At 67.8% G+C, this 56,571-nt stretch carries 53 protein-coding genes and 1 tRNA gene (1 of these 54 only partly in view); 25 read left to right on the forward strand and 29 right to left on the reverse strand.

Going from position 1 to position 56,571, the window contains the following annotated elements; all coding sequences use genetic code 11:
- A partial coding sequence (locus H0X95_RS30200) for an IS3 family transposase (protein WP_146211670.1) occupies nt 1-94 on the forward strand: 94 nt, incomplete at its 5' end.
- 76 nt (nt 95-170) lie between these two features.
- Here H0X95_RS30200 and H0X95_RS30205 read toward each other — a convergent pair.
- Complete coding sequence (locus H0X95_RS30205; RefSeq protein WP_006499038.1) at nt 171-488, reverse strand: VF_A0006 family four-cysteine protein; 318 nt, start codon at nt 486-488, stop codon at nt 171-173.
- Between the two features lie 332 nt (nt 489-820).
- On the opposite strand from H0X95_RS30205, the gene H0X95_RS30210 reads away from it, so the two are divergent.
- From H0X95_RS30210 to nagE, 11 genes are all read left to right on the forward strand, one after another.
- Nucleotides 821-1,786, forward strand: coding sequence for an ABC transporter substrate-binding protein (locus H0X95_RS30210; RefSeq protein WP_059721064.1), 966 nt, complete (start codon nt 821-823; stop codon nt 1,784-1,786).
- A 139-nt stretch (nt 1,787-1,925) separates the two neighbouring features.
- Complete coding sequence (locus H0X95_RS30215; protein ID WP_006486373.1) at nt 1,926-2,822, forward strand: ABC transporter permease; 897 nt, start codon at nt 1,926-1,928, stop codon at nt 2,820-2,822.
- A gap of 1 nt (nt 2,823) precedes the next feature.
- Nucleotides 2,824-3,618 (forward strand): ABC transporter ATP-binding protein, encoded by a 795-nt coding sequence (locus H0X95_RS30220; protein ID WP_006486391.1) that lies wholly within the window; start codon nt 2,824-2,826, stop codon nt 3,616-3,618.
- Between the two features lie 159 nt (nt 3,619-3,777).
- Nucleotides 3,778-4,485 carry a translesion DNA synthesis-associated protein ImuA gene (gene imuA, locus H0X95_RS30225; protein ID WP_048986787.1) on the forward strand — a complete coding sequence of 236 codons (708 nt, stop codon included), beginning with the start codon at nt 3,778-3,780 and terminating at the stop codon, nt 4,483-4,485.
- Entirely contained in the window at nt 4,418-5,905 is a 1,488-nt protein-coding gene (locus H0X95_RS30230) for a Y-family DNA polymerase (protein WP_059721063.1), read from the forward strand. Before imuA ends, H0X95_RS30230 begins: the two co-directional genes overlap by 68 nt.
- Before the next feature lie 6 nt (nt 5,906-5,911).
- Nucleotides 5,912-9,127, forward strand: a complete 3,216-nt coding sequence (locus H0X95_RS30235; protein ID WP_059721062.1) for an error-prone DNA polymerase — start codon at nt 5,912-5,914, stop codon at nt 9,125-9,127.
- Between the two features lie 312 nt (nt 9,128-9,439).
- Nucleotides 9,440-10,174, forward strand: coding sequence for a GntR family transcriptional regulator (locus H0X95_RS30240; protein ID WP_006487014.1), 735 nt, complete (start codon nt 9,440-9,442; stop codon nt 10,172-10,174).
- An 86-nt stretch (nt 10,175-10,260) separates the two neighbouring features.
- The gene (nagA, locus tag H0X95_RS30245) at nt 10,261-11,364 is read left to right on the forward strand and encodes an N-acetylglucosamine-6-phosphate deacetylase (protein ID WP_012492393.1); all 1,104 of its coding nucleotides are present in this window, start codon (nt 10,261-10,263) and stop codon (nt 11,362-11,364) included.
- A complete protein-coding gene (locus H0X95_RS30250; RefSeq protein WP_006499033.1) occupies nt 11,357-12,388 on the forward strand; it encodes an SIS domain-containing protein in 1,032 nt (343 codons plus the stop codon). Before nagA ends, H0X95_RS30250 begins: the two co-directional genes overlap by 8 nt.
- 15 nt (nt 12,389-12,403) lie before the next feature.
- Complete coding sequence (ptsP, locus tag H0X95_RS30255) at nt 12,404-14,986, forward strand: phosphoenolpyruvate--protein phosphotransferase (protein ID WP_196446323.1); 2,583 nt, start codon at nt 12,404-12,406, stop codon at nt 14,984-14,986.
- Between the two features lie 86 nt (nt 14,987-15,072).
- Nucleotides 15,073-16,839, forward strand: a complete 1,767-nt coding sequence (nagE, locus tag H0X95_RS30260) for an N-acetylglucosamine-specific PTS transporter subunit IIBC (RefSeq protein ID WP_059721060.1) — start codon at nt 15,073-15,075, stop codon at nt 16,837-16,839.
- A 180-nt stretch (nt 16,840-17,019) separates the two neighbouring features.
- Here the strand turns inward: nagE and H0X95_RS30265 are convergent, their stop codons facing one another.
- The 6 genes from H0X95_RS30265 to rpoH form a co-directional block, all read right to left on the reverse strand.
- Nucleotides 17,020-19,506 carry a family 20 glycosylhydrolase gene (locus tag H0X95_RS30265; RefSeq protein WP_059721059.1) on the reverse strand — a complete coding sequence of 829 codons (2,487 nt, stop codon included), beginning with the start codon at nt 19,504-19,506 and terminating at the stop codon, nt 17,020-17,022.
- 570 nt (nt 19,507-20,076) lie between these two features.
- The gene (gene cydX, locus H0X95_RS30270) at nt 20,077-20,199 is read right to left on the reverse strand and encodes a cytochrome bd-I oxidase subunit CydX (protein ID WP_006483737.1); all 123 of its coding nucleotides are present in this window, start codon (nt 20,197-20,199) and stop codon (nt 20,077-20,079) included.
- A gap of 62 nt (nt 20,200-20,261) precedes the next feature.
- Nucleotides 20,262-21,398, reverse strand: coding sequence for a cytochrome d ubiquinol oxidase subunit II (cydB, locus tag H0X95_RS30275; protein WP_006483746.1), 1,137 nt, complete (start codon nt 21,396-21,398; stop codon nt 20,262-20,264).
- 31 nt (nt 21,399-21,429) lie between these two features.
- Entirely contained in the window at nt 21,430-23,010 is a 1,581-nt protein-coding gene (locus tag H0X95_RS30280) for a cytochrome ubiquinol oxidase subunit I (RefSeq protein WP_006483728.1), read from the reverse strand.
- Nucleotides 23,000-23,272, reverse strand: coding sequence for a cytochrome oxidase putative small subunit CydP (gene cydP, locus H0X95_RS30285; RefSeq protein WP_369718778.1), 273 nt, complete (start codon nt 23,270-23,272; stop codon nt 23,000-23,002). Before cydP ends, H0X95_RS30280 begins: the two co-directional genes overlap by 11 nt.
- Before the next feature lie 360 nt (nt 23,273-23,632).
- Complete coding sequence (gene rpoH / locus H0X95_RS30290; protein ID WP_006483735.1) at nt 23,633-24,568, reverse strand: RNA polymerase sigma factor RpoH; 936 nt, start codon at nt 24,566-24,568, stop codon at nt 23,633-23,635.
- A 360-nt stretch (nt 24,569-24,928) separates the two neighbouring features.
- Here rpoH and pagL point away from each other — a divergent pair, with 360 nt between their 5' ends.
- A complete protein-coding gene (gene pagL / locus H0X95_RS30295; protein WP_006483740.1) occupies nt 24,929-25,498 on the forward strand; it encodes a lipid A 3-O-deacylase PagL in 570 nt (189 codons plus the stop codon).
- A 45-nt stretch (nt 25,499-25,543) separates the two neighbouring features.
- Nucleotides 25,544-25,927 carry a nuclear transport factor 2 family protein gene (locus tag H0X95_RS30300; protein WP_006483747.1) on the forward strand — a complete coding sequence of 128 codons (384 nt, stop codon included), beginning with the start codon at nt 25,544-25,546 and terminating at the stop codon, nt 25,925-25,927.
- Between the two features lie 144 nt (nt 25,928-26,071).
- Here the strand turns inward: H0X95_RS30300 and leuA are convergent, their stop codons facing one another.
- On the reverse strand, nt 26,072-27,718 hold the full coding sequence (gene leuA, locus H0X95_RS30305; protein WP_059721057.1) for a 2-isopropylmalate synthase: 1,647 nt from the start codon (nt 27,716-27,718) through the stop codon (nt 26,072-26,074).
- A gap of 368 nt (nt 27,719-28,086) precedes the next feature.
- The gene (ybiB, locus tag H0X95_RS30310; protein ID WP_059721056.1) at nt 28,087-29,061 is read right to left on the reverse strand and encodes a DNA-binding protein YbiB; all 975 of its coding nucleotides are present in this window, start codon (nt 29,059-29,061) and stop codon (nt 28,087-28,089) included.
- Between the two features lie 179 nt (nt 29,062-29,240).
- Here ybiB and maiA point away from each other — a divergent pair, with 179 nt between their 5' ends.
- A complete protein-coding gene (gene maiA, locus H0X95_RS30315; RefSeq protein ID WP_006499022.1) occupies nt 29,241-29,885 on the forward strand; it encodes a maleylacetoacetate isomerase in 645 nt (214 codons plus the stop codon).
- A gap of 83 nt (nt 29,886-29,968) precedes the next feature.
- Here maiA and ftsY read toward each other — a convergent pair whose 3' ends face one another.
- Entirely contained in the window at nt 29,969-31,129 is a 1,161-nt protein-coding gene (gene ftsY / locus H0X95_RS30320; RefSeq protein WP_059721055.1) for a signal recognition particle-docking protein FtsY, read from the reverse strand.
- A 216-nt stretch (nt 31,130-31,345) separates the two neighbouring features.
- Between ftsY and rsmD the strand changes: the two genes are divergently transcribed.
- From rsmD to H0X95_RS30335, 3 genes are all read left to right on the forward strand, one after another.
- Entirely contained in the window at nt 31,346-31,960 is a 615-nt protein-coding gene (rsmD, locus tag H0X95_RS30325; RefSeq protein ID WP_034201348.1) for a 16S rRNA (guanine(966)-N(2))-methyltransferase RsmD, read from the forward strand.
- A gap of 111 nt (nt 31,961-32,071) precedes the next feature.
- A complete protein-coding gene (gene coaD / locus H0X95_RS30330; protein ID WP_006477773.1) occupies nt 32,072-32,569 on the forward strand; it encodes a pantetheine-phosphate adenylyltransferase in 498 nt (165 codons plus the stop codon).
- A gap of 59 nt (nt 32,570-32,628) precedes the next feature.
- Nucleotides 32,629-32,895: a YfhL family 4Fe-4S dicluster ferredoxin gene (locus H0X95_RS30335; protein ID WP_043206196.1), complete on the forward strand. Its 267-nt coding sequence runs from the start codon at nt 32,629-32,631 to the stop codon at nt 32,893-32,895.
- Between the two features lie 78 nt (nt 32,896-32,973).
- On the opposite strand, the gene hisC is transcribed toward H0X95_RS30335, so the two are convergent.
- The 8 genes from hisC to H0X95_RS30375 all read right to left on the reverse strand — a co-directional run bounded on the left by hisC (nt 32,974) and on the right by H0X95_RS30375 (nt 40,136).
- Nucleotides 32,974-34,041, reverse strand: a complete 1,068-nt coding sequence (gene hisC / locus H0X95_RS30340; RefSeq protein ID WP_006483731.1) for a histidinol-phosphate transaminase — start codon at nt 34,039-34,041, stop codon at nt 32,974-32,976.
- A gap of 116 nt (nt 34,042-34,157) precedes the next feature.
- Entirely contained in the window at nt 34,158-34,757 is a 600-nt protein-coding gene (gene pth / locus H0X95_RS30345) for an aminoacyl-tRNA hydrolase (protein ID WP_006477776.1), read from the reverse strand.
- Nucleotides 34,758-34,877: 120 nt separating this feature from the next.
- Nucleotides 34,878-35,483, reverse strand: coding sequence for a 50S ribosomal protein L25/general stress protein Ctc (locus H0X95_RS30350; protein WP_006483734.1), 606 nt, complete (start codon nt 35,481-35,483; stop codon nt 34,878-34,880).
- Nucleotides 35,484-35,644: 161 nt separating this feature from the next.
- Nucleotides 35,645-36,607 carry a ribose-phosphate pyrophosphokinase gene (locus tag H0X95_RS30355; RefSeq protein WP_006483739.1) on the reverse strand — a complete coding sequence of 321 codons (963 nt, stop codon included), beginning with the start codon at nt 36,605-36,607 and terminating at the stop codon, nt 35,645-35,647.
- A 44-nt stretch (nt 36,608-36,651) separates the two neighbouring features.
- Nucleotides 36,652-36,728 (reverse strand) — tRNA-Gln (locus H0X95_RS30360).
- 55 nt (nt 36,729-36,783) lie between these two features.
- Nucleotides 36,784-37,665 carry a 4-(cytidine 5'-diphospho)-2-C-methyl-D-erythritol kinase gene (ispE, locus tag H0X95_RS30365; RefSeq protein WP_006499017.1) on the reverse strand — a complete coding sequence of 294 codons (882 nt, stop codon included), beginning with the start codon at nt 37,663-37,665 and terminating at the stop codon, nt 36,784-36,786.
- A gap of 27 nt (nt 37,666-37,692) precedes the next feature.
- Nucleotides 37,693-38,313: a lipoprotein insertase outer membrane protein LolB gene (gene lolB, locus H0X95_RS30370; protein WP_020979425.1), complete on the reverse strand. Its 621-nt coding sequence runs from the start codon at nt 38,311-38,313 to the stop codon at nt 37,693-37,695.
- Entirely contained in the window at nt 38,313-40,136 is a 1,824-nt protein-coding gene (locus H0X95_RS30375; RefSeq protein WP_059721054.1) for a tetratricopeptide repeat protein, read from the reverse strand. Before H0X95_RS30375 ends, lolB begins: the two co-directional genes overlap by 1 nt.
- Nucleotides 40,137-40,383: 247 nt before the next feature.
- Here H0X95_RS30375 and mutM point away from each other — a divergent pair, with 247 nt between their 5' ends.
- Together mutM and mutY are read left to right on the forward strand one after the other, a co-directional pair.
- A complete protein-coding gene (gene mutM / locus H0X95_RS30380; RefSeq protein ID WP_006483152.1) occupies nt 40,384-41,211 on the forward strand; it encodes a bifunctional DNA-formamidopyrimidine glycosylase/DNA-(apurinic or apyrimidinic site) lyase in 828 nt (275 codons plus the stop codon).
- 24 nt (nt 41,212-41,235) lie between these two features.
- Nucleotides 41,236-42,342 (forward strand): A/G-specific adenine glycosylase, encoded by a 1,107-nt coding sequence (gene mutY, locus H0X95_RS30385; protein WP_059721053.1) that lies wholly within the window; start codon nt 41,236-41,238, stop codon nt 42,340-42,342.
- Between the two features lie 117 nt (nt 42,343-42,459).
- Here mutY and H0X95_RS30390 read toward each other — a convergent pair whose 3' ends face one another.
- The 11 genes from H0X95_RS30390 to kdsD all read right to left on the reverse strand — a co-directional run bounded on the left by H0X95_RS30390 (nt 42,460) and on the right by kdsD (nt 51,703).
- The gene (locus tag H0X95_RS30390; protein ID WP_006499012.1) at nt 42,460-43,095 is read right to left on the reverse strand and encodes an LON peptidase substrate-binding domain-containing protein; all 636 of its coding nucleotides are present in this window, start codon (nt 43,093-43,095) and stop codon (nt 42,460-42,462) included.
- Nucleotides 43,096-43,121: 26 nt separating this feature from the next.
- A complete protein-coding gene (gene rapZ, locus H0X95_RS30395; RefSeq protein WP_006483144.1) occupies nt 43,122-44,030 on the reverse strand; it encodes an RNase adapter RapZ in 909 nt (302 codons plus the stop codon).
- 74 nt (nt 44,031-44,104) lie between these two features.
- On the reverse strand, nt 44,105-45,073 hold the full coding sequence (gene hprK / locus H0X95_RS30400; RefSeq protein WP_006483133.1) for an HPr(Ser) kinase/phosphatase: 969 nt from the start codon (nt 45,071-45,073) through the stop codon (nt 44,105-44,107).
- Between the two features lie 129 nt (nt 45,074-45,202).
- A complete protein-coding gene (locus H0X95_RS30405; RefSeq protein ID WP_043206193.1) occupies nt 45,203-45,742 on the reverse strand; it encodes a PTS sugar transporter subunit IIA in 540 nt (179 codons plus the stop codon).
- Between the two features lie 168 nt (nt 45,743-45,910).
- Nucleotides 45,911-46,270 (reverse strand): ribosome hibernation-promoting factor, HPF/YfiA family, encoded by a 360-nt coding sequence (hpf, locus tag H0X95_RS30410; RefSeq protein WP_006477786.1) that lies wholly within the window; start codon nt 46,268-46,270, stop codon nt 45,911-45,913.
- 158 nt (nt 46,271-46,428) lie between these two features.
- Complete coding sequence (locus H0X95_RS30415) at nt 46,429-47,934, reverse strand: RNA polymerase factor sigma-54 (RefSeq protein ID WP_006483132.1); 1,506 nt, start codon at nt 47,932-47,934, stop codon at nt 46,429-46,431.
- Between the two features lie 172 nt (nt 47,935-48,106).
- A complete protein-coding gene (gene lptB / locus H0X95_RS30420) occupies nt 48,107-48,883 on the reverse strand; it encodes an LPS export ABC transporter ATP-binding protein (protein WP_006483143.1) in 777 nt (258 codons plus the stop codon).
- A complete protein-coding gene (lptA, locus tag H0X95_RS30425) occupies nt 48,880-49,545 on the reverse strand; it encodes a lipopolysaccharide transport periplasmic protein LptA (protein ID WP_006483139.1) in 666 nt (221 codons plus the stop codon). Before lptA ends, lptB begins: the two co-directional genes overlap by 4 nt.
- Before the next feature lie 20 nt (nt 49,546-49,565).
- A complete protein-coding gene (gene lptC / locus H0X95_RS30430; RefSeq protein ID WP_006483145.1) occupies nt 49,566-50,180 on the reverse strand; it encodes an LPS export ABC transporter periplasmic protein LptC in 615 nt (204 codons plus the stop codon).
- A 3-nt stretch (nt 50,181-50,183) separates the two neighbouring features.
- Nucleotides 50,184-50,720, reverse strand: a complete 537-nt coding sequence (locus H0X95_RS30435; RefSeq protein ID WP_006483148.1) for a KdsC family phosphatase — start codon at nt 50,718-50,720, stop codon at nt 50,184-50,186.
- A complete protein-coding gene (kdsD, locus tag H0X95_RS30440) occupies nt 50,720-51,703 on the reverse strand; it encodes an arabinose 5-phosphate isomerase KdsD (RefSeq protein ID WP_006483136.1) in 984 nt (327 codons plus the stop codon). Before kdsD ends, H0X95_RS30435 begins: the two co-directional genes overlap by 1 nt.
- Nucleotides 51,704-51,828: 125 nt before the next feature.
- Here kdsD and H0X95_RS30445 point away from each other — a divergent pair, with 125 nt between their 5' ends.
- From H0X95_RS30445 to purU, 5 genes are all read left to right on the forward strand, one after another.
- Entirely contained in the window at nt 51,829-53,835 is a 2,007-nt protein-coding gene (locus H0X95_RS30445; RefSeq protein WP_006491635.1) for a monovalent cation:proton antiporter family protein, read from the forward strand.
- A 77-nt stretch (nt 53,836-53,912) separates the two neighbouring features.
- Nucleotides 53,913-54,479 carry an adenine phosphoribosyltransferase gene (locus tag H0X95_RS30450; RefSeq protein ID WP_034178636.1) on the forward strand — a complete coding sequence of 189 codons (567 nt, stop codon included), beginning with the start codon at nt 53,913-53,915 and terminating at the stop codon, nt 54,477-54,479.
- 75 nt (nt 54,480-54,554) lie between these two features.
- Entirely contained in the window at nt 54,555-55,169 is a 615-nt protein-coding gene (locus tag H0X95_RS30455) for a LysE family translocator (protein WP_059721052.1), read from the forward strand.
- 5 nt (nt 55,170-55,174) lie between these two features.
- Complete coding sequence (locus H0X95_RS30460; RefSeq protein ID WP_059721065.1) at nt 55,175-56,041, forward strand: NUDIX hydrolase; 867 nt, start codon at nt 55,175-55,177, stop codon at nt 56,039-56,041.
- Between the two features lie 73 nt (nt 56,042-56,114).
- Nucleotides 56,115-56,571, forward strand: the 5' portion of a protein-coding gene (gene purU / locus H0X95_RS30465) for a formyltetrahydrofolate deformylase (protein WP_006483149.1). 428 nt of this gene lie beyond the right edge of the window; only the first 457 of its 885 coding nucleotides appear in the window; its start codon is at nt 56,115-56,117; its stop codon lies off the right edge, out of view.

A 56,571-nucleotide genomic window follows, 5' to 3' on the forward strand; every position in this document is an offset into this window, starting at 1 on the left:
CCGCTACATTCACTACTACAACCACGAACGCATCAAGCTGAAATTAAATGGGCTGAGTCCCGTGCAATACAGGACTCAGCCCTTGGCCGCTTAGATTTTAACCGTCCAACTTCGTGGGGTCAGTTCACACGCAGGCCCTTTTTTCATTGGCGCGGCACGCGCGCCTATGCCTACATCTCCCCGCGCCGCGAGCAGATCGACATGATCTGCTGGATCGCGTAGTTGTCGCGCACGCCGGGTAGCGACTGCACGACGCACTCGTGAAAGCGCCGTTCGCGCGGCAGCAGCATCGCGTTGTTGCGGTACAGCGCGTCGCACGAGCGCTGGATCAACTGGGCCGCCGCGCCGTTGCGGCTTTCGCGCAGCGCGTTGAGCATGCAGTCGTCGTATTGCGCGTTGCCGTCGGTCAGCGCGAACGCCGCGCCCGGGAGTGTCAGCGCGACGGCGGTGAATGCTGCGAATGCGGCGGCTCGGATACCCCGTTTCATCTGCCCTCCGGTGGAGTGGATTGGGTCGGCCGACAGCATAGCGTAAAGCCGCATGCGCGGCCGACGCATTGGCCGACGCGGATCGGCGCCGCCACCGGCAAGGCTTGGCGCGCTTTCTCGGGGCCTCGGCGAGGTTGTGTCCGGCGCGCCGCGCGAAAGCACGGAGTCAGGCGGTGGTCTGCGGAAATGGTATCCTCGTGCGTTCGCCGCTGCACGCTTTCCCGGAGCGTGCGCGGGCCGATCGCCCGCGTCTCGTACGCACGGGCGGCGCCCGCCCGACGGCGGCGGGAATCCATCATCCAGAACCGACACAATACGGGGGAGACTCACCCATGAAGCGATTCAAGACTTTCGCGATCCGTTCGATCACGGCCGGCGTCGCCGCACTCGCGCTGGCAGGCGCCGCGCATGCACAGACCGTCAAGGTGCTGTCGATCGTCGACCATCCGGCGCTCGATGCGATCCGCGACGGCGTGCGCGCCGAACTGAAGGCGGAAGGTTACGGCGACGACAAGCTCAAGTGGGAATACCAGAGCGCGCAGGGCAACACCGGCACGGCCGCGCAGATCGCGCGCAAGTTCGTCGGCGACAAGCCCGACGTGATCGTCGCGATCGCAACGCCGGCCGCGCAGTCGGTCGTCGCCGCGACGAAGAGCGTGCCGGTCGTCTACTCGGGCGTCACCGACCCGGTCGCCGCGCAGCTCGTGAAGGGCTGGGGCCCGTCGGGCACCAACGTGACGGGCGTGTCCGACAAGCTGCCGCTCGATCGCCAGGTCGCGCTGATCAAGCGCGTCGTGCCGAATGCGAAGACGGTCGGCATGGTCTACAACCCGGGCGAGGCGAATTCGGTCGTCGTCGTGAAGGAGCTCAAGGAGATCCTCGCGAAGCAGGGGATGACGCTGAAGGAAGCGGCCGCGCCGCGCACCGTCGACATCGGCCCGGCCGCGAAGAGCCTGATCGGCAAGGTCGACGTGATCTACACGAATACCGACAACAACGTCGTGTCCGCGTACGAAGCGCTGGTGAAGGTCGCGAACGAAGCGAAGATTCCGCTCGTCGCGGGCGACACCGACAGCGTGAAGCGCGGCGGCATCGCGGCGCTCGGCATCAACTACGGCGACCTCGGCCGCCAGACGGGCAGGGTCGTCGCGCGCATCCTGAAGGGCGAGAAGCCGGGCGCGATCGCGTCGGAGACGAGCAGCAACCTCGAACTGTTCGTGAATACGGGCGCGGCCGCGAAGCAGGGCGTCACGCTGTCGCCGGATCTCGTGAAGGAAGCGAAGACGGTCATCAAGTAAGCCGCGGCCCGACCGCCGCGCTTGCAGGCCCGATCCGGGCCTCGACGACATCGCCGGACGGGCGGCTCCCACCCGGGGCCGCCCGTTCGCTTCGCCCGGCCGTACACGTCCGGCCGGGAAGCAACAGGATTTCCCCATCATGTCTCTGTTCTCGTTTCTGGGCGCACTGGAGATCGGCCTGATCTTCAGCCTCGTCGCCCTCGGGGTGCTGATCTCGTTTCGCATCCTCAACTTCCCCGACCTCACCGTCGACGGCAGCTTTCCGCTCGGCGGCGCCGTCGCCGCGACGCTGATCTCGGCCGGCCATGACCCGTTTTCCGCGACGCTGCTCGCGATCGTCGCGGGCGCGCTGGCCGGCTTCGTCACCGGCTGGCTGAACGTGCGCCTGAAGATCATGGATCTGCTCGCCAGTATCCTGATGATGATCGCGCTCTACTCGGTGAACCTGCGGATCATGGGCCGGCCGAACGTGCCGCTGATCACCGAGCCGACGCTCTTCACCGTGCTGCAGCCCGACTGGATGCCCGATTACGTGCTGCGCCCGGCGCTGCTCGCGATCGTCGTCGTGATCGCGAAGCTCGGCCTCGACTGGTTCTTCTCGTCGCAGCTCGGCCTCGCGATGCGCGCGACCGGCGCGAACCCGCGGATGGCGCGCGCGCAGGGCATCGCGACCGGCCGGGCGACGCTTGCCGGGATGGCGCTGTCGAACGCGCTCGTCGCGCTCGCGGGCGCCCTGTTCGCGCAGACGCAGGGCGGCTCGGACATCTCGATGGGGATCGGCACGATCGTGATCGGGCTGGCCGCCGTGATCATCGGCGAGACGCTGCTGCCGGCGCGCCGGCTGGTGCTGACGACGCTTGCCGTCGTGCTCGGCGCGATCGTCTACCGCTTCTTCATCGCGCTCGCGCTGAACAGCGAATTCATCGGCCTGAAGGCGCAGGACCTGAACCTCGTGACGGCCGCGCTCGTCACGATCGCGCTGGTGCTGCCGGCGACGCGCAAGAAGCTGTTCGCGCGCAAGAACGGAGGGGCATGACATGCTGTCCGCACACGATCTCAAACTCACGTTCAATCCCGGCACGCCGATCGAGACGCGCGCGCTGCGCGGGCTGTCGCTCGAGATTCCCGACGGCCAGTTCGTCGCGGTGATCGGCTCGAACGGCGCCGGCAAGTCGACCTTCCTCAATGCGGTCAGCGGCGACCAGCGCGTCGATGCGGGACGCATCGCGATCGACGGCACGGATGTGACGCGCAAGGCCGCGTGGGACCGCGCGCACCTCGTCGCGCGCGTGTTCCAGGACCCGATGGCCGGCACCTGCGAGGCGCTGACGATCGAGGAGAACATGGCGCTCGCGATGGCGCGCGGCGCGCGGCGCGGCTTCCGGGCGGCGCTCGACCGGCCGTCGCGCGAGCTGTTCCGCGACAAGCTGCGGCTGCTGAACCTCGGGCTGGAAAACCGGCTGACCGACCGGATCGGGCTGCTGTCGGGCGGCCAGCGGCAGGCCGTGAGCCTGCTGATGGCGTCGCTGCGGCCGTCGCGGATCCTGCTGCTCGACGAGCACACGGCCGCGCTCGATCCGAAGACGGCCGCGTTCGTGCTGGAGCTGACCGCGCGCATCGTCGCCGAGAGCAAGCTGACGACGATGATGGTCACGCACAGCATGCGGCAGGCGCTCGACTACGGCGACCGCACGGTGATGCTGCACCAGGGGCAGGTCGTGCTCGACGTGTCGGGCGACGCGCGCAAGGGGCTGGACGTGCCGGATCTGCTGCAGATGTTCGAGAAGGTGCGGCACGAGCAGCTCGACGACGACGCGTTGCTGCTCGGCTGACGGGCTGCTGACCGACGGCTGACGGGCCGGCGCACCGTGACATGACGGGCGCGCCGGCTTCTCCCCGGTTTCTTCCGACGAAAACCGGTTTTGCACCGGTGCTGTGCGACGCGCGCGCATTGCCATATACTGTATATCCATACAGTTGTGGGTGGCGTCATGCTCGCATCCTCCATTACTCCCGAATCCCTTCATCCGTCCCTTTGGCGCGGCTCGCAGCTCGCGCGCGGCGGCCCGCGCACGATCGACACGGGCTTCGCGCCGCTGTCGGCCGAGCTGCCGGGCGGCGGCTGGCCGGTCGGCGGCCTCGTCGAACTGCTGGCCGCGCAGCCGGGCTGCGGCGAGATGCGGCTGCTTGCGCCGGCGCTTGCCCGCACCGTCAGCGTGCGGCGGCCGCTCGCGCTCGTCGCGCCGCCGCAGTCGCCGCATGCCACCGCGCTCGCCAGTCTCGGCGTGCCGGCCGACACGCTGCTGTGGCTGCGCGCCGGTAGCCGTACCGATGCGTTGTGGGCCGCCGAGCAGGCGCTCAAGACCGGCTGTTGCGGCGCGCTGCTGCTCTGGCAGGACGCGCGGCCCGATGCGCTGCGGCGCCTGCATCTCGCGGCCGCGCGCACGGGCGACACGCTGTTCGTGATGCTGCGTCCGCTGTCGGCCGCGCGACAGCCGTCGCCGGCCGTGCTGCGCGTCGCGCTGTATCCGGTGCCGGGCGGCGTGTCGCTCGACATCGTCAAGCGTCGCGGGCCCGCGCGCAGCGAGCCGCTCGTGCTCGATTTGCCGTCGCCCATCGTGGAGAGCCGCTATGCGCGTCTTGCTCGGCATCCATCTGCCGCGCCTGCCGCTCGACGTGTGCGCCCCGCCGCCGTCTGACGCGGCGGCCGGCGAGGCCGGCTGCGCGGTGCTCGAGCAGGGCGTCGTGCTGATCGCCGACGCGGCCGCGCGCCGGCAGGGCGTGCGCGCGGGCATGAAGCGCGGCGGCGTGCTCACGCTCGCGCCCGATACGCAACTCGTCGAACGCGATCCCGCGCGCGAAGCCGATGCGCTGCGCGCGGTCGCGCTCGCGCTGCTGCGTTTCTCGCCGTGCGTCGCGCTCGACGACGAAGCCACGCTGATCGTCGACGTCGGCCCGAGCCTGCGGCTGTTCGGCGGGCTGCCGTCGCTGTGCCGCCAGGTGCGTGCGACGCTCGCGGCGCTCGGCTACGCGGCGCGCCTGTCCGCCGCGCCGACCGGGCGCGGCGCATGGCTGCTCGCGCGCACGTCGGCCCGCGCACGTAGCCTGCGCCGCGTCGCACGCCAGGCCTCGCTCGTCCGCACGCTCGACCGGCTGCCGTGTGTGCTGCTGCCCGATGCGCGTCCGTATGCGGGCTGGTTCGACGGTCTCGGCTGCCGCACGCTCGCCGATCTGCGCCGTCTGCCGCGCGCAGGGCTGCAGCGACGCTGCGGTCCCGCGTTGCTGGCCGCGCTCGATCGTGCGTACGGCGAAGCGGTCGAGCCGCTGGCGTGGATGGCGGTGCCGCCCGTGTTCGACGTGCGGCTCGAGTTGCCGGAGCGCGTCGAATACGCGGAAGCCGTGCTGTTCGCCGCGCGGCGGCTCGTCGTGCAGCTGTGCGGCTGGCTGGCCGCGCGGCACCTGTCGCTCGCCGCGATGACGTTCGATCTCGAGCACGAACGCGGCCGCCAGGCCGTGCCGCCGACCCCGCTCGCGCTCGCGTTCGCCGCCCCCGTGCGCGACGAGGGGCATTTCATGCGGCTGCTCGGCGAGCGGCTCGCGCGCGTCGAGCTGCCGGCCGCGGTGATCGCGGTGCGTCTGAAGGCCACGCGCGTCGAATCGGTCGCGCCGCCGGCCGACGATCTTTTTCCCGAGCCGGGCGGTACGCGGGAAACCCGCGAGCGGTTGCTCGAGTTGCTGGTCGCGCGGCTCGGCGCGGAGAACGTGCTGCGCGCGGCGCCCGTCGCCGATCATCGGCCCGAAGCCGCGAACCGCTGGTTGCCGCTCGATGCGCAGGCGGGCAAGCCGGCCGGCGGGCCGCCGGCCGTGCCGCCGCGCCCCGCGTGGTTGCTGGCCGAACCGCTGCCGTTGCTGATGCGTGGCGAGCGGCCGGTATTCCATACGCCGCTGAGGATGATGTCGTCGGCGGAGCGGATCGAGGCCGGGTGGTTCGATGGTCAGCTCGCGGCACGCGATTACCACGTCGCGCAGGACGAAGCCGGTGCGTGCTATTGGGTGTTCAGGGAACGAGCGGGGAACGAGTCCGAACCGCACTGGTTCCTGCACGGCCTGTTCGGGTGAACGAAGATGATGGCGGATTTCAGCGGGCTGCCCGATTACGCGGAGTTGTTCTGCCGTTCGAACTTTTCGTTCCTGCATGGCGCGTCGCATGCGGACGAACTGGTTGAGCGTGCGGTGGAACTCGGCTATCGCGGGATCGCGATCACCGACGAATGCTCGCTCGCCGGCGCGCCGCGCATGCATGTCGCGGCGAAGGCGAACGGATTGCCGCTCGTCATCGGTTCGTATTTCGACGTCACGCCGGATGACGTCGCGCCCGGCCACGACCCGGGCCCCGGTGCGTTCGGGCTCGTGCTGCTCGCGCAGAACCGCGAAGGGTACGGCAATCTTTCCGAGTTGATTTCGTGGCGGCGGATGGCATCGCCGAAGGGCACTTACCAGCTGACGTCGCGGATGCTGTCGGCGCCGCCGGCGGAGTTTGCCCACTTGCGCGGCATGCCCGACTGCTTCGCGATTCTCGTGCCGACGTACCCGGTGCGGGCGGACGTGCTCGATGCGCAGGTCGCGTGGTTTCGCGCGATGTTCGGCGAGCGGGCGCGGCTCGGGCTCGTGCAGTTGCAGCGCGCGCTGGACGGCGCGCAGCGCGACGAGATTCGCGAGGCCGGCAAACGGCGCGGCGTGCGACTCGTCGCGCTGGGCGACGTGACGATGCACGTGCGCTCGTGCAAGCCGCTGCAGGACGTGATGACGGCGATTCGCGTCGGGATGCCGGTCTCCGAATGCGGGTACGCGCTCGCGCCGAATGCGGAGCAGCATCTGCGTTCGCGCGGGCGGATCGCGAAGTTGTTTTCGTCGGCCGAGATCGCGGAGACGTGCGCGATGTTCGATGCATGCGATTTCGAACTCGACTCGCTGCGTTACGAGTATCCCGACGAGATCGTGCCGGCGGGACTGACGCCGACGCGCTATCTGGAACAGGAAACCTTCGCCGGAGCGGCGGTGCGTTATCCGCAGGGCATCCCGGAGAAGGTCGACAAGCAGATCCGCCATGAACTCGACCTGATCGCCCGGCTGAGCTACGAGCCGTTCTTCCTGACCGTCTACGACATCGTCAAATACGCGCGCAGCCAGAACATCCTGTGCCAGGGCCGTGGCTCGGCCGCGAACTCGGTCGTCTGTTATTGCCTCGGCATCACCGAAGTGAATCCCGAGCAAAGCACGATGCTGTTCGAGCGTTTCATCAGCGAGGAACGCGGCGAGCCGCCGGATATCGACGTCGACTTCGAGCATCAGCGCCGCGAAGAAGTGATCCAGCACATCTACGCAAAATACGGCAAGGATCGCGCCGCGCTCGCGGCTGCCGTTTCGACGTATCGTCCGCGCGGCGTGCTGCGCGAAACCGGCAAGGCGCTCGGCGTCGATCCGATGCTGGTCGATCGCGTCGCGAAGGGGCATCGCTGGTTCGACGGCAGTCGCGATCTGCTGCGGCAATTCGCGTCGACCGGGCTCGATCCCGAAACGCCGCTGATTCGCACATGGGCCGAACTGGCCGGGCGCTTGCTCAACTTCCCGCGCCACCTGTCGCAGCATTCGGGCGGCTTCGTGATCAGCCGCGGCAAGCTCACGCGGCTCGTGCCGGTCGAGAACGCGGCGATGGACGGGCGGCGCGTGATCCAGTGGGACAAGGACGATCTCGAAGCGCTCGGGCTGATGAAGGTCGACGTGCTCGCGCTCGGCATGCTGTCGGCGCTGCATCGCGCGTTCGACCTGCGCACCGCATGGCGCGGGCCAGCGAAGGACGGCAAGCCATTCACGCTGAAACACATTCCGCAGGATGACAAGGCAACCTACGACATGATCTGCCGTGCCGATACCGTCGGCGTGTTCCAGATCGAATCGCGTGCGCAGATGTCGATGCTGCCGCGGCTGAAGCCGCGCAACTACTACGATCTCGTCGTTCAGGTATCGATCGTGCGGCCCGGTCCGATTCAAGGCGGCGCCGTGCATCCGTATTTGCAGCGGCGCAGGATCGTGGCCGGTGAAGAGGAGGGCGAGGTCACGTATCCGAGCGACGCGCTCAAGGAAGTGCTCGTTCGTACGCTGGGTGTGCCGATCTTCCAGGAACAGGTGATGCAGATTGCGATCGTCGCCGCGGGTTTTACACCTGGCGAAGCGGATGACTTGCGTCGTGCGATGGCCGCGTGGAAGCGCAAGGGCAATCTCGAGAAATATCAGGACAAGATCATCAGCGGCATGCTCGAACGCAACTACACACGCGAATTCGCCGAACAGATCTTCGAGCAGATCAAAGGCTTCGGCGAATACGGGTTCCCCGAAAGCCACGCCGCGAGCTTCGCGAAACTCGCGTACGCGAGCAGCTGGCTCAAATGCCACGAACCCGCGATCTTTCTCGCCGCGCTGCTGAACAGCCAGCCGATGGGGTTCTACCCGCCGTCGCAACTCGTGCAGGACGCGAAGCGTCACCGCGTGAAGGTGCTGCCGATCGACGTGACGCAAAGCACCTGGGAAGCCGCGCTCGAAGCGTTGCCCGACCAGCCGCCGCCGCACGGTCAGCCGGCCGTGCGGCTCGGCCTGTCGCTCGTGCGCGGCCTGAGCGAAGCCGCCGCGCGGCGCATCGAAGCCGCACGCGCCGCCGGCCCGTTCGACAACGTCGACACCCTCGCGCGCCGCGCGCAACTCGAACGTCGCGATCTCGAAGCGCTCGCCGCCGCGAATGCGCTCGCGACGCTCGCCGGCCATCGTCGCGATGCGTTGTGGCAGGCCGTCGCCGCGGCGCCGGAGCGCGACCTGCTCGCCGCCGCGCCGATCGACGAGGTGGAGCAGCCCGCGCTCGGCGCGCCGTCGGAAGCCGACGACATCCTCGCCGACTATCACACCACCGGCCTCACGCTGAACCGCCATCCGGTCGCGTTGCTGCGGCCGGCCTTGCGCGCGCAGCGGCTGTCGTCGGCGGCCGAGTTGCGCGACCGTCCCGACGGCCGGCTCGCACGCGCATGCGGGCTCGTGATCGCCCGGCAGATGCCGGGCACCGCGAAGGGCGTGATGTTCATGACGCTCGAGGACGAAACGGGCTGCGTGAACGTGATCGTCCGGCCCGAGCTGCTCGCGCGGCAGCGCCGCGAAACACTCGATTCGCGGCTGCTCGCGGCGTCCGGCGTGTGGCAGGTCGTGAGCGACGTGCGGCACCTCGTCGCGCAGCATTTCGAGGATCTGACGCCGCTGCTCGGCGGCCTGCGCACGTCGAGCCGGGAATTCCACTGATCCGCGCGTCGCACCAGCGCGCTGTCGTCGATGCATACCAGTCAGCCAAACTGGTTCTATTCTGGTCTCATATTCGTGCCGGAAACCCGGCCGGCCCACGCACTGGAACTGTCCCCTTGCATACCACTTCGGGTAAATCCCTATCCCGCACTGCGTTGTAAACAAAGGCTTTGCCGGTACTAAAACGCTTGCCGCGCAAGGCTTTCGGCGATTTCCGCAGCGCTAATACCAGTTCGTTGACTGGTATTATGGTGGTTATATAATGCGTTCACTTTCGACGGTCGGAGATCGTCGTCCGACACGCGGAGGCACATGGAAACCGGCTGGGCCGAACTGGCGCCCGATCCCCTCGACGATACGCCGCTCTATCTGCAGCTCGCCCGCAATCTGGCGAGCGCGATCCACGCGGGCGCGTGGCAGGCCGGCGAGGCGCTGCCGTCGGAGCGGCTGCTGTCGGTGTCGGTCGGCGTGTCGCGGATCACCGCGCGTCGCGCCCTCGCGCTGCTGGTCGAGCAGGGCCTGATCAAGCGGGCGCGCGGCGCGGGCAGCTTCATCACGCCGCGCGTTGCCGATCCGCTGTCGCGCCTCGTCGGCTTCACCGCGAAGATGCGCCAGCGCGGCTTCGTGCCCGATTCGGTGTGGCTGTCGCGCACGCTGCGCACCGCGAGCCGCGACGAGCTCACGCATCTCGGCCTCGCGCCCGGCGCGACGGTGGCGCGGCTCGAACGGCTGCGCCGCGCGGACGGCATCGTGATGGCGGTCGAGCATTCGACGCTGCCCGCGGCGGTGGTGCCCGATCCGCAGGTGCTCGGTGCATCGCTGTACGAATACCTGGAGGCGCGCGGCATGACCGTCGTGCGCGCGCTGCAGCACTTTCGCGCGGCGAACGCGACGCACGCGATCGCGAAATGGATGGCGGTGAAGCCGGGCTCGGCGCTGCTGGTGATCACGCGGATCGGCTACGGCGTCGACCAGCGCGCGATCGAAATGAGCGAAACGTATTGCCGCGACGACTATTACGACTTCGTCGCCGAACTGAAACGCTGACGCGCGAGACTGCCCGCGCAGCACATGCAACGGATTTGCAAATCACGACGCGGATGCCCGCGTCACCAGATCATCAAGAGAACGTCATGCTGACTGGAAACATCCTCACCCCCGACGGCTGGATTCACGGTTCGCTCGATAGCGAGAACGGCCGCATCACCACGCTCGACGGCGCGCCCGTCGATCCCGCGAAGAACGACGCGCCGTACATCCTGCCCGGCTTCATCGACCTGCACGTGCATGGCGGCGGCGGCGCCGACGTGATGGAAGGCGGCGACGCGATCGAAACGATCGTCCGCACGCATGCGCAATTCGGCACGACGAGCCTGCTCGCGACGACGATGACCGCGCCGCGCGACGAACTGATGGAAGTCGTCGCGAATCTCGGCACCGCCGCGCGGGCCCGCACGCCGGGCGGCGCCCGCGTGCTCGGCGTGCATCTCGAAGGGCCGTACATCAACCCCGGCAAGCTCGGCGCGCAGCCCGACGCGGCCGTGTCGGCCGTGCTCGACGAGGTGCTCAAGTACCTGTCGATCGCGCCGATCCGCGTCGTCACGCTCGCGCCGGAAATCGCGGGCCACATCGAGATCATCGGCGAGATGGCCGCGCGCGGCGTGCGCGTGCAGCTCGGCCACTCGCTCGCGACCTACGACGACGCGGTCGCCGCGCTCAAGCACGGCGCATGCGGTTTCACGCACCTGTTCAACGCGATGTCGCCGCTGCATCACCGCAACCCGGGCCTCGTCGGCGCGGCGCTCGCGCATGCCGAATACGCGGAAATCATCCCCGATCTGCTGCACGTCCACCCGGGCGCGATTCGTGCTGCGCTGCGCGCGATTCCGCGCCTGTACGTCGTGACCGACAGCACGTCCGCCACCGGCATGCCCGACGGCGAATACCGGCTCGGCAGCCAGCACGTGACGAAGTGCCTCGGCGGCGTGCGGCTCGCCGACGGCACGCTCGCCGGCAGCACGCTGACGATGGACCAGGCGCTGCGCAACCTCGTGTCGCTCGGCCTGCCGATCGCCGACGTGTCGAACCGGATGTCGCGCTACGCGGCCGACTACCTCGGCGTGACCGATCGCGGCCGCCTCGAGCGCGGCGCATGGGCCGACCTCGCGGTGTTCGATCGCGACCTGAACCTCACCGCGACCTACGTCGAAGGAGAATCGATTGTCGAATATGCTTAAGGAAGCGCGCGAGTCCGCCCAGGTCGTCGCCGCGCAGATCGCCGACACCGCGCGCGTCGAAGCGCTCGCCGGCCAATTGCTCGATCACCCGCCGGCCGTCGCGCTGACGGTCGCGCGCGGCAGCTCGGATCACGCCGCCAGCTATTTCGCGAGCCTGACGATGAGCCGCCTCGGCGTGCCGGTCGCGTCGCTGCCGATGTCGGTCGCGACGCTGCAGCAGGCGCCGCTGAAGGTGCAGGACCAGCTCGCGATCGCGTTCTCCCAGTCGGGCAAGAGCCCCGATCTCGTCAATACGATGGCCGCGCTGCGCGAAGCCGGCGCGCGCACCGTCGCCGCCGTGAACGTGCTGCCGTCGCCGCTCGCCGATGCGTGCGAGCACCAGTTGCCGCTGCTGGCCGGCCCCGAACTGTCGGTCGCCGCGACCAAGAGCTATATCGCGATGCTGTCGCTGTCCGCGCAGATCGTCGCGTACTGGCAGCGCGACGCCGCGCTGATGACCGCGCTGCGCGGGCTGCCCGACGTGCTCGCGCAGGCCGGCCGGCTCGACTGGTCGCAAGCCGTCGCGGCGCTCGCGGGCGTCGAGCGGATGATCGTCATCGGCCGTGGTCTGGGCCTCGCGATCGCGCAGGAAGCCGCGCTGAAGCTGAAGGAAACGTCCGGCATCCAGGCCGAGGCATTCTCGAGCGCCGAAGTCCGTCACGGCCCGATGGAGCTGATCGACCGCGACTATCCGCTGCTCGTGTTCGCGCCGCCGGGGCCCGAACAGGCCGGCCTGCTGCAGCTCGCCGCGGACATGCGCGCCCGCGGCGCCGCCGTGCTGCTCGCGGCGCCGGCCGGCACGCCCGGCGTATCGACGCCCGGCGTATCCGGCACCGTGCTGCCGCTCGCGCAGTCCGCCCATTCGGCGCTCGACCCGATCGCCGCCATTCTTTCGTTCTACGTGATGGCGGCGGATCTCGCCGTCGCGCGCGGGCGCAATCCCGACACGCCGCGCCACCTGAACAAAGTCACCGAAACGCACTGATAGCCGAGAAAGCCGATGAGACGCGCCGAGGAATCCCAGTTGAAGAGCCCCACCCACGATCAGATCGTTCTGCTCAGCCCATTGACGGGGCCGATCGTCGCGCTGGCCGACGTGCCCGATCCGGTGTTCTCCGGCGGGATGTTCGGCGACGGCATCGGCATCGACCCGCTCGCGGGCCGGCTCGTCGCGCCGTGCGCGGGCGTCGTGTCGCATCTCGCGCGCACGGGCCATGCGGTCACGATCACGACACCGCAAGGCGCGGAAGTGCTGCTGCACATCGGCATCGACACCGTCGAGCTGAACGGACAGGGCTTCATCGCGCACGTCGAAGCCGGCGCGCGTGTCGAGGCAGGCGCGCTGTTGATCGAGTTCGACCAGGACGCGGTGGCGCGCCACGCGCATTCGCTCGTGTCGGTGATCGCGATCGCGAATTCCGACGCGTTCGAGGTGGTCGAGCGCGCGAGCGGTTTCGCGACCGCCGGCGAGACGCCGTTGCTCGCGCTGCGCGGCAAGGGCGAAGCCGCCGCGCAGGCGGCGCAGGCCGGTGCTGCCGCGCAGAACGAAGTGCGCCGCGAGATCGTGCTCGCGCAGCCGGGCGGGCTGCATGCGCGGCCGGCCGCACGGGCGCGTGAAGCCGTGCGCGGGTTCGATGCGACCGTAGACGTGCTGTTCGACGGCCGCAAGGCGTCGATCGCGAGCGTTGTCGGCCTGCTCGGCCTCGGCGCCGGCGAAGGCGCGACGGTCGAACTGGTCGGGCGCGGCGCGCACGCGCAGCAGGCCGTCGATGCGGTCGAGCGCGAGCTGCTGCGCGAGGCGCACGGCGAAGTGGAAGAAAAGCCGGCGCGGCTGAAGTCGCCCGCGCCGCAAGCCATCGCGCACGCACCCGGCGCGACGCTCGACCCGAACACGCTCGCCGGCGTATGCGCGGCGCCCGGCATCGCGGTCGGCACGCTGGTGCGTCTCGACGATGCGGACATCGTGCCGACCGAGCAGGCGTCCGGCACGCCGGCCGCGGAAAGCCGCCGCCTCGACCAGGCGCTGAAGGCGGTCGACGCCGAACTCGGCGAAACGGTGCGCAACGCCTCGGCGCGCGGTGCGGTGGGCGAGGCGGGCATCTTCGCGGTGCATCGCGTGCTGCTGGAGGACCCGACGCTGGTCGACGCGGCGCGCGACCTGATCAGTCTCGGCAAGGGCGCGGGCTTCGCGTGGCGCGCGACGATCCGCACGCAGATCGACACGCTGTCGAAGCTCGACGACGCGCTGCTCGCCGAACGCGCGGCCGACCTGCGCGACATCGAGAAGCGCGTGCTGCGCGCGCTCGGCCATACGAACGGCGCCGCGCGCGCGCTGCCCGACGAGGCCGTGCTCGCGGCCGAGGAATTCACGCCGTCCGACCTGGCGTCGCTCGATCGCGAACGCGTGACCGCGCTCGTGATGGCGCGCGGCGGCGCGACGTCGCACGCGGCGATCATCGCGCGGCAGCTCGGCATCCCGGCGCTGGTGGCGGTCGGCGATGCGCTGTACGCGATTCCGGACGGCACGCAGGTCGTCGTCGATGCGAGCGCGGGCCGGCTCGAACATGCCCCGACCGCGCTCGACGTCGAGCGCGCGCGGCACGAGCGCCAGCGCCTGGACGGCGTGCGCGAGGCGAACCGGCAACAGGCCGGCGAGGCGGCCGCGACGGTCGACGGTCGCGCGATCGAGGTCGCCGCGAACATCGCGACGCTCGACGACGCGAATACCGCGGTCGACAACGGCGCGGACGCGGTCGGCCTGCTGCGCACCGAACTGATGTTCATCCATCGCCAGGCCGCGCCGACGGTGGTCGAGCATCAGCAGAGCTACCAGTCGATCGTCGACGCGCTGCAGGGCCGCACGGCGATCATCCGCACGCTCGACGTCGGTGCGGACAAGGAAGTCGACTACCTGACGCTGCCGCCCGAACCGAACCCGGCGCTCGGCCTGCGCGGTATCCGTCTCGCGCAGGTGCGCCCCGATCTGCTCGACGATCAGTTGCAGGGCCTGCTCGCGGTGAAGCCGTTCGGCGCGGTGCGCATCCTGCTGCCGATGGTGACCGACGCGGGCGAGCTCGTGCGGCTGCGCAAGCGCATCGACGAATTCGCGCGCGCGCAGGGCCGCACCGAGCCGATCGAGGTCGGCGTGATGATCGAGGTGCCGTCGGCCGCGCTGCTGGCCGACCAGCTCGCGCAGCACGCGGATTTCCTGTCGATCGGCACCAACGACCTGACCCAGTACACGCTCGCGATGGACCGCTGCCAGGCCGACCTGGCCGCGCTGTCCGACGGCCTGCATCCGGCCGTGCTGCGCCTGATCGACATCGCGGTGCGCGGCGCCGCGAAGCACGGCAAGTGGGTCGGCGTATGCGGCGCGCTCGGCGGCGATCCGCTCGCGGTGCCGGTCCTGGTGGGCCTCGGCGTGACCGAACTGTCGGTCGATCCGGTGTCGGTGCCGGGCATCAAGGCGCGTGTGCGCCGTCTCGATTACCAGTTGTGCCGTCAGCGCGCGCAGGATCTGCTCGCGCTCGACTCGGCACAGGCGGTAAGGGCAGCAAGCCGCGAGGTCTGGCCGCTCGACTGAGCGTCGACGGCAGGTTCGCGACCGGTTTCACGACGAAGGCATTCGCTCAACGACGATTAATGACGAGACAAGGATTGGAGGACTGAATGAACGGGAATCCGTTTCTGAAAATACAGGGCCTGGGCCGGGCACTGATGCTGCCGATCGCGGTATTGCCGGTCGCCGGCATCCTGCTGCGACTCGGCCAGCCGGACGTGTTCAACATCAAGATGATCGCCGACGCCGGTGGCGCGATCTTCGACAACCTGCCGCTCTTGTTCGCGATCGGCGTGGCGGTCGGCTTCGCGAAGGACAACAACGGCGTGGCGGCGCTCGCGGGCGCGATCGGTTACCTGATCGAAACCGCGATCATGAAGGACATCGATCCCAAGCTGAACATGGGCGTGCTGTCCGGGATCATCGCGGGGGTCGTCGCGGGCCTGCTGTACAACCGCTACAAGGACATCAAGCTGCCGGACTACCTCGCGTTCTTCGGCGGCAAGCGGTTCGTGCCGATCATCACCGGGCTGGTCTGCGTGATACTGGGCATCGCGTTCGGGTACGTGTGGCAGCCGATCCAGCATGCGATCGACGCGGCCGGCCAGTGGCTGACGACGGCGGGCGCGATCGGTGCGTTCGTGTTCGGCTTCCTGAACCGTCTGCTGCTCGTCACCGGCCTGCACCACATCATCAACTCGCTCGCGTGGTTCGTGTTCGGCAACTTCACGCCGCCCGCCGGCGGCGAGATCGTGCACGGCGACCTGCACCGCTTCTTCGCGGGCGACCCGACCGCGGGCACCTTCATGGCCGGCTTCTTCCCGATCATGATGTTCGGCCTGCCGGCGGCGTGTCTCGCGATGCTGCACGAGGCGCCGAAGGAGCGCCGCGCGATGGTCGGCGGCCTGCTGTTCTCGATGGCGCTGACGTCGTTCCTGACCGGCGTGACCGAGCCGATCGAGTTCAGCTTCATGTTCCTCGCGCCGGTGCTGTACGTGATCCACGCGGTGCTGACGGGCTTGTCGCTCGCGATCTGCCAGATTCTCGGCGTGAAGCTCGGCTTCACGTTCTCCGCCGGCGCGATCGACTACGTGCTGAACTACGGGCTGTCGACGAAGGGCTGGATCGCGATTCCGCTCGGCATCGCGTACGGCGCCGCGTACTACGGGCTGTTCCGCTTCTTCATCCGCAAGTTCAACATGGCCACGCCGGGCCGCGAGCCGGCAGCGACCGATGCGGCCACGGAATCGTACGCATCGGGCGGGTTCGTCGCACCGGCCGCGGGCGCGGCTGCAACGGCTGCCGCACCGCGCGCGCAACGCTACATCGCCGCGCTCGGCGGCGCGGCCAACCTGTCGGTCGTCGACGCGTGCACGACGCGCCTGCGCCTGACCGTCGTCGATCCGGAGCAGGTGTCGGAGCCGGAACTGAAGTCGATCGGCGCGCGCGGCGTGCTCAAGCGCGGCGGCAACAGCGTGCAGGTGATCATCGGGCCCGAGGCCGACATCATTGCCGACGAGATGCGCGCCGCGATCGGCGGCGGCGCGACCGGTGCGGCCGCGCCGGCGGCGGCCGCCGCGCAGCCGGTCACGGGCGCGGCCGCCGGCCCGCTCGATCCGGAACCGACCCGCTGGCTCGCGGTGTTCGGCGGCGCGACCAACGTCGCGTCGCTCGATGCGGTGGCCACCACGCGCCTGCGCGTGGTCGTGCGCGATCCGTCGGCGGTCGATCGCGAGCGTCTCGGCACGCTCGACGTCGCGTGGGTGTCGCTCGACACGTTCCACATCGTCTGCGGCAACGCGGCCGCACGCTATGCCGAACAACTCGGCGCGCGCCTGCCGCCGTCGGGCGGCGGGGCGGCAGCCCAACCGGCGTGATGCGGTGAAGCCGGCCTGACATCCGCGCGGCGGATGCGGGTCGGCGGTCAAGAGAGGCCAAAAGAAAACGGCTTGCGACGACGATGTCGCAAGCCGTTTTTGCTTTGGAGACGGCGGTGCGCGATACGCGATGCGTTGCGCCGCATCGCTTGTCGCTCGACTGCCTGGCCGGTCAGCCGATCACGGATTCGTCAGCGTGAAGGTCGGCTTCCGGTAGCCGACGCCGGCGCGGTCGAGCTTCGGCAATTCGCGTTGCGTGAGCAGCGTCGCGAAGCCGGCCCAGTCGCGCTGCAGCGCGGCGATGTCGACGTGATGCGTGTCGCCGCGCTTGAAGCGCACGCCGGCCGCATACGGCAGCTCCCAGTCGGCCCGGTGCCACGCGCGCTCGGCGAGCGCGAGCAGTCGCGGATAGGTCATGTATTCGAGAAAGGTGTCGTTGCGCATCACCTCGCCCCAAGCCTGGCCCTGCATGCCTTCGATGCGCGGCGCGGGGCCCGTGCCCGTCACCTCGAACGGGTTGCCGTCGCGGTCGCCCATCACTTCGGCGTTCTGCGGCAGGTTCTCCGGCGCGAGCGAGAACACCTTGTACTCGTCGGTCGCGTGCGAGCCCCAGTAGTAGCCGCGCTCGCGCGGATTGAGCGTGTACGGGAAGTCGAAGTACAGGTAGTCGGGCAGCGCGAGCACCGTCTGGTAGCCCCTGCCGCTCAGGTCGCGCGCGCTGTCCGACGCGCCCCAGAAGATCGTGTCCCACAGCGACACCATCACGTGGCGCGTGCTGAAATCCTGCGGCCCGTTCGCATGCTTGATGCCGTCCTGCCACGCGGCCATCGTGCCGATCCCGCTCGCGTTGACCGCCGCGCTCACCTGTTTCGCGAAACGCGTCGGCAGCTCGTCGATCGACTTGATCTCGCCGCGCTGGAGCAGCGCCGTGCAAGCGGGCGAACGCGCCCACGGCTTGTCCTGCGCGGCCAGATCGATGCGCCCCTTGTTCGGGTCGGTGCCGTTCAGCGGCTGGAAGCCGCCGCCGAGGAAGATGTTCTTCGCTTCGTCGCCGCCGTAGTGCCAGGTCTGCAGCGGCGCCTGCGCGTCCGCGTGCATCGCCGCGATCTCGCGGATCACCTTCGACGCGAAGTTGAGCGCGCCCGGCACGCACGGGTTCAGGTCGCTGCGCCGGTCGTAGAACTGCACCGTCGTCAGGTTCGTCGTGTCCTGCGGGTCGAGCAGCCGGTATGCGTTCGCTTCCTGCTCGCGACCCGCCGCATGCAGCCGCCGGTAGCGCGCCTCCATCGTCACGACGGCCGCCCGCGCATGCGCGGGCATGTCGATCTCGGGAATGATCTGAACGAAGCGCGCGGCCGCGTAGCGCACGAGCGCCACGTAGTCGTCGCGCGTCAGGTAGCCGCCGCCCGAGCGATTGTCCGGCCCGGAGCCGAGCTGCGGCAGCAGGCAGCGCGTCTCGCTCGGGTCGTGGCAGCGGCGTCCCCCGATCTCGGTCAGCTCGGGCAGGCCGGGAATCTCGATGCGCCAGCCTTCGTCGTCGGACAGATGCAGGTGCAGGCGGTTGAGCTTGTACGCGCTCATCTGGTCGATCAGGCGGCGCAGCGTTGCCGGCTGCTTGAAGTTGCGCGCGAGGTCGACGTGCATCCCGCGATGCGTGAAGCGCGGCGCATCCTCGACGAGCATCGCCGGGATCGGGCCGCCGCCGGCCGGCGCGAGCGAGTAGAGCGTCTGCACGCCGTAGTAGAGGCCCGCGCGATCGTAGCCTTCGATCAGCACGCCGCGCGGCCCGATCGCGAGCCGGTAGCTGCCCGGTGTCGCGAGGTCGGCCGGCAGCCGGCGCGGCGCGACGAAGCCGCGTACCGGCACGCCTGCGCCGTCGAGTCCGAGGGTCGTCGCGCGCTCGCGCAGCGCCGCGACCTGTGCGTCAGGCAGGTCCGGCAGCGCGAGTTCGACGCCGCGCAGCTCGAGCGTGCCGGGCAGCGGCAGCTCGCGCTTCACGCTCGGCAGCGCGCGACCGGGATCGGGCCGCGCGGCCACGGGCGGCGCGTTGCCGGTCGAGTTGTTCTGCGCGTCGGCCGGCAGCGATTCGACGTAGCGCAGCTCGTTGTCGGTGTCGTCGTAGCGCAGCACGGCCGGCGGCGCGCCGTCGACGACGACGTACGGACGCGGAATCACGTCGCTGTAACGCAGCAGCCAGTATTCGGCGACGAACGGCAGCTCGATGCGCTCGCCGGGCGCGAGCCGCACCGAGCCTGGCTGCGGCGTCAGCTCGTACAGGTCGCCGGTGAGCCGCCGCAGCGCGAAGCCCGGCCGGTCGATCCGCAGCAGGCGGCGGATGCTGTGCAGGTAGAGCTTCCAGCCGCCGTCGGCGATCGCCGCATGGCCGCGGTTCTGCAGGATCAGGCGGCCGGTCGCGCAGGCGGCGCCATCGGCGCCGAGATCGGCGCACGGTACGCCGGCTGCGGCCGCGTGGTTGTTGTCGACGGCCACGCGCAACGCGAGGCCGTTCGACAGCAGCGTCGCGAGGCTGGCCGCCTGGGCGGCGGCCGCTTGCGCGGTGCCGGCGTTCGCGCCAGCGGCGGCCGACGCCGGCGCCGCGGAGATCGCCGCCGGCGACAGCACCGCGATCAGCAGGCCGGCAATGAGGGAGGGCAAGGTACGCTTCAATTCGAACTCCTGAGAAAAAGGGGGCGTAGCGGCGCCGTGACGCGACGTCGCTGCGATCGGGTCTTTCAGTGGAGCTGCGGGAGATACCAGCACGCGGAGCGATGCGGCTGCGCCGCGCGCATTCGGCACGCGGGCGCGTGCGTTACGGAACGGGAGGCGGGCATGCGTGCCGGTCGGCGCGGCGCGGCGGCGTGCGCGGAATCATCGGCGGCTCGCGGCGTTCGCTGCAGCGGCGAGACGGCCGCAATCGACGGCGCGCGGTTGGCCGCGCACGAGCGCGACGACGGCACGCGCCGTGGCACGCGGACGTCGACACGGCGCGCACGCGCACGCCACACACGGGATTCGCATGTCTCCCCCACCCAGAAGGAATCGGCCTGTCAGCGGCCGTGTCCAACGATCTTATGAAACCTTTTATTGGTATTCAAGTGGTATCAATCTGGCGCTAAATTGGCATCGCCGTGCGACGTCCCGCCGGCGCGGCCGTGACGAAAAAAAACCTCGCGCGAAGCGAGGTTCTTTCCGTTGTCGGACGGCGGCCGCGCGTATCGCGCGCGGTGCGTCACTGCGTCAGTCGCGGCGCGCACGCACCGGCGCTTCCTGCGGCTTCTGCCGCGCTTCGAGCCACATCGCGTTGACGATGCCGAACGACAGCGCGACGCCGATACCGAGAATCCAGCTGAAATACCACATGATCCGACTCCTTGCGAAACGGTGGGCGAGGGCGCCTGCGCGCCCCGGCCCGGTTCAGTGCGTCAATACATCGAGTGCTTGTTCTCTTCGAGCGTCTGGTGCGTGACCTTGCCGCGCATCACGCGATACACCCAGCTCGTGTAGAGCAGGATGATCGGCAGGAACACGATCACCGCGAACAGCATCACCTGCAGCGTCATGTGGCTCGACGTCGAATCCCACACGGTCAGGCTGCTGCGCGGGTCGAGCGACGACGGCATGATGAACGGGAACATCGAGAAGCCCGCGGTCAGGATCACGCCGACGATCATCAGGCCCGTGCAGAAGAACGCCGTCTTCTCCTGCTTCGAGCCGGCGAGCAGCAGCGCGAGCACGCCGCCCGCGATCCCGACGACGGGCGCCGCGATCATCCACGGATACTCGCCGTAGTTCGCGAGCCACAGGCCCGAACCGGCGGCGACGTCCTTGAGCAGCGGGTTCGCGACGGTGTCGGTCGGCGCGGCGTGGGTGATGTGGAAGCCGCCGATATACGAAGCGACGAGCACGCCGGCCAGCACGAACAGCACGACCGCGAGGAACGACGCGACGCGCAGCGCGATCGACGCACGGCGCGCGATCACGCCGTCGGTCTTCATCTTGATGAACGCGGCGCCGTGCGCGACGAGCATCGTGAGGCTGACGAGCCCGCACAGCAGCGCGAACGGGTTCAGCAGCGCCCAGAAGCCGCCGTAGTAGGTCACGCGCAGGTCGCTGTCGAACTTGAACGGCACGCCCTGCAGCAGGTTGCCGAACGCGACGCCGAACACCAGCGCCGGCACGAAGCCGCCGACGAACAGGCCCCAGTCCCAGCCCGCGCGCCAGCGCGGGTCGGGCCGCTTGCTGCGGTAGTCGAATCCCACCGGCCGGAAGAACAGCGCGAACAGCACGAGCAGCATCGCGAAGTAGAAGCCGGAGAACGACGCGGCGTAGACGAGCGGCCACGCGGCGAACATCGCACCGCCGGCCGTGATCAGCCACACCTGGTTGCCTTCCCACGTCGCGCCGACCGTGTTGACGATGATGCGGCGCTCCTCGTCGGTCTTGCCGAGGAACGGCAGCAGCGCGGTCGCGCCCATGTCGAAGCCGTCGGTGACGGCGAAGCCGATCAGCAGCACGCCGACGAGCAGCCACCAGATCAGCTTGAGAGTTGCATAGTCCATAGCGATTCCTTGTTCGGTTGCGAGGGCGTACTCAGACCGCGGCCCGCTCGCCGGCGGCGGCGAGTTCGTGGTGATAGCGGCCGGTATGCAGCGACGACGGGCCGAGGCGCGCGTACTTGAACATCAGCTTGATCTCGATGATGAACAGTACCGTGTAGAACGCGATGAAACCGGCGAGGCTCAGGTACAGGTCCGTCGACGTCAGGCTGGACGCGGACAGATGCGTCGGCAGGATGCCCGCGATCGTCCACGGCTGGCGGCCGAGCTCGGCGACGACCCAGCCGAATTCCGCGGCGAGCCACGGCAGCGGGATCGCCCACACCGCATAGCGCAGGAACCAGCGGCGGTTGTCCTGCAGCAACTGCCGGCGCGCGCAGAACCAGAACGCGGCGACGAAGGTCGCGAGGAACAGGAAGCCGAGGAACACCATGATCCGGAACGAGAAGAATACGGGTGCGACCGGCGGGATCGTCTTCTTCGCGGCGGCCTTGATCTGCTCGGGCGTCGCATCGACCACGTTCGGCGTGAACTGCTTGAGCATCAGTCCGTAGCCGAGATACTGCTTGTGCTGGTCGAACAGCGCGCGGGTCGCGTCGCTCGTGTCGCCTTCCTTGATCTTCTGCAAGGCGCCGTACGCGACCATCCCGCTCTGGATGTGTTCCTCGCTGTGCTTCGCGAGCTCGCGCAGGCCGATCACCGGCTCGTCGATCGAGCGCGTCGCGATCAGGCCGAGCGCGTACGGGATCTTGATCGCGTAGTCGGTGCGTTCTTCCTTCTGGTTCGGGATGCCGATCAGCGTGAACGATGCCGGCGCCGGCTGGGTTTCCCATTCCGATTCGATCGCGGCGAGCTTCATCTTCTGCACTTCGCCGGTCGTGTAGCCCGATTCGTCGCCGAGCACGATCACGCACAGCGTGGCCGCGAGGCCGAAGCCGGCCGCGACCGCGAACGAGCGCAGCGCGAAGTCGACGTCGCGCTTTTTCAGCAGGTACCACGACGAAATGCCGAGCACGAACATCGCGGCCGTCACGTAACCGGCCGACACGGTGTGCACGAACTTCACCTGCGCGACCGGGTTGAACAGCACGTCGAACAGGCTCGTCAGCTCCATGCGCATCGTCTGGTAGTTGAACTCGGCGCCGACCGGGTTGTTCATCCAGCCGTTCGCGACGAGGATCCACAGCGCGGACAGGTTCGAGCCCAGCGCGACGAGGAACGTGACGACCAGGTGCTTGACCTTCGACAGGCGGTTCCAGCCGAAGAAGAACAGGCCGACGAACGTGGATTCGAGGAAGAACGCCATCAGGCCTTCGACCGCGAGCGGCACGCCGAAGATGTCGCCGACGTAGTGCGAGTAGTACGACCAGTTCGTGCCGAACTGGAATTCGAGCGTGATGCCGGTCGTCACGCCCATCGCGAAGTTGATCCCGAACAGCTTGCCCCAGAACTGGGTCATGTCCTTGTAGACCTGTTTGCCGGTCATCACGTAGACGGCTTCCATGATGACGAGCAGCCAGGACAGGCCGAGCGTCAGCGGCACGAACAGGAAGTGGTAGAGCGCCGTGATGCCGAACTGCAGACGTGACAGATCGACGACTTCGCTACTTATCATGGTGGTCTCCCTCGGTAGATGCAGGCGCCGGCACCGAGAGCAGCTTCTCGGCCACGGCGGCAGGCGGCAACGACATGTGCTCGGCCTGCGGATGATTGAAGAATGCGTATTTGAGCGACATCAGGAGGATCAGCTTGACGATCAGCACCAGCGCGATGTCGCGGGCGAGGGTGGGGCCGCGTGCCCACGCGGCGATGCGCGCGCGCCAGCCGATCGTGCCGGCCGGCCGCGAAGGCTCTTTATTGATCGAGATCAAGGCGATTATCCTGAATCGATTGAGATCGGATTGGGGGCGACTTTACGTCGGATTGGTGACGGCCGTGAAGCTGTTTTAATCCTTTTGCGCCTGACATGCCAATTTTAAAAGGACGGCTTTCCGCTGCCGAGTGCTGCGCTGCGGCAGACCGTCGCGAAGCGTGGGGTAAAAATTGAGGTGGATCAAGGTTATGCGGAAGGGCGCTGCAAATGACGCAATATCCGATGAATCAGGTCAATTAATCGGCGTAGAAACGGCGTGTGAAACGCGTTGAAAAGCGGGTGAAAAGCAGCGGAAAAACGGACGAAAAAAAACCGCTGCCGGTCAGGCAGCGGTTTTCGACGAAGCGCTCTAAATTGCCGCGATTTACGCGTATTCGGCGAGCGCCGTGCGCATCTTTTTCATCGCGCTCGCTTCGATCTGGCGGATGCGTTCCGCCGACACGCCGAACTCGGCGGCGAGATCGTGCAGCGTCGAGCCGCCCGAGCCGTCGTCGTCGACGTGCAGCCAGCGCGCCTCGATGATGCGGCGGCTGCGTGCATCGAGCGCGTCGAGCGCCTGCGCGATGCCGTCCGTCTGCAGCATGTCGCGCTGACGCGCGGCGAGCACGGCGGTCGGCTCGTTGTGCGAGTCGGCCAGGTAGGCGATCGGCGCGTACGACTCCTCGCCGTCTTCCACCTGGCCTTCGAGCGCGATGTCGCCGCCCGACAGGCGCGTTTCCATCTCGGTGACTTCCTCGCGCTTGACGTTGAGCTCCTGCGCGAGGCCGTCGATTTCCTCGGGCGTCATCGCCTGCATGCTCTTCTTGTGGCTGCGCAGGTTGAAGAACAGCTTGCGCTGCGCCTTCGTCGTCGCGACCTTCACCATGCGCCAGTTGCGCAGGATGTACTCGTGGATCTCGGCCTTGATCCAGTGAATCGCATACGACACCAGGCGCACGTTTTGCGCCGGGTCGAATCGCTTCACGGCTTTCATCAGGCCGATGTTGCCTTCCTGGATCAGGTCGCCGTGCGGCAGGCCGTAGCCGAGATAGTTGCGCGCGATCGACACGACGAGACGCAGGTGCGACAGCACGAGGCGGCGCGCCGCGTCGAGGTTGTTGTCGTCGCGGAATTCGGTTGCGTAGCGGCGTTCCTCCTCGGCGGTCAGCAGCGGGATGCGGTTGACGGCCTGGATGTACGCGTCGATGTTGCCGAGCTGGCCGGGCAACATCGATTGGGCTGCGAGCGCCAGCGAGCCTGCCGATTCGGCCTTGGCCGGCGTCGGGCTCAGGGTGTTCGGGAGGGTCAGGGCGTTGCTCACTAAAAACTCCTTTGGAATCAGGGACAAACCCCCGGTCTCGAATGAGATTCCGTGGGTCATCTTAGCACTCCCGCAAGGTGAGTGCTAATTCCTTAGAGCGGGCGGGGGCATCGGAGTTCCCCATTTTTCTATCGAACCAGTCGAGCCGATAGTCTATTCTGCGACCAGGGTGGCGCCACGAAGTTCCGTAAGCCGTTGTTTCTGATGGGAATCAGTAGACGATTTCGATTTTTGTCGTTTTGGAAGGAAGCCATTTCGTTTCGTGATGCCGATCCGAAAAGTCCTTTACCATACCATTCAGTTCGCTCGGGCCCGGCCGTTGCGGCAGGCTCCATTCAACCCACAAAGTTGGAGTGTCAGATGAACAATAAGAAGAATCGCCGGCCCCGCAGCCGGCTGGTGCTGCATGCGATGCTGGCAGCGTCTCTTCTGGGCGGATCGGGTGCGGCTTTCGCGGATCGCTGGGGGATCCAGGCGGGCGGCGGGTTTTCGGATCGTCACGGGGTCGACAAGGCCGATATCGGCGTGGTGTGGGATCCGGGCTGGAACTGGTGGGAAGTCGGCGGCTGGCACTTCGCGTTCGTCGTCGAAGGGCACGCCGGCTACTGGCACACGGGCGGCAACGTCCACAGCAGCATCGGCGAGTTCGGCGTGACGCCGATGTTCCGCTTCATCAAGAGCAGCGGGCAGATTCGCCCGTTCATCGAGGCGGGCGGCGGCGTCCGGCTCCTGACGCACCCGACGATCTCGGACAATTTCTCGCTGTCGACCGCGTTCCAGTTCGCGCCGACGGGCGGCGTGGGCGTGCAGTTCGGCCAACGGCAACAGTATCAGGTCGGCTACCGTTTTGAACATGTGTCTAACGCGGGTATCAAAGAGCCGAATCCTGGTATAAATTTCCACCAGTTCTACCTGCAGTACAACTTCTGATCCGTACGCCCGTGCAAGGCGGGCGCGTTGCCGAGGAGTCAGGCGATGGCGAAGGTGGTCGATGCGATCCGCGCGCTCGAGCGCGACCGGTTCCGGGCGATGGTGGACGGCGACGGCGAGGCGCTCGACGCGCTGTTGTCGGACAAGGTGTTTTTCGTCCATACCAACGGCAAACGCGAAACCAAGCAGCAGTTCATCGACGCCATCGTCGCCGGCCGCCGCCGCTATCGCCAGATCGAAATCCAGTCGCAGGACGTGCTGCCGGTCGGCGACGAGACCTGCGTCGTCACGGGGCGCGCGTTGATCGAGATGGAAACCAACAACGGCGGCCTCGTGTTCCCGATTGCCTATACGTCCGTCCACACGCACGACCACGGTCGCTGGAGCCTGTTCGCGTGGCAGGCGACGCGGTGCGCGACCGAGGCGTGAGCGCGGGTAACGCGCCTTTTTCATGCCCCGACCGAAGCGGCCTTCTGAGCCGCTTTTTGTTGCCGCGTGCGGCGCGGATCGCGCGTCGCACGGGCGGTCACGCCCCGCTCGCTGACGTTTCAACCCTGCATCGAAGCCCCGCGTTCAGGCCGCCGCGCGGCGATCCGCGCAGTGCCATGCCGAGCGGTTGATCGCGCTGACGACCGCATCGAGCGCCGCACTCGCCGCATCGGCGTGCACGCCGACACCGTGCCGCAGCGGCGCGTCGCCGACCCGGCAGCCGACCGATACCGCGACCCGGCCGTCCGCCGTGCGCGTGGATTCGCACGACGCGATGTCGATCGTGGCGCCGGCGGCGCTCGCGAATGCCGCGGCGAAACGTCGCACGGCGTCGTCGGGCGTCGCGTCGGCGGCGGGCGCCAGCGCGATCTCGCGGTTTTGCCAGCGCGCGCCGATGCCGTGGCGCGCGGCCGGGCCGTCCGTCTCGAAGAATTCGCGCGCGAACAGCGCGCAGATCGTGTCGCCCGTCACTTCCTCGCCCGATGCGTCGGCGAGCGTCTGCACCGCATGGCTGAACTCGATCTGGACGCGGCGCGTCGGCGTGAAGCCCATCCCGCGTTCGAGCAGGAAGGTCGCGCCGCCCTTGCCGGATTGGCTGTTCACGCGGATCACCGCGTCGTAGCTGCGGCCGAGATCCGCCGGGTCGATCGGCAGGTACGGCACTTCCCAGATCGCATCGGGGCGCTGCTGCGCGAAGCCCTTGCGGATCGCGTCCTGGTGCGAGCCGGAAAACGCGGTGAACACGAGGTCGCCCGCGTACGGATGGCGCGGATGCACGGGAATCTGGTTGCAGCGTTCGACGACGCGGCGCACGGCGTCGATGTCGGAGAAGTCGAGGCCCGGGTCGATGCCTTGCGTGTAGAGGTTCAGCGCGAGCGTGACGAGATCGACGTTGCCGGTGCGCTCGCCGTTGCCGAACAGGCAGCCTTCGATGCGGTCGGCGCCCGCGAGCAGCGCGAGTTCGGCCGCCGCGACCGCGGTGCCGCGATCGTTGTGCGGATGCACGGACAGCACGATGCTGTCGCGATACGCGAGGTTGCGGTCCATCCATTCGATCTGGTCGGCGAACACGTTCGGGGTTGCGGCCTCGACGGTGGCCGGCAGGTTGACGATCATCTTGTGGTCGCGGGTCGGGCGCCACGTCTGCGCGACCGCGTCGCAGATCTCGCGCGCGAACGTCAGCTCGGTCATGCTGAAGGTTTCCGGCGAGTACTGGAAGGTCCAGTGCGTCTCCGGGCGCGCGGCCGCGTGTGCCTTGATGATGCGCGTGCCGTCGATCGCGAGCGCCTTCACCTCGTTCTTCGACATGCCGAACACGATGCGGCGGAACGACGGGCAGACCGCGTTGTACAGGTGCATGATCGCGCGCGGCACGCCTTCGAGCGCATCGAACGTACGGGCGATCAGGTCTTCGCGCGACTGCACGAGCACCTCGATCGTCACGTCGTCGGGAATCCGCTTGTCGTCGATCAGCTTGCGGACGAAATCGAAGTCGGTTTGCGACGCCGACGGAAAACCGACTTCGATCTCCTTGAACCCGATGGCGACCAGCATTTCGAAGAACTCGAGCTTCTGCTCGATGCTCATCGGCTCGATCAGCGACTGGTTGCCGTCGCGCAGGTCGGTGCTCATCCACACGGGCGCACGCTCGATGGTGCGGGCCGGCCAGCGGCGGCCATTGAGGCGAACGGGCTCGAACGGACGGTACTTGTCTTGCGGATTGCGCATCATCTTCTGGACCTCGGGTCTCAAGTCGCGAGCGAAGACGGGGCGGCATGGGCGACGGTTGGCGCTGCCTCGCATCCCGGCGCACGATGGCGCCGCGGATGCGGATGATCTTCGCGAATCGGCCGACGGATAGACGGACGAAGGCTGACGACTTCGGGTTGTAAAAACTGCGAGAGGGGTACTGCGAGGAACTGCTGGGAGGACCGTGCGAACAGCACACGGCGCTACGACAGCCTTAGGCTAGTCGTAGCGATAGCGGCCGCGCTAGGCGGCCGGAGGTAATTCGGAGGGTGTTCGGAAGGGAACGCATGACGGCCACTCTATGCCAGGATGCGCTCGCGTGTCAAATGTCGGGATAAAGGGGCAGGTCGTCAGCGCGCGATGCGGGCGATCTGCACGATCGTCGCGACCTGGCGCGCCACGGTGTCGGGCACCGGCACCTCGCCGCGCAGCACGGCGTCCGTCCACGCGGCCGTGGTCGCCGCATCGCGCGACTCGGGCAGCGCGACGGGCGGTGCGTCGGTCGACGAACGCTCGGCCTCGATCAGCGTGTCGCACACGCCGTCATGCAGCCAGTCGACCTGCACCTGGCGCCGCGTGTCGGCCACCGCTTCGCCTTCGGTGCCGCGCGCGAGCAGCGCGCCGCCGAGCGCGGCGTCCGGATGATCGCGGAACAGCTGCGCGAGGCTGTCACGGTACGGCGGGTGCGTGTAGTTGACGAGCCGCAGGCCGGCCGGCGCGAACGGCTGCAGGATCTTCACGAGCGTATGCGTCGAGTTGCGCACGCCGAGCACGCTGCGCATCGACAGCAGGTGCGCGATGCGCGGCGCCAGCACGTCGATCGGCGCGAACGCGACGCGGCGTTCGGCGAGCGTGTCCTCGATCGCATCGTGCGACGTCGACGGCGGGAGCGACAGCGCCGAGAAGATCTCGGCGCTCGTCACGCGGCCCGGATCCTGCTCGACCCCATGCACGAGCACCGGCACGCCTTCGCGCGCGAGCAGCAGCGCGAGCAGCGGCACGAGGTTCGGTTGCTTGCGCGCGCCGTTGTAGCTCGGAATCGACACCGGGCGGAACGCGGCGTCCTGCACGTGCACCGGCTCGAACGACGCCTGCGCGGCGGCGAGCATCGCGGCCAGTTCGTCGGCGGATTCGCCCTTCAGCCGATAGGCGATCAGGATCGCGCCGAGTTCGACGTCCGACACGCGCGCATCGAGCATCGCGCGATAGAGCGTGAACGTGTCCTCGGCGGACAGGGCGCGCGCGCCGTGCGGGCCGCGGCCGATTTCCTTGATGAAGCGGGCGCAAGGGAACGGAGCGGCGGCGGGATCGTGGGAAGCGGTCATCGGAACGTGGGGCGGGCGGCCGGCATCGGGCCGCGCGGTGAGCGGTGAGGAATGTCCCGAGTATCGCACGGGCGCGGGCGCGCATCGTGCCGCGCTACACTCTGGTTCCCGGCGGCGCGCGCACCGGCTGCGCCGCGCCCGTGCCGCTGCCGACCGAATACGACTACGAGAGACATCCCATGAAGCTCTACAGCTATTTCCGCAGTTCCGCGTCGTACCGCGTGCGGATCGCCCTGAACCTCAAGCAGTTGCCGTTCGACTATGCGCCCGTGCACATGCTGCGCGATGGCGGCGAGCAACTGAAGGACGCGTACCGCGCGCTGAATCCGGATGCGGTCGTGCCGACGCTGATCGATGGCGACGCGACGCTGCAGCAGTCGCTCGCGATCATCGAATATCTCGACGAAACCCATCCCGAGCCCGCGCTCCTGCCGAAGCAGCCGGTCGATCGTGCGTACGTGCGCGCGGTCGCGCTGCAGATCGCGTGCGAAATCCACCCGCTCAACAACCTGCGCGTGCTCAAGTACCTGAAGCACACGCTGAAGGTGCCCGAGGACGCAAAGAACGCGTGGTACCGGCACTGGATCGAGGCGGGCTTCGAAACGCTCGAGGCGCGTCTCGCGAACGACCCGCGCACCGGCAAGCTGTGCTTCGGCGACACGCCGACGCTCGCCGACGTGTGCCTCGTGCCGCAGGTGTTCAACGCGAACCGCTTCTCGATCGACACGACGCGCTTCCCGACGATCCAGCGGATCGTCGACCATGCGGCGACGATCGACGCGTTCAAGGCCGCCGAGCCGGGCGCGCAGCCCGACGCGGAATGAGCGCGGCGCCCGTGGCGAGCATGATCGGACGCGCATGAAAAAGGGCGCCCGAAGGCGCCCCGTGCGATGCAGGCCGGCGGCGTTCAGCCGAGCAGCGCGTCCGCGAATTCCACCGCGCTGAACGGCTGCAGGTCCTCGACCTTCTCGCCAACGCCGATGAAGTAGACGGGCACCGGCCGTTGCCGCGCGATCGCGGCGAGAATCCCGCCCTTCGCGGTGCCGTCGAGCTTCGTGACGATCAGGCCGGTCAGGGCCAGCGCGTCGTCGAAGGCCTTCACCTGCGTGAGCGCGTTCTGGCCGGTGTTCGCGTCGATCACCAGCAGCACTTCGTGCGGCGCGCCGTCGTGCGCCTTCGCGATCACGCGCTTCACCTTCTTCAGCTCCTCCATCAGATGCAGCTGCGTCGGCAGGCGGCCGGCCGTGTCGGCCATCATCACGTCGATCTTGCGCGCGCGCGCGGCGCTGACCGCGTCGAAGATCACCGCGGCCGGATCGCCGCTCTCCTGCTGCACGACCGTCACGTTGTTGCGCTCGCCCCAGACCGCCAGCTGTTCGCGCGCGGCCGCGCGGAACGTGTCGCCGGCAGCCAGCAGCACCGACTGGTCGAAGCTCTGCAGGTGCTTCGCGAGCTTGCCGATGCTGGTCGTCTTGCCTGCGCCGTTCACGCCGGTGATCATCATCACGAGCGGCTGCGCGCGGCCGAGCATCAGCGATTTCTCGAGCGGCGTCAGCAGCTCGACGAGCAGGTCGTGCAGCGCAGCCTTCACCTGCTGCGGATCGGTCAGCCGGCCCGCGCGCACCTTTTCGCGCAGCGCGCCGAGCAGGTATTCGGTCGCGTCGACGCCCGCGTCGGACATCAGCAGCGCGGTTTCGAGCTCCTCGTACAGATCCTCGTCGATCTTCGTGTTGACGAAGACGCCGGTGATGCTCGAGCCCGTCTTCGCGAGCCCCGTCTTCAGGCGCGCGAGCCACGACTTCTTCGCGGACGCGTCCTGCAGCGGCGGCGGCACGATCTCGACCGTCTCGACGACTTCGTCGCGGCCGTCGTTGGTCGGCGTGACGGTCATCACGACGGCCGGCGCAGCCGGTTGCGCGGGCGCTGGCGGCACGCTGGCCGCGGGCGGCGCGTCGAGCACGGGCGCGTCGGCGTCGGACGCTTCGTCCGCTTGCTGCGCGTCGGCCGATTGCGATTCCGCCGGATCGGGCTCCTGCGTTTTCTTGAATCGTTTGAAGAAACTGAACATGGTCTGACGTCGGGAAGAGGGCGGGCCGCCGCCGGGAGCGGGGCGCCGGACGGGCCGTTCTGCGTTCGCGCGGGCGCGGCGCACGGCGGCCGAAACCGTGCATTTTATCAGTGCGGCGTGGCGCTCGCGTCAGTGCGCGTCGCCGCTGTGGTAACGTGCGCCTGTTTGGCGGCGCGCCCCTGCGCGTGCCCGGTCCCTCCGTTGTCGATATCCCGTATGTCCCGTTCCTCTTCCGGCCGCCCCGCGGCCTCTCCCGGCCGCGGCAAGCCGCACACGATCCGCATCATCGGCGGCGACTGGAAACGCACGCCGCTCGCGGTGCTCGATCTCGACGGCTTGCGCCCGACCCCCGATCGCGTGCGCGAGACGCTGTTCAACTGGCTCGGCCAGGATCTCGAAGGCCGCCGCTGCCTCGACCTGTTCGCGGGCACCGGCGCGCTCGGCTTCGAGGCCGCGTCGCGCGGCGCGGCGAGCGTCGTGATGGTCGAGCGTCATCCGCGCGCCGCGCAGCAGTTGCGGGCGATCAAGGACAAGCTCGGCGCCCGTTCGGTCGAGATCGCCGAAGCCGATGCGCTGCGGCTCGCGGCCGGCCTGACGCCGGGCGCGTTCGACGTCGTGTTCCTCGATCCGCCGTTCGACGATCTGGCCGCGCTCGAGCGTGCGATCTCGCTGTCGGCGCCGCTCGTCACGGCGGGTGGCGCGTTGTACGTCGAAACGGGGGCGGAACTCGATCCGGCCGCGCACGACGCGCTCGCAGGCTGGCAGGTGGTGAAGCACGGCAAGGCCGGTGCGGTTCACTATCATTTGCTGCGGCGCGAAAATGATGAATAATGCGCGTTCCATACGAGGCGGCGCGCCGCAAAGGCGACGCATGCCCATCTCGGCAGCGGCGCGTGCATCGCACGGCTGCCATCCCGTTTGCGTGATGACAGGAGGAGCGACATGGTAGTCGCCGTGTATCCCGGTACGTTCGATCCGCTGACGCGCGGGCACGAAGACCTCGTGCGGCGTGCGTCGAGCATTTTTGATACGCTGGTGGTGGGCGTTGCCGACAGCCGCGCGAAAAAGCCGTTTTTCTCGCTCGAGGAACGTCTGACGATTGCGAACGAGGTGCTCGGCCATTACCCGAACGTGAAGGTGATGAGTTTCACCGGCCTCCTGAAGGATTTCGTCCGCGTGAACAATGCGCGCGTGATCGTGCGCGGGCTGCGCGCGGTGTCCGATTTCGAATATGAGTTCCAGATGGCGGGGATGAACCGCTATCTGCTGCCCGACGTCGAGACGATGTTCATGACGCCGTCCGACCAGTACCAGTTCATCTCGGGGACGATCGTGCGCGAAATCGCGCAATTGGGCGGCGATGTCAGCAAATTCGTGTTTCCGTCCGTCGAGAAATGGCTGACCGAGAAGGTCACCGCGATGGGAGGCCCTGCCGCGTGATGCGGCGCCGGCCGGTTTCGTTGCGAAGCCGGCCGCCGGCCTGAAGAAGTGAGATCAGTATGGCTTTGATGATTACCGACGAGTGCATCAATTGCGACGTGTGCGAGCCCGAGTGCCCGAACGGCGCGATTTCGATGGGCCCGGACATCTACGTGATCGACCCGAACAAGTGCACCGAGTGCGTCGGCCATTTCGACGAACCGCAGTGCCAGCAGGTGTGTCCGGTCGAATGCATTCCGCGCGATCCGCAGCATGACGAATCGCATGCGCAATTGATGGAGAAGTACCACGCGCTGATCGCCGTGAAGGGCGGCGACGCGTCGTGATCCGGCGCTGACGCGCGCTTTGTGTGGCGCGCGCGTCGCGCTTTCAGCCCGGCGCCATTCGGCGCCGGTTCTTCCGTATCAGGCCAGCAGCTCGCGCAACGCCGCGACGAGCGCGTCGCATTCGGCATCGGTGCCGACGGTGATGCGCAGATGCTGGTCGATCCGCGGCAGCCGGAAGTGCCGCACGAAAATTTCCCGTTCCTTCAGCTTCGCCGCGATCGCGCCCGCATCGTGCGCGGGATGGCGCGCGAACACGAAATTCGCGGCCGACGGCACGATCTCGAAGCCGAGTGCGTCGAGCGCCTGCGTGAGCCGCGCCCGGCTGTCGATCACGCGCCGGCAGGTGGCGTTGAAATAGTCGGTGTCTTCGTACGCGGCCTGCGCGGCGACCTGCGCGAGCCGGTCGAGCGGATACGAGTTGAAGCTGTCCTTCACGCGGTTCAACGCGTCGATCAGCGCCGCATCGCCGAACGCGAAGCCGACGCGCATGCCCGCGAGCGAGCGCGCCTTCGACGTCGTATGCACGACGAGCAGATTCGGATGGCGATCGATCAGCGTAATGGCCGACTGCGCGCCGAAATCGACGTACGCTTCGTCGATCACGACGACCGACGACGGATTCGCGGCCGCGATCCGCTCGACGTCCGCGAGCGGCAGCGCGCGCCCGGTCGGTGCATTCGGGTTCGGAAACAGCACGCCGCCGGCGTCGTCGAGATAGTCGTCGACACGGATCGAGAAATCGTCCGCGAGCGGCACGACCGTGGTCTCGACGCCGTACAGGCGCGCGTAGGTCGGATAGAAGCTGTACGTGATGTCGGGGAAGCGCAGCGGCCGGTCGTGCTTGAGCAGCGCCTGGAACGTGTGCGCGAGCACCTCGTCGGAGCCGTTGCCGACGAACACCTGTTCGGGCTTGATGCGGTGATGGGCCGCGACCGTCTCGCGCAGCGCGCGCGCGACCGGGTCCGGATAGCGGCGCAGCGTGTCGCCGGTGTCGCCGAGTTCGCGGGCGATCGCCGCGACGACGCGCGGCGACGGCGGATAGGGATTCTCGTTGGTGTTCAGCTTGACGGGGTGCGCAAGCGCGGGCTGTTCGCCCGGCACGTAAGGCACGAGTTGCTGAACGACGTCGCTCCAGTAACGGCTCACCGCTTGGCTCCTGTCGGGCAAAACGTCGAGATTACCGCATGTGCGCGTCGCGGTGGGGCGGACGAGGCCGCCCGGTTGCGCCGGACGGCCGATGCACCAGGCGGGTGCGACGGGCGTCAGTTGCGATGCAGCTGCATCGTCGCGCGGTCGAGTTCGCCCTTGACGACCATCGGCATCACGGCGAGCGCGCGTTCGATCGATGCGTCGATCACGTCCTGCTCCTCGCGGCGCGGCGGCTTCAGCACGAAGTTCGCGACGTCGGGCTTCGCGCCGGCGCGCGCGCTTTCCGGAATCAGGTCGCGCGGATGGCCGATGCCGATCCGCAGCCGCCAGTATTGCTGCGACGACAGGTGCGCGGTGATGTCCTTGAGGCCGTTGTGGCCGCCGCTGCCGCCACCGAGCTTCAGCTTCACGGTGCCGGGCGGCAGGTCGAGCTCGTCGTGCGCGACGAGGATCTGGTCGGGCAGGATCTTGAAGAATTGCGCGAGCGCGACGACCGACTGGCCGGAGCGGTTCATGTAGGTCTGCGGCTCGAGCAGATGGACTTCCTCGCCATGCAGGCGCGCTTTCGCATAGAAGCCGTGGAAGCGGCGTTCGTCGCGCAGCGTCGTGCCGGCTTCGCGGGCGAGCTGGTCGATCAGCCAGAAGCCGGCGTTGTGGCGCGTCGCGGTGTATTCCGCCCCGGGATTGCCGAGGCCGACGATCAGTTTGATCATGACGTTTCGAAGGCGGCAACGGCCGCCTGGGCGCAGAAAAAGAAAAACCCGCCGGGCAAGCCGCGGCGGGTTGCGTCGACCGTTTCGTGAAACGGATCGAGGGGGCGCGTACGCAGCCGCTTAGGCAGCCGGCGTTTCGCCTTCTGCTGCGTCCGACACGGCGCCAGCCGGGACCGTCGCCGAGGCGACAACCGGGTTTTCCGCGTCGACGTGCGCGACCAGCGTCACGCCCTTCGGCAGTGCGATGTCCTTCGCGTGCAGCGACTGACCGGCTTCGATCTTCGACAGGTCGACTTCGAGGAACTCCGGCAGGGCAGCCGGCAGGCACTCGACTTCGATTTCCGTCGCGACGTGCGAAACGATCGCGCTCGACAGCTTTACGGCCGGGCTGACTTCAGCGTTCAGGAAGTGCAGCGGCACCTTCGTGTGCAGCTTCTTCTTCGCGTCGACGCGCTGGAAGTCCACGTGCAGCACCAGTTGCTTGAACGGGTGGTATTGCACGTCGCGCAGCAGAACCTGTTGCGACTGGCCGGCCACTTCGAGGTCGAGGATCGACGAGTGGAAAGCTTCCTTCTTCAGGGCGTGCCACAGGGCGTTGTGATCGAGTTCGATCTTTTGCGGGGCTGCTTCGCCACCGTAAACGATACCCGTGGTCTTACCGGCGTTGCGCAGGCGGCGGCTCGCACCCGTACCTTGCTGTTGGCGCTCGAAAGCGACGACTTTCATGTGATTCTCCAATGGCTGCCCGCGACCAGGCAGTAAAACGGGGCCATCAACTGGCGGCCCCCGATGAAACGGCCGGGGTTTCGTCTATCCCGTCCGATTGTGCAAAAAGCGAAGCGTCGCCGCTTCGCTTTCTGCGCATGCTTTGTTCAGTCGATTCGCGATCAGGATTCCGCGAACAGCGACATCACCGAATCGCCGCGGCGAATCCGCGAGAACGTTTCGGCCAGCAGGCTCGCGCTCGTCAGCGAGCGGATCTTCGAGCAGGCCAGCGATTCGGCCGACAGCGGAATCGTATCGGTGACGACCAGCTCGTCGAGTGCCGACGCGGCGATGCGATCGGCGGCGCCGCCGGACAGCACCGGATGCGTCGCGTACGCGAACACCTGCTTCGCACCGCGGTCCTTCAGCACTTGCGCGGCCTTGCACAGCGTGCCGGCCGTATCGACCATGTCGTCCATGATCACGCAGGTGCGGCCTTCGACTTCACCGATGATGTTCATCACTTCGGCGACGTTCGCCTTCGGACGACGCTTGTCGATGATCGCGAGATCGCAGTTGAGCTGCTTCGCGAGTGCACGGGCACGCACGACGCCGCCGACGTCCGGCGACACGACGAGCAGATCCGAGTAGTTCTGCTTGCGCAGGTCGCCCAGCAGGATCGGCGTGGCGTAGATGTTGTCGACCGGGATGTCGAAGAAGCCTTGAATCTGGTCGGCGTGCAGATCCATCGTGATGATCCGCTCGACGCCGGCGATTTCCAGCATGTTCGCGATGACCTTCGCTGAGATCGCGACGCGCGCCGAACGCGGGCGGCGATCCTGACGGGCATAGCCGAAGTAGGGGATGGCAGCAGTGATCCGGCCAGCGGATGCGCGCTTGAGCGCATCGACCATGATCATCAGTTCCATCAGGTTGTCGTTCGTCGGTGCGCACGTGGATTGCAGGACGAAGACGTCCTTGCCGCGCACGTTTTCCTGGATCTCGACCTGGATCTCGCCGTCGGAGAAACGGCTGACCATTGCTTTGCCGAGGGGGATACCAAGGATATTGACGACTTCCTGGGCGAGCGCGGGATTCGCGTTGCCAGTAAAGACCATCAGGCCATCATGGCTGTGGCTGCTCATCGTGCACCTGCTTCAGGCTTGGGCGGGAAATGCGGGAAAATTTTTGGCAGGGGAGGAAGGACTCGAACCCTCGCATGCCGGAATCAAAATCCGGTGCCTTGACCAACTTGGCGACTCCCCTACACTTAACTGATAACTTCACCGAACTCGTGTAGGCCGTTCGGCAAAGTAAAACTTCATGACGCGAAAGTGAAGAGCGGATGCTCGTTCAGACTCTCGGCAACTGCGCCATTCCAACTGGCGGGCAGTTTGGCTTTCGCCGCTTCTGCCTCGTGCTTGCTGTGAAACGCTGCAAACACGCTTGCTCCGGAGCCGGTCATCCTCGCGGGGGTCACATCATACAACCATTTGACCACCTGCGCAACTTCCGCGTACTTCCTTGTTACAACTTCCTGCATATCGTTCCGGCCGAAGCTATCTGGCCATCCCGCATCGCTGGTTTGCTGTGCAAGAAAGTCAGCAATTGTGACGGGCTTCGTATCTCTTGTCAACAACTCATCTGAAAATATTTCAGCGGTCGGGACATGAACGCGTGGCGTCACAACCAAGAACCAGCGAGTCGGCAATTGTACCTCAGCTAATTCTTCTCCGATACCCTCTGCGAACGCATTTTTTCCAAAAATAAAAAACGGCACGTCGGCGCCGAGTTTGACCGCGAGCGATTGAAGTTCGGCGCGCGGCAAATCGAGTTGCCACAGGCGGTTCAGCGCGAGCAGCGTCGTCGCCGCGTCGGAGCTGCCGCCGCCGAGGCCGGCGCCCATCGGCAGGATCTTGTCGATCTCGATGTCGACGCCGTGCGCGGTGCCCGTATGCGTTTTCAGCAGGTTGGCCGCGCGCACGACGAGGTCGCTTTCCTCGGGCACGCCGGGCACGTCGGTGACGCGTGCGACGCGGCCGTCGTCGCGCAGCGCGAAGTGCAGCGTGTCGCCCCAGTTCAGCAGCTGGAATACGCTCTGCAGATCGTGATAGCCGTTCGGACGACGGCCGGTGATGTGCAGGAACAGGTTGAGTTTCGCGGGCGCCAGGCAGTTGCGCAGCGAGCGGGTCGAATCGGTCATGCGGGTATCGGGGCTAGGCGCGCGTGCTCACTGATCGAGCACGAGCTTGATGTCGAGCGGCGGCGTCGCGCGCACGAGGTTGACGCGTTTGACGCCCGTGGCCGGGGCATCCGCGTAGGCAAGGTAGTCGATCGTCCAGCCGTCCTGACGGATCTGCTTGACGCGCGTGCCGTCGGCCGGGTCGCGCACGGTTTCCGCCGGCGTCGCGGGGGCAACGGTCGGCAGCAGCCAGTAGCGCAGGCCCGCGAGCGGCAGCTCGAAGCCGAGCGTTTTCTGCATCAGGTCGCCGACGTCGGGCGCATATTGGGTCGGACGGTTCGGCAATTCGAGCGACGCCGCGCGCGGCGTCGATTTCACGACCGCGAGCGTCTGGCCGAGCGGGCTGCGCAGCTCGAGCGACACGTCGTCGCCGTGCTCCTGCCAGTCGAAGTTGCCGTACACGTTCTGCGGGTTGCCGAGCCGATCGTCGTACCGCACCGCGAAGCGGCCATGGTACGCATGCGTCGCGGCCGTCTGCAGTGCGGCGCCCGTCGACGTGCCGGCCGGCGGCGGCGTGCTCGCGCAGCCGGCGAGCGCGAGCGCCGCGCCGGCCGCGGCCAGCGTGCGCTGCGTGCGGAAGGACAGGGAAAACATCGGGAACATCCGCATCAGAGGCCGTTGATCTGCAGGCGTTTCAGCGTCTGCACGAGCGTTTCGTTGTCGGGCTCGAGCTTCTGCGCGGCGCGCCACGCGTTGCGCGCGTCGTCCTGCGCGCCGCTCTTCCACAGCACTTCGCCGAGATGCGCGCCGATTTCGGCGTTCGGCTGCAATTCGTACGCGCGTTGCAGCACTTTCGTCGCGCCGGCCGTGTCGCCCATCCGGTACTTCACCCAGCCGAGGCTGTCCATGATGTACGCGTCGTTCGGCGCGAGCGCCATCGCCTTGTCGATCAGCTTGCTGGCCTCGGGCAGGCGCTGGTTGCGATCGGCGAGCGAATAGCCGAGCGCGTTGTAGGCCTGCGGGTTGTCGGGCTGCGTGCGGATCAGTTCGCGCAACTGCTTTTCCATCGTCGCGTAGTGGCCGGTCTTTTCGGCCGCCATCGCGTAGTCGTAGCGCAGGTCGGGATCGTCCGGGAAGTCCTGGACGGCCTGCCCGAGCCGCGCCTCCGCTTCCGGATAGCGCTTCGCGGTGAACAGGATCGACGCATCGGTGCGCGCCACCACGGCCGCGTCGCGCGGATCCGTGATCGGCAGGTTGTCGAGCACCTTGCGCGCCTCGTCGGTCTTGCCCTGTTTCTGCAGCAGCTGCGCGCGCGTGATCTGCGCGGGCAGGTAGTGCTGGCTCGTCTGGTCGACCTTGTCGAGCCATTGCGACGCCTGCGCGTCGTTGTTCTGGTCGATCGCGATCTGCGCGAGGTAGATGTAGCCCTGGCCGACGTCGAGGTTCGGCTGCTTGTCGCCGAGCTGCACGTACTGCTTCAGGTAGCCGGTCGCCTCGTCGAGTTTCTTCTGCTGGATCTTGATCAGCGCGAGCGCCATCAGCGGCGTCGGATCCTTCGAGTCGAGCTTGCGCATCGTCTCGAACTGCTTCTGCGCGTCATCGAGGCGGTCGTCGGCGAGATAGAGCTGCGACAGTGCGAGCCGCGCGTCGCGGGACTTCGGATTCTGCTGAACATATTTCTCGAACGACGCGATGCCCGCCGCGCGTTCCGCCGGCCCCATCTGCGACAGCATCAGCGCCGCCGGCAGGTAGTCGGGGCGGATCTGCAGCGCCTGCTTCAGCGACTGCGCGGCGCCGTCCTTGTCGTCGACCGCGAGCTGCTGCCGCGCGATCGCGAGCTGTGCCTCGGGGCGATTCATGTCGTTCTTCAGCATGTCCTTCAGCACCACGAGGCCGCCGACGCGGTCGGGGCCGCGTACCAGCAGCGCCTGCAGCGCGAGGATCGCCGGCCCGCGCGTGTCGCCGGTCGCGCGGGCCAGCTCGCGCGCGAGCATCGGCTGCGCATCGGCCGGCTTGCCGGCGAGCACCAGCAGCGCGGCATCGACTTGCGACGCCCGGTTCGAATCCGGTGCGTACTGGCGCCACAGATTCGCGGCGGACAGCGCGTCGGCCGGGCTCTGCGCGCCGAGCGCGATTTCGGTCGCGCGCTGCGCCATGCGCGGGTCGCGCGTGTCGCGGGCCAGCGCGAGGTAGGTCTGGTAGGCCGGCGCCGGCTGGTTGCGCTGAAGCGCGACCTCGGCGGCGAGCACCTGATAGACGATCTGGCTCGTCAGCGGCACAGCGGGGAGATTTTTCTGCTCGTCCGGCATCACATGCTCGAACGCACCCTGCGGCTCCGCGTCGTCCGAGGCCGGATCCTGCGCGTGGGCCGGAAAGGCGGTGAGGGTCCAGGCGGCAAACAGCGCGGCACCGAGTGCACGGCGGACCGGGAAGGCGCGCGCGCCGCGCACGGCGGCGGGGCGCTTCTGAAGCAGCTTCGAGGGCAGGGTCATGGAAATCCGTTCGATGTTTCAACCGATTGTAACGCGCTCGCTACAATACACGCACGATCGTGATAGGGTCCGTTTACCTGTGGAACCCACATGCGAATGCCCGAAATCGCCCGCCTCGCGTGCTGCCAGGCCGGGCGATTTCGGGCATTCCCGTGTTTAATTCGGGGTCGCCGCGAGAACGGCCGTTCTCGTGGCGCCGCATGCGCATTCTTTCTGTAAGCAGACCGTAGCCTCAGACCCGCAAAACATGCCAGAGTTGCCAGAAGTCGAAGTCACGCGCCGGGGCATCGAGCCCTTTGTCGCGGGCCGCCGCGTCGAGCGTGTCGACGTCCGTACCGCGATGCTGCGCTGGCCCGTGCCGGCGGGGCTCGCCGAGCAGTTGCGCGCGCGCGAGGTGCTCGCCGTCGAGCGCCGCGGCAAATATCTGCTGTTCGAGGTCGATGCGGGCTGGTTCATCGTCCACCTCGGGATGACGGGCACGCTGCGCGTGCTGCCCGCGGCCGGCGTGCCGGTCGCCGCGAAGCACGACCACATCGACTGGATCTTCGACGAATTCGTGCTGCGGTTCCGCGATCCGCGCCGCTTCGGCGCCGTGCTGTGGCACCCGCGCGAAGCCGGCGACGTGCATGCGCATCCGCTCCTCGCGAGCCTCGGCGTCGAGCCGTTTTCGCCGGCGTTCACCGGCGCGCTGCTGCATGCGCGCACGCGTGGCCGCACGGTGTCGGTCAAGCAGGCGCTGCTCGCGGGCGACATGGTCGTCGGCGTCGGCAACATCTACGCGTCGGAGAGCCTGTTTCGCGCCGGCATCCGGCCGACGACGGCCGCCGGCAAGGTTTCGCTGCCGCGCTACGAGCGGCTGGCCGACGCGGTGCGCGCGACGCTCGCGGACGCGATCGAGCGCGGCGGCAGCACGTTGCGCGATTTCGTCGGCAGCAACGGCGAAAGCGGCTACTTCCAGCTCGACTGTTTCGTCTACGATCGCGCCGGCCAGCCGTGCCGCGTATGCGGCACGCCGATTCGCCAGATCGTGCAGGGCCAGCGGTCGACCTATTACTGCCCGACGTGCCAGCGTTGAAACCCTTTTCCACAATTCGATAACTTGAAGCCGCCCCGCATCGCCCCCGCTCCGTTCCCCGCCACGCCGCTGCACCGCACGTTCGCCACGCGTCTCGTCGCGTGGCAGCGCGCGCACGGCCGCCATGACCTGCCGTGGCAGAACACCCGCGATCCGTACCGGATCTGGCTGTCGGAAATCATGCTGCAGCAGACGCAGGTATCGACCGTCATTCCGTATTACACGCGCTTTCTCGACCACTTCCCGGACGTCGCCGCGCTCGCGGCCGCGCCGAGCGACGACGTGATGGCGTTGTGGGCGGGCCTCGGCTACTACTCGCGCGCGCGCAACCTGCACCGCTGCGCGCAGGTCGTCGTCGCCGAGCACGGCGGTGTGTTTCCGGCGACGCCCGACGCGCTGGCCGAACTGCCGGGCATCGGCCGTTCGACGGCCGCCGCGATCGCGTCGTTTGCGTACGGTGCGCGCGCGACGATCCTCGACGGCAACGTGAAGCGCGTGCTTGCGCGGGTATTCGGCGTCGAGGGCTTTCCGGGCGAGAAGCGTGTCGAGAACGACATGTGGGCGCTCGCCGAATCGCTGCTGCCCGATGCCGCGAACGCGGCCGACGTGAGCGCGTATACGCAGGGGCTGATGGATCTGGGCGCGACGCTGTGCGTGCGCGGCAAGCCCGATTGCGCGCGCTGTCCGTTCGCGGGCGACTGCGTCGCGCAATCGACCGGCCGCCAGCGCGAACTGCCGGCCGCACGGCCGAAGAAGGCCGTGCCGACGCGCAAGACCTGGATGCTCGTGCTGCGCGATGGCGACGCCGTGCTGCTCGAGCGCCGGCCGCCGACCGGCATCTGGGGCGGACTATGGAGCCTGCCGCAAGCGGACGGCGATGCCGCGCTCGCGGATCTCGCGCGCGGTTTCGGTGGCGGCCGCACGGTGCCGCTCGCGCCGCTCACGCATACGTTCACGCATTTCCGGCTCGAGATCGAGCCGCGGCTGAGTGATCTGGCGGACGGCGGCGGCCTGCCGTCGCAGGCGCGGGACGCGGACACCGCCTGGGTGCCGCTGAGCCGGCTCGACGCGTACGGCGTGCCGGCGCCCGTGCGCAAGCTGCTCGATGCGCTGAGCGGGCCGCTGCTGTAACGAACCGGGGAAAGGCGCGGCGCGGGCGGCGTTCGACAGGGCGGCGGCCCACTGCGCGTGGGAAAGGCTTTCGGACGTGCGATGCGCGACGAATCAGCCGCGATAGTCAAGCCGGCCTTACAGCCAGCCGTGCCGGTCGAGCACGTGGTGCACGGCGTCGATGCGCGCACCGACGTCCGGAAACTCCATCAGCTTCTGTCGCGCGCGCAGGTCGAGCGGCAGCAATTCCGCGAGGCGGTTCGATACCCAGCTCGGATCGTCGAGGCGGAATGGTTCGCCGAACGGCATTTTTTCCGGATCGGATTTCTTCAACGCGTCGATGATGCGCTCGAGCACCTCGGCGCACGAACCGAACTGTGCGAGCGCCTGTTCGCCTTCGAGCGGGATGTCGTCGGGCAGCGGCTCCGCGATGCCGACCAGCAGCCCGTTGCCTTCGACGCGATACGACAGCAGCTCGAAACGCTGCGTGCCGATCGCCTGCAGATACAGCATCCCGAATTCGCCGGTGTCGCACTCGGTGATGCGCGCCATGCAGCCGATGGTTTCGGGCACCGACACCGCGCCGTCCTGCGCGACTTCGGGTCCGCTCTTGAGCAGGCACACGCCGAACGGGGCGTCGTCGCGCAGGCACGCGCGGGACATGTCGAGATAGCGCGCCTCGAACACCTTGAGCGGGAGCAGGCCTCCGGGAAACAGCACCGTGTGCAGCGGAAACAACGGCAGGTCGATCAGGGTGGTCGATAGGGAGGACATGGCGCGCGGGCGTTGGGCGGGTGTCGCTAGGGTCGGTCGACCTCGGAGACGAGCCGCGACGACGCGTCGACATCCACTGGCGCGTCACGATGCCGCACGATCACGTTCGCCTCGCGCGCCAGGCGCGCGGCGAGCGTTTCCGCGATGAACACCGAGCGATGCTGGCCGCCCGTGCAGCCGATGGCGACGGTCAGGTAGCTGCGGTTGTCATCGCGGAAGTGCGGCAGCCATTTCATCAGGAACGCATGGATGTCGTCGATCATCTGATGGACGATCGGCAGTGCGTCGAGAAAGGCGATGACCGGCTGGTCGAGCCCGGTGAGCGGGCGCAACTGGTGGTCGTAGTACGGATTCGGCAGCGCGCGCACGTCGAACATCAGGTCGGCGTCGAGCGGCACGCCGCGCTTGAAGCCGAACGATTCGAACATCACCATCAGATCGTTGTTCTTCTGCTCGATGAAGCGCTTGACCCAGGTGCGCAGCGCGTTCGCGCGCAGCGTGCTGGTATCGATCTGGTGGCCGAATTCGGCGAGCGGCGCGACGAGTTCGCGCTCGCGCTCGATCGCTTCCTCGAGCGACGACAGCAGGCCGACATCCGCATCGTGCGACAGCGAGCCGGACAGCGGATGGCGGCGGCGCGTTTCGGAGAAGCGCTGGATCAGCGCCTGGGTGCTCGCGTTGAGGAACAGCACGCGCACGTCGTGTTCGCGGGACAGCTCGCGGATCAGGCCGGGCATCTCGTCGAGCGACGCGCTCGAGCGCGCGTCGATCGCGACCGCGAGCCGGCGCTGGCCGTCCTGGGCAAGGTAGCGGGCGAGTTCGGGGAGCACGTGCGGCGGCAGGTTGTCGACGCAGTAATAGCCTGCGTCTTCGAGCGCGTTCAGCGCGACGGACTTGCCTGAGCCGGAGATGCCGGTGATGAGGACGATGCGCATGGGAACGGAGAATCCTGACATTTCATCATAGCACCGGCTCGACGCGTCGGCGTTGCGCGGCCGGCGCGTGCGGGTTACACGAGTTTGCCGGGGAACTGACTGTCGGGATCTTGCATCGCGAGTCGTTGCCGATCCATGAAATCGCGCAACGTGTCGATTCCGCGCAACTGCAGGATCGTGTTCCGGACGGCCGCCTCGACGAGCACCGCGAGGTTGCGGCCGGCCGCGACCTGGATCGTGACCTTGCTGATCGGCAAGCCGAGCACGTCGACGGTCTGGCTTTCGAGCGGCAGGCGCTGGAATTCGCCGTCGGGGCGCCGCACGAGCTGAACGATCAGCTTCAGCTTCATTTTCCGCCGCACGGCGGTTTCGCCGAAGATCGTCTTGATGTCGAGCAGGCCGAGGCCGCGCACTTCGAGCAGGTTCTGCAGCAACGGCGGGCAGCGCCCTTCGACGAAATCGGGGCCAAGACGGACGAAATCGACCGCGTCGTCGGCGACGAGGCCGTGGCCGCGGCTGATCAGCTCGAGGCCGAGCTCGCTCTTGCCGAGGCCCGAATCGCCGGTCAGCAGCACGCCCATCCCGAGGATGTCGAGGAACACGCCGTGCAGCGTCGCGCGCGGCGCGAGGATGCGCGACATGTAGAGCCGCAGGCTGTCGATCACCGCGGCGGCCGACATCGGCGTCGTGAACAGCGGAGTGGACGAGCGCGTGCAGCGCAGCACCAGTTCGGGCGGCGCCGCGGCGCCGCCGGCGACGACGAGGAACGGCGGTTCGAGCGCGATCAGCTCGGCCATGTGGCGCGAGCGGTCTTCGTCGGTCTGGCGCTGGTAGTAGTCGATTTCGGCTTCGCCGAGCACCTGGATCCGGTTCGGGTGGATCAGGTTCAGGTGGCCGACGAGGTCGGCGCTCGACGTGGCGTTGCCGACCGTGTCGGCCGAAAAGCCGCGTTCCCAGCCTTCATGCCCCGTCAGCCAGCTCAGTTTCAGCGTGGCTGCGTTGTCGTCGAAGATGCTCTGGGCGTTGATGCTGGACGTATCCATGACTCTCGTCACTCCAATGGGCCGGTGCGGGCGCGCGGCGACGGACGTCGCCATGCCGGGCCGGCGCCGGGCGGCCCTGGACGGCGGCGTAGGCCGCCTCGTACGGGGAAATATTCCGCCCGGAACAACTCAAGGTTGCCACTGAGTGAGCAGGCGATGCAACTCGGCGATATCCGTTTCGTTGTGCAGACGCTCGCGGGCGTCGCGATCGGACAGCAGTTGCGCGATTTCCGACAGGATCTCGAGGTGCTGCTGGGTGGCTTGCTCGGGAACGAGCAGGAAGATCAGGAGGCCGACCGGCTGGCCGTCGGGCGCTTCGAACGGGATCGCATCGGCGAGGCGGACGAACGCGGCGAGCGGGTGCTTGAGGCCCTTGATGCGGCCGTGCGGAATCGCGACACCTTCGCCGAGCCCGGTCGAACCGAGGCGCTCGCGCGCGAACAGGTTGTCCGTGACGGTGCTGCGGGCGATGCCGTTCTGATTCTCGAACATCAGCCCGGCTTGTTCGAAGACGCGTTTCTTGCTGGTGACGGAGAGGTCGATGACGACGTTCTCTATGGGCAGGATTTTGGCTAGGCGATTCATGTTGGCAGGCGATTGGGCGGCCTGGGGTCTCCTTGCGGCGGCGGACTGATTTTCCATGTTCGGCGATATCAAGGCATGTGGCATCGGCAACCTGCAGCGCAGCTACCGCATCCAACGCCCCCCGGCGATAACCGGAACATTATAGAGCACAGCCGCGTGCGTGGCGCAGCACGGACGGACCGGTTGCACCTTCGCGCGGAGTCACAAAAAAAACGCCCGGCGAACCGGGCGGCGTGCGTGTTGCGGTGACGGTTATTGCGGCGGCAGCTCGATCTGGTCGATCGACGGCTGAAGCTTGATCGGGTCGTGCGCGTGCGTTTGCAGGCGCTCCATGTGCTTGACGACCTGGCGATCCAGCTTGTCGATCAGCAGATCGATCGCGGCATACAGGTTGCCGTTCGCGCTTTCGACGAAGATGTCCTTGCCCTTCAGGTGCAGGTTGATTTCCGCGCGCTGCTGCTTGTCCTTTTCCTTGTGGTTGTCGACCGAGAGGATCACAGTGCCATCGATCACCTGATCGCTATGCCGTAGCACCCGGTCCAGCTTGGTGATCACGTATTCGCGAATCGCAGGCGTGACTTCGAGATGATGTCCACTGATCTTCAGGTTCATAGTGCTTCTCCAAGCGAGTGGCCACCCGGCCGCATCGAGGCGGCGCTCCGGTCGACTTGCCCGTGCCGCACGAAGCGGCGTATCGCGGACAGATCGTCCGGCCTGTTCCCCGTGTGCGCGGTGGCCGGGACACGCCTGCCGCCGGGCAGGCAGCAGGCTTAAAGAGACTTGCGCAGATTCACTGCCGGGATCTTGAGGGCTTCGCGATATTTCGCAACCGTGCGGCGCGCGACCACGAAACCCTGTTCTGCCAGCAGCTCGGCAATGCGGCTGTCCGAAAGTGGCGATTTTGGGTCTTCAGCTCCTATCAGTTGCTTGATGAGGGCTCGGATGGCGGTCGACGAGGCGGCGCCACCGGTGTCGGTCGAGACGTGAGATCCGAAGAAGTACTTAAATTCAAGCGTCCCGAACGGGGTCAGCATGTACTTCCCGGTTGTCACACGGCTGACAGTCGACTCGTGTAGGCCCAGCGTATCAGCTATTTCCCGCAAAACCAAGGGGCGCATGGCAATTTCACCGTGCGCAAAGAAATTCTTCTGACGCTCGACAATAGCCTGCGCGACACGCAGGATCGTGTCGAATCGCTGCTGGATATTCTTGATCAGCCAGCGCGCTTCCTGGAGCTGCTGTTTCAGCGATCCGGCCGACGGATCGCCGCGGCTGTTGCGCAGGATGTTCGCGTACAGGTTGTTGATCCGCAGGCGCGGCACGACTTCCGGATTGAGCTCCGCGAGCCAGCCCTGGCCGGCCTTCTTCACGATGATGTCGGGCACGACGTAGTCGGCCTCGGCCTTGCCGTATGCGGCGCCGGGGAACGGCTCCAGCGAGCGGATCAGTGCGTGCGCGTCGCGCAGCGCGTCGTCGCTCGCCTTCAGGTGCTTGCGCAACCGTGTGAAGTCGCGTGCGGCGAGCAGTTCGAGGTGCTGCGACACGATCTCGAGCGCGAGCGTGCGCGTCGGGGACGGATCGAGACGCAGCAGCTGCAGCTTCAGGCATTCGGACGCCGAGCGCGCGCCGACGCCGGCCGGGTCGAAGCTGTGCAGCAGCGCGAGCGCCGCGTTCAGTTCGTCGCAGTCGATTTCCAGTTCGGGCGGCAGGTCGGCGAGCACTTCGTCGAGCGTGGCGGTCAGGTAGCCGTCGTCGTCGAGCGATTCGATCAGGAACATCACGAGCGCGCGATCGCGCGGGCCGGCCTGCGTGACGCGCAACTGCGCGGCGAGGTGGTCGCGCAGCGACGTCGCGGCTTCCTGCACCTGCAGCGGCGGCAGGTCGTCGTCGTCGGACGCGCCGCTCGAGCGGCCGTATTCGTCGAGGTTCCACTGCGGGCCGTCGTTGCCGTCGCCGGACCCGTAGCCGTCGTATTCGTCGGCGCCGGCCGGTTCGTCGCGCTCCGCGCGATCGCTGGACGGGCTGCTGCCGTTGGTCGCGGCGGGCTCGGTGTTCTGTGCGGGCGGCGTCTGCGCGATCAGCGATCCGTCCGCCGCGACGCGCAGCGGGCTCGCGATCCATTCGTCGTCGTTCTCGAGCAGCGGGTTCTGCGCGACGGCCATCGCGACTTCCTGCTGCAGTTCGAGCGTCGACAACTGCAGGAGCCGGATCGACTGCTGCAGCTGAGGCGTCAGCGCAAGATGTTGCGACAGGCGGAGTTGAAGGCTGGCTTTCATGGCAAGGAGGGAGTCATACCGGCAGTTTGCCACGACCCAGGCGCATTGAGCCATCCGCGATTACGCGCGGCGCGCCGCCCGGCCGCGGGCATGCCCGCGGGCGTGGATGCAAAGCGGGGCGCAGCCCCGCGCGGCGATGCCGGGCGGGGTGCAGCCAGCCACGAGGAGGACGTTACATGCGGAAGTGTTCGCCGAGGTACACGCGGCGCACGCTTTCGTTTTCGATGATTTCGCTCGGCGCGCCGGCGGCCAGCACCGAACCGTCGCTGATGATGTACGCGTGGTCGCAGATGCCGAGCGTTTCGCGGACGTTGTGGTCCGTGATCAGCACGCCGATGTTGCGCTGTTTCAGGAACTTGACGATCTTCTGGATCTCGAGCACCGCGATCGGATCGACGCCGGCGAACGGTTCGTCGAGCAGGATGAAGCTCGGGTTGGTCGCGAGCGCGCGCGCGATCTCGACGCGGCGCCGTTCGCCGCCCGACAGCGACAGCGCGGGGTTCTCGCGCAGGTGGCCGATCTGCAGCTCGTCGAGCAGCGCTTCGGTACGCGACGAGATCGCGTCCTTCGACAGCCGCTTGCCGTCCTCGTCGTGCTGCAGCTCGAGCACCGCGCGGATGTTTTCCTCGACGGTCAGCTTGCGGAACACCGACGCTTCCTGCGGCAGGTACGACAGGCCGAGCGACGCGCGCTTGTGGATCGGCAGCAGGCTGATCGAGCTGCCGTTCAGCGTGATTTCGCCCGCGTCCGTCGGCACGAGGCCGACGATCATGTAGAACGACGTGGTCTTGCCGGCGCCGTTCGGGCCGAGCAGGCCGACGACTTCGCCGCTCTTCACGTCGAGCGACACGTCCTTGACGACCGTGCGCGAGCCGTAGCGCTTCTTCAGGTTGCGCACGACGAGCGAGCTCGTCGTGCCGGCCGGCTGGCGGTTCGGAAGCGCATTCATTGGCCCGGCGCTCCCTGGATCGTGGTCGACGGCGACAGCTTGGCCGGCGCCCCGTTCAGCGGCGCGGGGCCGCCGTTCTTCGGCGACAGCATCGCGCGCACGCGGCCGTTCGGGTTGCCCGGCGCCGCGACGTCCTTGCCGCCCTTCGCGGTGTAGAAGTCGCGCTGGCCGTCGTACGTGATCACGCTGCCGTGCACGGTATCGGCGACCGTCGACGTGCCCTGCAGGCGGCGCACGGTCGCGGCGGTGGTCAGCGTGGTGAGATCCTGCTTGCCGTCGTAGTCGATGCGCTCGGCGTCGCCGTCGATGTATTCGTCGAGGCCTTCGCGCTTCTGGCGGAACGTCGCGTGCTTCTTGCCGCTGCCGAACGACGTCGCGTACTGATAGCCTTCCGGGTCCTGGCGCACTTCGACGCGATCGCCCTTGATGATGATCGTGCCCTTCGTGATCACGACGTTGCCGGTCGCGACCGTGACCTGCTTCAGATCGTCATAGGTCAGGTTGTCGGCCTCGACGTTGATCGGCTTGTTCTGGTCGGCCTTCTCGGCATGGGCGAGCGGCGCCAGCCCGACGAGCGGGAGCGCCACGAGCGTCGCGGCGAGCGCGGCGCGGACGGCGCGCGCAGCGCCGCCGGAAATCTGTCGAGGGAACGGTTCGTTCATGCAGTCACGTGAGGGATGCGTCACCTGGGTTGACCTTTCGAGCCGCCGGACGTGTCCGCCGCGGCGATCGTGCCGCGCACGTTGCCGTAGAGCTCGATGACCCGGGTGACGTTGTTGTACTTCATGCCGTCGGTCGCGTTGACGAGCGACAGGCCGCGCTGAAGTTTAACCGGCTTTTCGGTCTGGATCACATCGTCATTGACGAAGATCCGGAAATGCTGGGAATCGGCCTGCATCTGCGGATCGCCGCCGCCGGCCGCGCGCAGGATGCGCGCATCGTCGTACAAATCGACGATCGACACGTCGCCGTTGACGGTGCCGCGCTTCGCGGTGGTCGTCACGACCGGCTTGCCGGGCTGGAACGCGCGCATGGCCGGATCGGTCAGGTCGCTGCCTTCGGTGTCTTCGTAATGGACCAGCTTCGCGGCCGTCAGCCGGTACTGGGTCGTGCCGGTCTGGTCGAGCTCGGTGACCGAGAAGTTGTCGGCGAAATAGTCGGGCGTATGGCGCTTCGGCTGCACGGCGCCCTCGCCGGGCGGCGGCAGCGTGGCCTGCAGCAGCCACCACGTGACGCCCGCGAGCGCGGCGACCGCGACGAGCGGCAGCATCTGGGTCCAGCGGAAATGCGTGCTCATCGGTCAGGCTCCGCAGGCGGCGGCGAGCAGCGCGTCGTAGCGGCGCTGCGCGCGCAGGATCGCATCGCAGACCTCGCGCACGGCGCCGTGGCCGCCGCGGGCCTCGGCGACCCAGTGCGCGCGGGCGATCACCTCGGGGTGCGCGTTCGCGGGGGCCGTCGCGAAGCCGCAGCGCAGCATCACCGGCAGGTCGGGCCAGTCGTCGCCCATGTAGCCGCAGGCGTCGGCCGTCAGGCCGAGCGACGCGATCAGGTCGGCGAACACGGTGAGCTTGTTCTCGACGCCCTGGAACAGGTGCGCGATCTTCATTTCCTTCGCGCGCGCCGCGACGATGTCCGAGCGGCGGCCCGTGATGATCGCGGTCGCGATGCCGGCTTCGCCGAGCAGCTTCACGCCATGGCCGTCGAGCGAATTGAACGACTTCATCGCGTCGCCGGCCGCGGTAAACAGCAGGCCGCCGTCGGTCAGCACGCCGTCGACGTCGAAAATCATCAGCTTCACGCGGCTCGCGCGTTCGGCCGCAGTCAGCGCTGCGCTCATCAGATCACCTTCTTCGAAAACAGGTCGTGCATGTTCAGCGCGCCGATCAGCGCACCGTCGGCATCGACGACCAGCATCTGGTTGATCCGGTGGCGCTCCATCAGTTCCACGGCCTCGACGGCCAGGTGATCCGGCGCGATCGTGCGCGGGTCGCGCGTCATGACTTCGGTGATCGGCAGCGTGCGGAAATCGCCGTCGCGGGCGAGCACGCGGCGCAGGTCGCCGTCCGTGAAGATGCCGGCGACCTTGCCGTCGGCGTCGACCACGGCCGTCATGCCGAGGCGCTTCGCGGTGATCTGGAACAGCGCGTCCGACAGCGTCGCGTTCAGCCCGACGGACGGGACGTCGTCGCCCGAGCGCATCACGTCGCGCACGTAGGTGAGCAGGCGCCGGCCGAGCGCGCCGCCCGGATGCGAGCGCGCGAAATCTTCCGAGCCGAAGCCGCGCGCGTCGAGCACGGCGACGGCGAGCGCGTCGCCGAGCGCGAGCGCCGCGGTCGTGCTCGCGGTGGGCGCGAGGTTCAGCGGGCACGCTTCCTTCGACACCGCGGCGTTCAGGTTCACGTCGGCGAGCGTGCCGAGGCTCGACCCCGCGCGGCCCGTGATCGCGATCAGCTTCGCGCCGATCCGCTTCACGAGCGGCAGGATCGCGACGAGTTCTTCCGACTCGCCGGAATAGGAGATGCCGATGAAGACGTCGTCGGAGGTGACCATCCCGAGGTCGCCGTGGCTGGCCTCGGCGGGGTGGACGAAGAAGGCCGGCGTACCGGTGCTGGCCAGCGTGGCTGCGATCTTGCGGGCGATATGCCCCGATTTGCCGATCCCGGAGACCACGACGCGGCCGCGGCAGCCGAGCAGCAGCGCCACGGCCTGGACGAAGCCGCCGTCGAGCTGGTCGCGCAACGCGCGCACGGCGTCCGCCTCGATGTCGAGCACGTCGCGGGCGAGCGCGAGCGCCCGATCATCATTGATTTTCGCTATCATGCGCGGAGTATAGCAAAGGCGTTTGTTCGCCGCGCCGCGCCTTCGGACTCGTCCGAGGTCGCCTGTCCACCGCCACCACCCGCGCCCGCATTGCCGTGGCCCCGACGAACGAGGACGCTTCGCCTGTGATTTCCCCGCTCGAAATGACCCTGCTGCTGCTGCTGGCCTCGGTGGTGGGCGTCGTCGTATTCCGCTCGTTGAACCTGCCGCCGATGCTCGGCTATCTGACCGTCGGCATCCTGGTCGGCCCGCACGCCTTCGGCGTCGCGGCGGATCTCGAACGGGCCGAGCACCTCGCGGAATTCGGCGTGGTGTTCCTGATGTTTTCGATCGGCCTCGAATTCTCGCTCGCGAAGCTGAGGGCGATGCAGCGGCTCGTGTTCGGACTCGGCCTCTTGCAGGTCGTCGCGACCCTCGTGCTCGCGCTCGTGCTCGGCGCGCTGTTCGAGCGCTGGGTGCACATCACGTGGCAGGGCAGTATCGCGCTCGGCGGCGCGCTCGCGATGTCGTCGACGGCGATCGTGTCGAAGATGCTCGCCGAGCGGCTCGAGATCGAGACCGAGCACGGCCGCAACATCTTCGGCGTGCTGCTGTTCCAGGATCTCGCGGTGGTGCCGCTGTTGATCGTGATCGCCGCGTTCGGCGCCGAGTCGTCGAAGGATCTCGCGCTCACGCTCGGCTTCGCGGCGGTCAAGATCGTGATCGCGCTCGCGCTGCTGCTCGTGATCGGCCAGCGCTTCATGACGCGCTGGCTCAACGTCGTCGCGCGGCGCCGCTCGCAGGAGCTGTTCGTGCTGAACCTGCTGCTCGTCACGCTCGGCGCCGCGTTCATCACCGACCGCTTCGGGCTGTCGCTCGCGCTCGGCGCGTTCATCGCCGGGATGCTCATTTCCGAGACGCCGTTCCGCCATCAGGTGGAGGAGGACATCAAGCCGTTCCGCGACGTGCTGCTCGGCCTGTTCTTCGTGACGACGGGGATGCTGCTCGATCCGCGCGTGATCTGGGAGCATCCGCTGATCGTGCTCGGCTTCTTCGTCGGGCAGATCCTGTTCAAGGCGACGATGATCGCCGGGCTCGCGCGGCTGTTCGGCGCGACGCCGGGCGTCGCGATGCGCACGGGCATCGGCCTCGCGCAGGCCGGCGAATTCGGCTTCGTGCTGCTGAACCTGATCCTCGACCGGCATCTCGTCGATTCGACGCTGCTGCAGGCGATCCTCGCGTCGATGCTGCTGTCGATGCTCGCCGCGCCGTTCCTGATCCAGAACGCCGACCGCATCGTGATGCGGCTGTCGTCGACCGAATGGATGCAGCAGTCGCTGCAGATGACGCGGATCGCGACGCAAAGCCTGAAGCAGCGCGGCCACGTGATCATCTGCGGCTACGGCCGCGCGGGCCAGAACCTCGCGCGCATGCTCGAACAGGAAGGCATTTCGTACGTCGCGCTCGACCTCGACCCCGATCGCGTGAGCGCGGCGGCGACCGCCGGCGAATCGGTGGTGTTCGGCGACGCGGCGCGCCGCGAGTCGCTGCTCGCGGCCGGTATCCACCGGGCGGCGGCCGTCGCGATCACCTACGCGAACACGCCGTCCGCGCTGCGCGTGCTGCACCACGTGCACGAGCTCGAACCGACGCTGCCCGCGATCGTGCGTACCGTGGACGATGCCGACCTGGAGAAACTGCTCGCGGCCGGCGCGACCGAGGTGATTCCGGAGATCGTCGAGGGCAGCCTGATGCTGGCGTCGCATACGCTGGTGCTGGTCGGCGTGCCGATGCGCAAGGTCGTGCGGCGCGTCGAGGAGATGCGCGACGAGCGTTACAGCCTGCTGCGCGGCTATTTCCGCGGCGCCGACGACGCGGACGACGACGATCACGAGCAGGTGCGGCTACAATCGGTGCCGGTCGATGCGCGCGCGGACGCGGTCGGGCGTTCGCTGGAAGAACTCGGGCTGTACGCGCTCGGGCTGGAAGTCACGGCGATCCGCCGGCACGGCATCCGCGGCGTCGAACCCGATCCGCAGACCAAGCTGCGCGCGAGCGACATCGTGGTGCTGCGCGGGCTGCCCGAGGCGCTCGCGCTCGCGGAGGAGCGGTTGTCGCGCCATCGGCGCGACCCGCCGGCCGCGGCCGCGTGAGCCACGACTCACAACCTGACCCGTATTGATCAGAAACGGTGCCCGATCTTCGCGCACCGTTTTTTTCGGAGAGTTTCATGCCGCATTCGTCGTCGGGCGCACCGCTCGATCCGGTCGCCTTCATCCATAGCCAGATCCGCACGGTGCCGGACTGGCCGCAGCCGGGCGTGCAGTTCCGCGACATCACGACGCTGCTGCAGAGCCCGAAGGCGCTGCGCATCCTCGTCGACCTGTTCGTCGAACGCTATGTCGACGCGAAGCTCGACTACGTCGCGGGCCTCGACGCGCGCGGCTTCATCATCGCGCCGATCGTCGCGTACGAGCTGAGCGTCGGCTTCGTGCCGATCCGCAAGGTCGGCAAGCTGCCGTACAAGACCCGTTCGGAATCGTACGACCTCGAATACGGCAGCGCGACGGTCGAGATCCACGAAGATGCGTGCCGCCCCGGCGACCGCGTGATCATCATGGACGACCTGATCGCGACCGGCGGCACGATGATGGCGGGGCGCAACCTGCTGCAGCGGCTCGGCGCGGTGGTCGTCGAGGGCGCGGCGATCATCGACCTGCCCGATCTCGGCGGCTCGGCGCTGCTGCGCAACGCCGGACTGCCGGTCTACACCGTTACCGAATTCTCCGGCCACTGAACGCCGGTCCCCCGGGGCGGGCCGCCCCGGCTTGCGTTGATTCACGCCTGGTTCACATTCCGCAGCGAGGTCACGATGCCCAACTTCATGCTGTTTCTCGCCACGTCGATCGCGATCACGTTCGCGCCGGGTCCCGACAACCTGCAGGTGCTCGTCCGCGGCATCTCGCAGGGTCGCGCGGCCGGCTTCGTCGCCGCGCTCGGCTTCACGGCGGGGATCCTGTTCCACACGACGCTCGCGGCGCTCGGCGTCGCGGCCGTGCTGCGTTCGTCGCCGGTCGCGTTCCAGATCCTGAAGCTCGCGGGCGCCGCGTACCTCGTGTGGATCGGCATCAAGGCGCTGCGCAGCCAGGGCCTCGCGAACGCGCATGCGCGGCCGCCGCAGCCGCTCGGCACGATCTTCCGGCAGAGCGTGATCGGCAACCTGATGAACCCGAAGGTCACGCTGTTCTTCGTCGTGTTCCTGCCGCAGTTCGTCGATCCGCACGGCGCGCAGAGCGTGACGCTGCAGATGTTCGAGCTCGGCGCGCTGTTCATGCTGCAGACGGCCGCGGTCTTCTCGCTGTTCGGCGTCGGCGCGGGCATGATCGGCACGTGGCTGAAGCGCCGCCCGAAGGCCGGCGTGTGGCTCGACCGGATCGCCGGCGCGACGTTCATCGCGATCGGCATTCGCGTCGCGCTGAAGGATTGATGACGATGACGTTTCCGTGCATCGCGGCCGCGCGCCGCTTCGATCCGGCCGCGCACCTGCGTTTCGAGATCGCCGGCCAGGCGGTCGGCTGGGTGCGCCGCCAGGACGTCGCGAAGCTCGCGCGCTGGCCCGACGTGTTCGAGCTGACCGGCGAGCGCGTCGTGCTGTCGGCGCGCTACGATTCGGTCGACGCGCGCAGCATGGCGCTGGCCAGCGCGATCGGCGCGCTCGCCGCCGAAGGCGCGATTCCCGGCTGGCGCGACGAGATCTACGCGATCCGCAACCGCTTCGACGATCCGCCGCTCGCGTACATCGAGCGCGCCGCGTCGCGCTTCTTCGGCACGCAGACCTATGCGGTGCACGTGAACGGCATCGTAGAATACGCGGTTACGCCGGGCGAGCCGCCCGCCGCGGCCGCGCCGAAGATGTGGCTCGGCCGCCGCAGCGCGACCAAGGCCACCGACCCCGGCATGCTCGACAACGTCGTCGCGGGCGGGATCGGCTGGGGGCTGGGCGTTCACGAGACGCTCGCGAAGGAATGCTGGGAAGAAGCCGGCATTCCGGCCGACCTGGCGGCGCGCGCGATCGCGGGCCGCACGGTGCAGGTGCTGAATTCGCTGCCGGAAGGCACGCAATCCGAACTGATCTTCGTGTACGACCTGCCGCTGCCGCACGACTTCGCGCCACGCAACCAGGACGGCGAAGTGGCCGAGCACCTGCTGGCCGGCGTGCCCGAGGTGATCGGCTGGTTGCGCGAAGGCCGCGCGACGATGGATGCGAGCCTCGCGACGCTCGATACGCTGCTGCGCCACCGCTGGATTGCGGCGGCCGACGCGGCCGGCATCGACGCGCTGTTCGTCCCGGCGGCGTGACGCGCGCCGAGCGCGCAGCCGCGCGGCGCGAACGGGCAATTTGACGAATACGGAAACAATGGGAGTAGCGGTCATGCCGACCGATCACAGCTTTATCTTGAAACTGTCGTGCCCCGACCGGCACGGCATCGTCCATGCGGTCTCGGGCTTCCTGTTCGAGCGCAGCAACAACATCCTCGATTCCGCGCAGTTCGGCGACAGCCGCACCAGCGAGTTCTTCATGCGCGTGCACTTCGAGCAGGACGGCGGCGGCGTGGATGCCGCGTCGGCGCTCGACACGCTTCGCAAGGAATTCGCGCCGCTCGCCGAACAGTTCTCGATGCGCTGGGAGCTGCACGATGCGGCCGTGAAGCCGCGCGTCGTGATCATGGTGTCGAAGATCGGCCACTGCCTGAACGACCTGCTGTTCCGCTATCGCACGGGCCAGCTGCCGATCGAGATTCCGGCGATCGTGTCGAACCACAAGGAGTTCTACCAGCTCGCGGCGAGCTACAACATTCCGTTCCATCACTTCCCGCTGATCGGCGGTT

The sequence above is a fragment of the Burkholderia sp. 9779_493 genome (assembly GCF_015712215.1).
Classification (GTDB): Bacteria; Pseudomonadota; Gammaproteobacteria; order Burkholderiales; family Burkholderiaceae; genus Burkholderia; species Burkholderia cenocepacia.

Coding starts and splice junctions, on each gene's coding strand:
- nagE (WP_059721060.1), top strand. CDS start 15,073: ATGAACGGGAATCCGTTTCTGAAAATACAGGGCCTGGGCCGGGCACTG.
- coaD (WP_006477773.1), top strand. CDS start 32,072: ATGGTAGTCGCCGTGTATCCCGGTACGTTCGATCCGCTGACGCGCGGG.
- H0X95_RS30235 (WP_059721062.1), top strand. CDS start 5,912: ATGATGGCGGATTTCAGCGGGCTGCCCGATTACGCGGAGTTGTTCTGC.
- H0X95_RS30250 (WP_006499033.1), top strand. CDS start 11,357: ATGCTTAAGGAAGCGCGCGAGTCCGCCCAGGTCGTCGCCGCGCAGATC.
- nagA (WP_012492393.1), top strand. CDS start 10,261: ATGCTGACTGGAAACATCCTCACCCCCGACGGCTGGATTCACGGTTCG.
- rapZ (WP_006483144.1), bottom strand. CDS start 44,030: ATGCGCATCGTCCTCATCACCGGCATCTCCGGCTCAGGCAAGTCCGTC.
- ybiB (WP_059721056.1), bottom strand. CDS start 29,061: ATGACCGCTTCCCACGATCCCGCCGCCGCTCCGTTCCCTTGCGCCCGC.
- lptB (WP_006483143.1), bottom strand. CDS start 48,883: ATGAATGCGCTTCCGAACCGCCAGCCGGCCGGCACGACGAGCTCGCTC.
- H0X95_RS30390 (WP_006499012.1), bottom strand. CDS start 43,095: ATGTCCTCCCTATCGACCACCCTGATCGACCTGCCGTTGTTTCCGCTG.
- H0X95_RS30375 (WP_059721054.1), bottom strand. CDS start 40,136: ATGACCCTGCCCTCGAAGCTGCTTCAGAAGCGCCCCGCCGCCGTGCGC.
- rsmD (WP_034201348.1), top strand. CDS start 31,346: ATGTCCCGTTCCTCTTCCGGCCGCCCCGCGGCCTCTCCCGGCCGCGGC.
- H0X95_RS30220 (WP_006486391.1), top strand. CDS start 2,824: ATGCTGTCCGCACACGATCTCAAACTCACGTTCAATCCCGGCACGCCG.
- H0X95_RS30455 (WP_059721052.1), top strand. CDS start 54,555: ATGCCCAACTTCATGCTGTTTCTCGCCACGTCGATCGCGATCACGTTC.
- H0X95_RS30435 (WP_006483148.1), bottom strand. CDS start 50,720: ATGAGCGCAGCGCTGACTGCGGCCGAACGCGCGAGCCGCGTGAAGCTG.
- leuA (WP_059721057.1), bottom strand. CDS start 27,718: ATGATGCGCAATCCGCAAGACAAGTACCGTCCGTTCGAGCCCGTTCGC.
- mutM (WP_006483152.1), top strand. CDS start 40,384: ATGCCAGAGTTGCCAGAAGTCGAAGTCACGCGCCGGGGCATCGAGCCC.
- H0X95_RS30240 (WP_006487014.1), top strand. CDS start 9,440: ATGGAAACCGGCTGGGCCGAACTGGCGCCCGATCCCCTCGACGATACG.
- lptC (WP_006483145.1), bottom strand. CDS start 50,180: ATGAGCACGCATTTCCGCTGGACCCAGATGCTGCCGCTCGTCGCGGTC.
- H0X95_RS30280 (WP_006483728.1), bottom strand. CDS start 23,010: ATGATAAGTAGCGAAGTCGTCGATCTGTCACGTCTGCAGTTCGGCATC.
- H0X95_RS30450 (WP_034178636.1), top strand. CDS start 53,913: ATGCCGCATTCGTCGTCGGGCGCACCGCTCGATCCGGTCGCCTTCATC.
- H0X95_RS30300 (WP_006483747.1), top strand. CDS start 25,544: ATGGCGAAGGTGGTCGATGCGATCCGCGCGCTCGAGCGCGACCGGTTC.
- H0X95_RS30415 (WP_006483132.1), bottom strand. CDS start 47,934: ATGAAAGCCAGCCTTCAACTCCGCCTGTCGCAACATCTTGCGCTGACG.
- H0X95_RS30355 (WP_006483739.1), bottom strand. CDS start 36,607: ATGAGCAGCCACAGCCATGATGGCCTGATGGTCTTTACTGGCAACGCG.
- H0X95_RS30460 (WP_059721065.1), top strand. CDS start 55,175: ATGACGTTTCCGTGCATCGCGGCCGCGCGCCGCTTCGATCCGGCCGCG.
- ispE (WP_006499017.1), bottom strand. CDS start 37,665: ATGACCGATTCGACCCGCTCGCTGCGCAACTGCCTGGCGCCCGCGAAA.
- H0X95_RS30230 (WP_059721063.1), top strand. CDS start 4,418: ATGCGCGTCTTGCTCGGCATCCATCTGCCGCGCCTGCCGCTCGACGTG.
- H0X95_RS30210 (WP_059721064.1), top strand. CDS start 821: ATGAAGCGATTCAAGACTTTCGCGATCCGTTCGATCACGGCCGGCGTC.
- lolB (WP_020979425.1), bottom strand. CDS start 38,313: ATGCGGATGTTCCCGATGTTTTCCCTGTCCTTCCGCACGCAGCGCACG.
- hprK (WP_006483133.1), bottom strand. CDS start 45,073: ATGGATACGTCCAGCATCAACGCCCAGAGCATCTTCGACGACAACGCA.
- imuA (WP_048986787.1), top strand. CDS start 3,778: ATGCTCGCATCCTCCATTACTCCCGAATCCCTTCATCCGTCCCTTTGG.
- maiA (WP_006499022.1), top strand. CDS start 29,241: ATGAAGCTCTACAGCTATTTCCGCAGTTCCGCGTCGTACCGCGTGCGG.
- H0X95_RS30205 (WP_006499038.1), bottom strand. CDS start 488: ATGAAACGGGGTATCCGAGCCGCCGCATTCGCAGCATTCACCGCCGTC.
- H0X95_RS30215 (WP_006486373.1), top strand. CDS start 1,926: ATGTCTCTGTTCTCGTTTCTGGGCGCACTGGAGATCGGCCTGATCTTC.
- ptsP (WP_196446323.1), top strand. CDS start 12,404: ATGAGACGCGCCGAGGAATCCCAGTTGAAGAGCCCCACCCACGATCAG.
- H0X95_RS30405 (WP_043206193.1), bottom strand. CDS start 45,742: ATGCCACATGCCTTGATATCGCCGAACATGGAAAATCAGTCCGCCGCC.
- H0X95_RS30350 (WP_006483734.1), bottom strand. CDS start 35,483: ATGAAAGTCGTCGCTTTCGAGCGCCAACAGCAAGGTACGGGTGCGAGC.
- ftsY (WP_059721055.1), bottom strand. CDS start 31,129: ATGTTCAGTTTCTTCAAACGATTCAAGAAAACGCAGGAGCCCGATCCG.
- cydB (WP_006483746.1), bottom strand. CDS start 21,398: ATGGACTATGCAACTCTCAAGCTGATCTGGTGGCTGCTCGTCGGCGTG.
- cydX (WP_006483737.1), bottom strand. CDS start 20,199: ATGTGGTATTTCAGCTGGATTCTCGGTATCGGCGTCGCGCTGTCGTTC.
- hpf (WP_006477786.1), bottom strand. CDS start 46,270: ATGAACCTGAAGATCAGTGGACATCATCTCGAAGTCACGCCTGCGATT.
- kdsD (WP_006483136.1), bottom strand. CDS start 51,703: ATGATAGCGAAAATCAATGATGATCGGGCGCTCGCGCTCGCCCGCGAC.
- pth (WP_006477776.1), bottom strand. CDS start 34,757: ATGATCAAACTGATCGTCGGCCTCGGCAATCCCGGGGCGGAATACACC.
- H0X95_RS30335 (WP_043206196.1), top strand. CDS start 32,629: ATGGCTTTGATGATTACCGACGAGTGCATCAATTGCGACGTGTGCGAG.
- lptA (WP_006483139.1), bottom strand. CDS start 49,545: ATGAACGAACCGTTCCCTCGACAGATTTCCGGCGGCGCTGCGCGCGCC.
- pagL (WP_006483740.1), top strand. CDS start 24,929: ATGAACAATAAGAAGAATCGCCGGCCCCGCAGCCGGCTGGTGCTGCAT.